We start from the raw sequence: 54570 nt of genomic DNA, 5'->3' as shown, positions 1-54570 counted from the left end.
GCCCATCCTGGCCGTGCCGGTGGCCGCGACCGTGTCGTCGAACACGATCCGCCCCGAGGCGTCCGTCACCGAATAGCGGACCCGGCTGGTCACGGACATGTCCAGACCGGCCATCGGCTGTTTCAGCTCCAGCATGGCTGCGGTCAGCGACAGCGGCGCATCGGCCGTGGCGCCCAGATAGCCCGCCGCCTTGAGCGACCCCTCCAGCGCCTGACGGAAGTCGCCGCTGGCGACCTCGGACCACAGCAGAGGATTGGTGGCCGTGCCGCCCGAGACGTTGACGATCTTGACCGCCTGGTAGCCGACGTCCCCCGCCTTGGCGGCGGTGACGGTCGAAGGCAGGACCATCATGGCCTCGGGACGAGCCGCCGAGGCGCAGGCGCCCAGCGACAACAGACCCAGGGAGACGGCGACGACGGCGGCGCGGCGGATCATGACGGCGCGGCTCACGGCTGGGCCTGCGGGGCGCCGGCGGCGCGGGCCCGCTCCGCCTCGGCCGCAGCCGTCGCGGCGGCCTCATGTCGGGCCGGCGCCAGCGTCACGATCAGCGGGTTCGGCGTCAGATCGTTCATGGCGCCGGAGGTGGCGTCAACCACGCCCCCGACCACGCCGCCGAAGACCAGGTTGCCGGCCAGACCCACGGTGCCGCCGCTCGAGACGCCGCTGGTGATCCGGTGCTCCTGGGTGACATAGCCCTCGCGCGAGATGGTCACGGTGAAGGCGTCCTTGCGCGGCATGCGGAAGGTGCAGGGCGTGGCGTCGCACTGGAAGCCGTTCGACGTCGCGGCGCGGGCGCCGGGCGGGCTGCTCTCGACGGTGAACTGCTGGGTGGTGCCGCGCGTGATGGTGGCGCAGGCCGGCAGGCTGACGCTCAATCCGGCGAGCGCCAGCGCTTGCACGGCGAAGCGTGCATGACGTTTGGAAATCATGGTGATCCCTAGACAAAGGACACGGTTCCGCCCCCCCGGCGGACCTGCCCTCACCTCGCATCACAACGTTCCCTCGTCAATCACGCAGGCATGACGTTAAGCACGTTGCCGGAAATCAGACCGGGACAGTGGCCTGGAAGCTGGGGCGCTGTTCCAGCGCGGCCTGGAGCGCCACAAGATTGGGACGCCCCGTCTTCCAGTCGTAGTCGGGGTGGCGGAAGCCGATCCAGCTGACGGCGACCCCGGCGGTCAGCACCCCCATGTCGAGTTGGCCGGCGTCGGGCGCGGCGGCTTCCAGGGCGTCCAGGGCGCGGCCCATGTTGAGGGTCCAGCGCGACATCCAGGTCGGCGACCGCTCCTGCTCGGGGCGGCGCTTCTCCAGCACCAGTTTGACGCCCATCTCCAGCGCCGCATTGCCCAGGGTCTCCAGGCGGCGCACCCGCAGCCGCTCGGCGCCGTCGGCCGGCAGCAGGCGCGGCCCCTCGCCCAGCGTGTCCAGGTATTCGCAGATGACCGGGCTGTCGTTGATCGGCAGGCCGTCCTCGGCCACCAGGGTCGGCACCTGCACCACCGGATTGGTGGCCAGCAGTTCCGGCGCATTGGCGTAGGGATCGACCGCGATCTCCTCGATCCGCTCGGACAGGCCCTTCTCGCGGGCGACGATGCGGACCTTGCGCGCGAAGGGCGACGGGGTGGTGATGTAGAGTTTCATGAATTCTGCTGCTCGGCACTCATCTGAACAAGAAACAACGCCAACGAACCTGCCATATTCACCGCCAGTTCCGCCTGTCGGGCATCGACGATTGGCCGATCCGGTCCAGTGCCGTGAGCGTCACTGTAACCGCCACGAACACGGCCCAATTTCTCAACAAGATCTCGAAGATTTTCAAGAAACTGCCGAAACCCATCGGTCCATTCTGGCGAATCCGTCACCTCAAGAACTCGATCAAATAAGGTCGGCATATTGTCGAATTTTTTGAAGGTCGCTCCTCGACGATCAAGCACATGCTTGAGAGCCGTATCGAGCGTCGTGGCTGCCATCGTGACGGCGCCCGGCCAATCGGCCTCAAGCCTTGCTCGGGACTTGCTCCAATCCTCGCGAACGAAAGCTGGTGTAAGATGATGCGCTAACAAATCTGGCGCTGCGCCCCCCGCCTTCACCTCTTCTAGAACAGCGAAAATCTGCTCATCCTCATTGTCCGCCGCGACCTCGCGCGCGACCTCAAGGAGCTTCGACATTTGAAGCTTTCCTAAGCGCCTGCTGACGTAATTCGCCTTTCCATCAAAGGCTTCACCCTGCTCACCATCGTCCAGCCCATATCGAAGACATACCTGTGGAAGAGTATGCGCCTTGGTGATGATGAGGCGTTCGATAACAAGCTGCTCCAGCTTAGCTCGCTTTGGAAATCGTTCAGGCCGCTGTTCGGTCATCAGTTTCGTTCCCCCGACGTGCCGCCTCAAGTTCGGCGGCCTTGGCCTCGACCAGTTCGACGATATGGTCGATCATGCCGTCATTGGCCTGTTTGCCGGCGATCTTGCCGTTCAAATAGACCATGCCCGCGCCCTTGCCGCCACCGGTGAAGCCGACGTCGGTGTAGAGGGCCTCGCCCGGGCCGTTGACGACGCAGCCGATGATCGACAGCGACATGGCCGTCGAGACATGGGCCAGCTTCTCTTCCAGGATGGCCACCGTCTCGATGACGTTGAAGCCCTGACGCGCGCAGGACGGACAGGCGATGATGTTCACCCCCCGGTGACGCAGTCCCAGCGACTTGAGGATGTCGAAGCCGACCTTGATCTCTTCCACGGGGTCGGCGGCCAGAGAGACGCGGATGGTGTCGCCGATGCCCGCCCACAGCATGTTCCCCATGCCGATGGCCGACTTGATGGTGCCTGTGCGAAGCGGCCCCGCCTCCGTCACGCCGAGGTGCAGCGGGCAGTCGATGGCGTCCGCCAATTGTTGGTAGGCGGCGACCGTCAGGAAGGGGTCGGAGGCCTTCACCGAGATCTTGAACTCGTGGAAGTCCAGGTCCTGCAGGATGCGCGCGTGGTTCAGCGCGCTTTCCACCATGGCATCGGGGCAGGGCTCGCCGTACTTCTCCAGAAGCTCCTTCTCCAGCGACCCGGCGTTGACGCCGATGCGCATGGAGCAGCCGTGGTCGCGGGCGGCCTGGACGACCTCCTTGACCCGCTCGATCGAGCCGATGTTGCCGGGGTTGATGCGCAGGCAGGCGGCGCCCGCCTGGGCCGCCTCGATGCCGCGCTTGTAGTGGAAGTGGATGTCGGCCACGAGCGGCACGCGGGCTTCGCGCGCGATGGTGCGGAAGGCCGCCGTCGACTCCTCGTCCGGGCAGGAGACGCGGACGATGTCGGCCCCGGCCTCTTCCAGCTGGCGGATCTGCTCCAGCGTCGCCGCCGCATCGGTCGTCGGCGTATTGGTCATCGACTGGACGCTGATCGGGGCGTCGCCGCCGACAGCGACCGAGCCGACCATGATCTGGCGGCTCTTGCGGCGCTCGATGTGGCGCCAGGGACGGATGTGGCCGAGTTCGGTGCTGTGGTCGCTCATGTCGCGCGGAACATAGGCGAGGAACGACGGCAAAACCACGACATCAGCCGCGGTCCGCGACGATTCACCCCGCCGGGGGAGCTACCGTTGCGGCGGGGGCGACGGCCGCGGGAGGCGGAGCGGCCGCCAGAGCGGCGGCGGCCTCGGCCGCGCGGGCGCGGGCCTGGGCTTCGGCGGCGGCGGCGGCGCGGGCCTCGGACTGGCGGGCGGCGGTCTGGGCGCGGGCGTTCAACTGCCCCAGAGGCGTCTGGGGCGCGGGCAGGACGCCGCCGTGCTCGCCGTTCAGATAGACATCAAAGGCGGTGGGATCGGGGGTGTCCACCGTGGCCGAGACGTTCGGCGGCGCGCGCCAGGCCTCGCCCGCCGCCAGCTGACGCGCGAACAGGACCCGGCCGTCGCCCTGACGGATCACCAGGATGGCGGGCTTCTTGGCCTGCAGGATGACCTGGGAGGCGATGGCCGAGGCGCCGTAAACCGCGCCGCGCGGGTTGAAGGCGGCCTGCACCGGCGGCGCCGGCGGCGGGACCGCATTCGGATCGTCAGGGTCGATGCCCGTCAGCTGGGCCTCAAGGCCGGGCGTGATGTAGAGGGCCGGGGTCGTCTGGTCCGGCGGCGCGGCGCGCGGCGCGCCCAGATACAGCGCCCGCTCGACCTCGGCGTCGGCTTCCTTGGCCCAGTCCTTGGGCACGGCGACCAGATCGGACGGATGCGGCGGCTCGATGCGGACAATGCGCTGGAAGACGTTCCAGCCGACTACGGCCAGGATCAACACGCCCAGGGCGGCCAGGATCTTGGGCGAGGCGCGCCGCACCTGCTGCTCCTGGACCTCGGTGCCGGTCGGCGCCTGAAGCGGTACGGCGGCTTCGGGGAACTCGCGCTTGAAGCGCTCGACCGCCGTCAGTTCGTCCAGGCCGAGAGCGCCAGCATAGGCCCGCACATAGCCCATGGAAAAGATGCGCGACGGCAGGACGGCGTATTCCCCCTGCTCCAGCGCCGTCAGATAGCGCGGATGCACCCGCGTCATGGTCGACAGCTGGGCCATGGAGCGGCCGGAGGCGAGACGGGCCGCGCGCAGGGCTTCGCCCAGCGTCTCGGCGTCCTCGAGGGACGGCGCGTCGTGCCGATCCTGATCCATGCAGCCGGGGTTCCGTTCGTGCGGACGCAGAGGCGTCCCGTCCTTGGCTTAGACGAGGCCTGCCTTGCGGGCAACGCGGGAAAGCGGCCCCGCTTCAGACAGTCCTCAGACGATGACGTTCAGCTTGCGCGCCAGGGACTCGATCTCCCCGCGCACCGAACCGGCCGAGGAGCCAAGCAGGACATTCATGCCGCGACGGGCGGCGGGCAGATCCGCCGACAGGATCATCCGCTTGACCGGCCCCACCCCGCCGGCCGGCGCCGACAGACGGGTGTAACCCAGGGTGATCAGGGCGAAGGCTTCCAGCGGACGACCGGCCAGTTCGCCGCACACCGAGACCGGCGTGGCGCTGTCGGCGCACTTCTGCTGGATCTCGGCCAGGGCGCGCAGGGCCGGCGGCGACAGGGGATCATAGCGGTCCGACACCAGCGGATTGGTCCGGTCGGCGGCGAACATGTACTGCAGCAGGTCGTTGGTGCCGATCGAGACGAAGTCGGTCAGAGGCAGAAGCGCGTCCAGGTGCCACAGCAGGCTGGGGCATTCGACCATGGCCCCGACACGCAGCAGGGACGGCAGGGGCCGCCCGCGACGCCGCGCCCAGTCGCATTCGACATCGACCAGTTCGCGCGCGGCGCGGAACTCGTCCACCGTGGCGATCATGGGGAACATGACGCGCAGCTCGCGCCCGGCGGCGGCGGCCAGCAGGGCCCGCACCTGCATCCGCAGCAGGGCCGGACGGTCGAGACCCAGACGAATGGCGCGACGGCCCAGAGCCGGGTTCTCTTCCCGCTCGTTGTCGAGATAGGGCAGGACCTTGTCGCCGCCGATATCCAGGGTGCGGAAGGTGACGGGGCGGCTCCCGGCTGCGTCCAGCACCAGCTTGTAAAGCGCGGTCTGCGCGTCCAGACGCGGCAGTTCGTCCGAGACCATGAACTGGAACTCGGTGCGGAACAGGCCGATGCCCTCGGCTCCCGTCGCGTCCAGATTCTCCAGATCCACGGCCAGACCGGCGTTGGTCAGGACGGTGATCCGCGTGCCGTCCTTGGTGACGGCGGGGATGTCGCGCAGCAGGTCGAACTCGGCCCGGCGCTGCTCGCGCACGGCCATCCGCGTCTGGACCGCCGCCAGCATGTCGGGACGTGGGCGCAGATAGGCCTCGCCCGTCTCGCCGTCGACGATGACTTGGTCGCCTTCCGACAGGCGGTCGCGCAGGCCTTGCAGACGGCCGACGCAGGGAATCTGCAGCGCCCGCGCCACGATGGCGGCGTGGCTGGCGGCCGAGCCTTCCTCCAGCAGCAGGCCGCGCAGCTTGTGACGCGGATACTCCAGCAGGTCGGCGGGGCCGAGGTTTCTGGCCACCAGGATGGCGTCGTCGGGCAGGTCGCGATGGCCGGGATTGTCGCCCGCCAGCACCCGCAGCAGACGGTTGGCCAGATCTTCGAAGTCGTGCAGCCGCTCGCGGATATAGGGGTCGCGGGCGTTGGCGAAGCGGGCGCGGTGTTCGTTGCGCACCCGATCGACGGCGGCCTCGGCGGTCAGGCCCGAGCGCACCGCCTCCTCCAGCGATCGGTTCCAGCCCCGGTCGTCGGCGAACATCCGATAGGTCTCGAGCACCTCGAACGAGGCGCCGCCCAGCTTGCCCTGACCGCCTTCCAGCATCAGATCAATGCCGGCCTTCAGCGCCGCCAGGGCTTCGGACAGACGCCTTTCCTCGGCGACCGGATCGTCGGACAGCAGTTGTTCGGGGGCCAGCGGGGCCTCGTGCTGGACGACGACGCCATAGGCCAGACCTTCGGCGAACTTCTGTCCCTTCAGCCGTTCGGGCCGGTGGGGCGCCACCTCGACGTCGCGCAGTTCGTCCTGGGCCAGAAGTTCGCCCGAGGCGACCGTCTCGGCCAGGACCATGGCAATGGTCTGGATGTCCTCGACCTCTTCCTCGTCATAGCGACGGGCGGCGCGGTTCTGGACGACCAGAACGCCGATGGCCCGGCCGCCGCGCAGCAGGGGCGCGCCGAGGAAGGCGTGGAAGGGGTCTTCGCCGGTTTCCGGGCGATAGGAGAAGCTGGGGTGGGTCGGGGCGTCCGACAGGCTGATCGGCTGGGCCAGCCGAGCCACCTCGCCGACCAGACCCTCGCCGGGACGTAAGCGCGTCTTGTGCACGGCCTCGGGGTTCAGGCCCTGGGTGGCGAACAGCTCCAGCTCGCCCGAGGCGCGGCGCAGATAGATGGAGCAGACCTCAGCGACCATGGACTGGGCGATGGTGCGCACCACCATGTCCAGCCGGTCCTGCGCCGGGCCGCCGCCGGCCATGGCTTCGCGGATCTGGCGCAGGAGGTTGCGAGGCCCCCTCGTCGTCAATCCGCCCTTCACCATGGTCGCTCCCGCCTTGCCGCCCGCCGATCGTCAGATAGGGCGGCCCTCGTGTTCATCCTATAGCGCGTCGAGCCCGTAGGCCGCATGCAGCGCCCGCACCGCCAGCTCGGAATAGGCGTCCTCGATCAGCACGCTGATCTTGATCTCCGAGGTGGAGATGGCCTGGAACTTGACGCCCTTGTCGGCCAGGGCCCGGAACATGGTCTGGGCCACGCCGGCATGGCTACGCATCCCCACCCCGATGACCGAGATCTTGGCCACGTCGGCGTCGATACGCAGCTCTTCAAAGCCGAGCTCAGCCTTGGCGGCGGTCATCATCTCGGCGGCGCGCTGGGCGTCGCGGCGTCCAGTTGTGAACGTGAGATTGACCGCGCCCTCGGTGCGGGCCTGGCTCTGCACGATCATGTCCACGTTGACGTTGGCCTCGGCCAGACGCGTGAAGACGTCGGCGGGCGCGTCGGTGCGGTCCGCCAGACCCAGCAGCGTGATCCGGGCTTCGTCCCGGCTCATGGTCACGCCGGAAACGATGCGCTTTTCCACGATCTCATCCTCGTCACAAATCAGGGTGCCGGCGTTTTCCGGCAGATTTCCATTTTCATCCGGCTCGATGAAGCTGGACAGGACCCGAACCGGGACCTGCTTGGCCATGGCCAGTTCGACCGAGCGCGTCTGCAGCACCTTGGCCCCGAGCGAGGCCATTTCCAGCATCTCCTCGTAGGAGACCTTTTCCAGGCGCCGCGCGCGGCTCTCGATACGGGGGTCGGTCGTGTAGACGCCGTCCACGTCGGTGTAGATGTCGCAAGGGGCGTTCAGCGCCGCCGCCACCGCCACCGCCGAGGTGTCGGAGCCGCCACGGCCCAGGGTCGTGATGCGGCCGTCGCGAGTCACGCCCTGGAAGCCGGGGACGACGGCGATCTGGCCGGCGTCGACGGCGGCGCCCAGGATGTCGCCGGGCACGTCCTCGATACGGGCGCGGCCGTGGGCGTCGTCGGTCAGGATCGGAATCTGCCAGCCCATCCAGCTGCGCGCGTTCAGACCCATGTTGCGTAGGGTCAGGGCCAGCAGGCCCGACGTCACCTGCTCGCCCGAGGCGACCACCACGTCGTATTCGTCGTCCGACAGGGGCAGGCCCGCGGCGGCGGGACCCGCGCCGTCGGTCCAGGCCACCAGCTCATTGGTCTTGCCGGCCATGGCGGACACCACCACGGCGATCTGTTTGCCCTTGGCGGCCTCGGCGGCGATAATTCGCGCCGCACGACGAATACGCTCGAGGTCCCCCATGGAGGTCCCCCCGAACTTCATCACCAGTCGTGTCGTTTCGGGCCGCGTCATCGTGGCGTTTCGTCCCCTGCTTGCATGGGCGGCCAAGGCGGTTCATGCCTGCGGCCATGTCCGCTTCTAACGACAGCCTTGAGCCGCGCAAACCCCAAAGCGAAGAGGGTTTTTCACCCTTTGCTGCCGATCGTGCCGAGGGGCCGAGCATCGATCCCGCCGATGTCGCCCGTTTCTCGGCCCAGGCGGCCGAGTGGTGGGACCCGAAAGGGCCGTTCGCCCCCCTGCACCGCTTCAATCCGGCGCGGCTGAAATTCGTCCGCGACCGCGCCGCCGCGCATTTCGGCCGCGACGTTCGGACGCGCGCGCCGTTTGAGGGCCTCAGCCTGATCGACATCGGCTGCGGCGGCGGCCTGATCGCCGAGCCGATGCGGCGCATGGGCTTTGAGGTCACGGCCCTGGACGCCTCGTCCGAGAATATCGGAACGGCCCGCGCCCATGCCGAACAGATGGGTCTCGACATCGCCTATCGCGCCGCCACCGTCGAACAGATGGTGGAAGCGGGCGCCGGGCCGTTCGATGTGGTCCTGACCATGGAGGTGATCGAGCACGTCGCCGATCCCGAAGCCTTCGTCCGCGCCTGCTCCAAGCTGATCAAGCCGGGCGGCCTGATGATCGTCGCCACCCTGAACCGCACGCTGAAGGGCCTGCTGCTGGGCAAGGTCGCGGCGGAGTACGTGCTGCGCTGGGTCCCCGCCGGCACCCACGACTGGCGCCAGTTCCTCAAGCCCGAGGAACTGCGCGCCATGCTGGACGGCGAGCCGCTGACCGTCACCGGCCCGTTCGGCCTGGCCTACGACCCGCTGAACGACCGCTGGAGCGAGGGCGACGACGTGGACATCAACTACATGATGATGGCGACGCGGGACGCCTGACCGCTCAGAGCGTCCGGATCATGTAGCGGGCGTCGGCGCCGTAGCTGGCCAGCTTCTCGGCCATGCCGGGCGGGTTCTGGACGACGAAGCCGTTGCGCTCCCAGAAGGCCGTCGCCTCGTTGACCGCCACCAGGGCGATTTCCTTCCAGCCCGCCGCCTTCGCCTGTTCCGCCAGACGCTCGACGATGAGGCGGGTATGGCCGCCGCCGCGCGCAGCGGGATGCAGGGCCAGGTCGTGCAGATAGACGACCTCGGCGTCGGCGGGGACGGCGCCGATCAGGCTGTCCAGCGGCGGCGCGGCGTTCCGCCGCCAGGGATAGGCCATCAGATAGCCCACGACGGTTCCAGCCGGATCGGACAGGACGAAGCAGCCCTCGGGCGCCAGGGCCTGCCGCTCGGCGAAGCACTCGCGCGCCTCGAAATGATCGGGAAAGGACAGGCGGGCGACCGCCACGACGCCGTCGACGTCGCCCGGCGTCATCGGCCGCCAGTCTAGCTGGGGCAGCGGGCGTTCAGTTCCGCCTTGTTGAAGATCCACTCCACACTCCGGGTTTCGTCGTCATTCGCCCCTTCGATGCGGGCGGTCAGCACATCCCCAGAGGCGCTGACGGTGCGCTGATAGAGGATGCGGTGCGGAAAGTCGTTGGCGGGGTTGGCGAAGACCACCCGCTGCGGCCCGCTTTCGATCAGACGAAAGGGGGTGGGCGCGGCCCCGCCCGGCTGGGCCACATAGGCCAGGACGCCATCCTGCAAGGGGGCGATGCGCGCGAACTCGAAGCCGCTGCGGCCATTGCGCACGGTCATGGTATGACCAACCTGAAGGCCCGCACGCGGGTCGCTCCAGGTCTCCGACGCCTCGCGCCCTCGCGAGCAGTCCAGCCAGTAGCCGGCCAGCCACGACAGGTCGGGCGCGGGCGGCGTCGCCTGCAGCAGAGCGGCGGCCGAAAGCGCGGTCAGCAAAGCCATCGAAGTCTCCCTCCTCGGTTCGAAAAGGAGCCTAGATCAATCCGGCCTGTCACGCTTGTAGGATTGCGACGCCAGCCGCCGCGCCAGCTCCATCTGATCGCGCGCCCATTCGGTCGCGGTGCAGCCGAGGAAGCGGCGGAAGTCGCGGGCCATCTGCGGCTGGTCGAAATAGCCGGCGGCCAGACCGGCCTCCAGCCAGGAGGCGGCGTCGGCGTCCGGGCCCGTCGCATGGTCGAAGACGCGGCGAAAGCGGAAGACGGAGCGCAGGGTGCGCGGCGCCACGCCGACGCGGTCGCGGAAACGGCGTTGCAGGGCGCGGCGTTCGGCCGGATTGAGCAACGGCCCCTCGTCCTCGCGCTCGACGGCGGCGACCTGGGCGCGGACGGCGGGGTCGATGCGCCAACCGCCCGCCTGGCGCTGGCCTTCCAGCCAGTCGGTCAGGGCCGCCGCCTGCCCGGCCGGATCGCCGGGCGGCGCCGTGAAGCCGCGCAGCCGCGCTGTGAGGTCCCGCCGCAGATCCGTCGCCTCGATCAACGGACGTCCGAGAAAGTCCCGCGCCCCGTCCGGCTCGAACTTGGCGGCGACGATCTCCACCGGGCCGACGGGGCGGATGGCCATGGGCCGGGTCATCTGACCGGCGAAGATGACCGGCGTCTGGGGCCGAAAGACGCCGTCCTCGCCTGCCTCCTCGTAGGGGGCGGCCAGGTCGATCACCAGTTCGGGACAGCCGTCAGGGGCGATGCGCTGCACCCCGCCGGTCGGATGCGGCGCCGCATAGGTCCACAGGACACGCACGAAGGGGCGCAGGGATTCAGGCGGCGCGAATTCCTCGTAGCGCTCCCCCTCCCCCATGCCGTGTCAGTTCGCTTTCTTGGGGTCGGGCGGAAGGCTGGGCAGGGGGGCGCAGGGCACGCCGTCGTCCTTCAGCTTCTTGATGTCGGCGGGCGTGGCCTCGCCGTAGATCTCGCGCTTCTCCGAGCGGCCCTCGTGGATGTCGCGGGCTTCGCGAGCGAAGGCGTCGCCGACGTAGTCGAAATTCTGTTCGACGTGCTCGCGGACCTCGCGCGCCGCCTGCATCATCATGCTCTGCATCTGCTTCATCGCGTCGGGCGAAGGCGCGGCCTTCTTCGTGCCCGAGACGGCCGGCGCCATCACCTGCTTGCGCACGTTGCTGGAGCCGCAGAAGGGGCATTCGACCAGGCCGCGCGCCGCCTGATCGTCATAGTCGGACGAGGAGGCGAACCAGGCCTCGAAGCCGTGATCGTGGTCGCAGGACAGGGCGTAGCGGATCATGACGGCCCGATCATTGCGGCCAGTCGAAATCGCGATCGTGCAGCAGGGAAGGCACCGCCTGCCGCGCGCGCTGGACCGCGCTCAAATCGAGCGTCGCAGGGACGACGCAGGGCGCGTCATGCTCGGCCCTGGCGATGACCTCGCCCCAGGGTCCGACGACCAGCGACCGGCCCCAGGTCTGGCGGCCGTCCTCGTGGGCGCCGCCCTGGGCCGGGGCCAGGACGAAGGCGCCGGTCTCGATGGCGCGGGCGCGCAACAGGGTCTCCCAGTGAGCCTCGCCGGTCGGGCGGGTGAAGGCGGCGGGCACGGCGATCATCGACGCCCCCGTCTTGGCCAGGGCGCGATAGAGGTGCGGAAAGCGCACGTCGTAGCAGATGCTGAGGCCCAGTCGGCCCCAGGGGGTCTCGGCCGCCGTCGCGCCGACGCCGGGCCGAACCGAGGCGCTCTCGCGATAGGTCTCACCGCCCGGCAGATCGACGTCGAAGACGTGCAGCTTGTCATAGCGGGCGACCACCGCCCCCGTCGGATCGACCAGCAGGGAGCGGTTGGCGGCGCGCTCGTCGCCGGGCGCGTCCGAGCGCACGATGGCCGAGCCGATCAGCAGCCAGACGCCCAGTTCGTCCGCCAAACGGCGCAGGCCGAGGACGGCGGCGTCGGCGTCCTCGCCCGACAGGGCGGCGTCGCGCAGACCGCGGCGCTGCTCGAGGAAGTTCGTGCCCTCGGGCGTCAGGATCAGCCTGGCCCCGCCCGCCGCCGCCTCGCGGATCAGCGGCTCGACATGGGCCAGCCCCGCGTCCGCCGTCGCCGGCGTCCGCGTCTGGATCAGCGCGATGTCGAGCCGTTCAGTCATCAGGCCGCCAGCAGGGGGTCCAGGCCGCCGCGACGGTCCAGGGCGTGAATGTCGTCCGAGCCGCCGACGTGCTGGCCGTTGATGAAGATCTGCGGGAAGGTGGCCTTGCCGCCCGAACGCTCGACCATCTCGGCCTTCTTTTCCGGGTCGTTGGAGGCGACGATCTCGGTGAATTCCACGCCCTTGCGCGTCAGCAGGCCCATGGCGGTGACGCAATAGGGGCAACCGGGCTTGGTGTAGATGACGACTTCAGCCAACTCAGAGTCTCCTTACTCAAATTCACCCCCTACTTAGGCGGTTCGCGCGCGGTTCGCACCCTCGCGATGACGGCCAGGTCCACGGCGCGGGCGCCCGCCTCGACCAGCACCCGCGCGCAGGCCTCGGCGGTGGCCCCCGTGGTCAGAACATCGTCGATCAGCAGGATGCGCCGGCCCTTGATGCGGCGACGCCCCGCCTCGGTCACGGTGAAGGCGGATCTGACGTTCATGCGCCGCCCGCGCGCCGACTTGCCGCCCTGGCTGGCGGTCGACGCGGCCCGGATCAGGGCGTCGGGCAGGTAGTCCAGCCCGGCGGTGCGGGCCAATGGTCGCGCGATCTCGGCGGCCTGATTGAAGCGCCGCGCCAGGAGGCGGCTGCGATGCAGGGGCACCGGGACCACGGCGTCGGCCTCGGCCACCACGTCCGCGCCCGACCGCGCGATCCAGCGGGCGAACAGGGGGGCGAACTGCTGCTGGTCGCCGTGCTTGAACTTGAGGATCAGGCCGCGCGAGGCCTCGTCATAGACGCAGGCCGCCCGGGCGCGGGCGAAGGCGTAGGGCTGGACCTGACAGGCCAGGCAGCGGTCGGAAGCGAAGTCGCCGCCGTCGTATTCGAACGCCGCGCCGCAGCCGTCGCAGACCGGCGCCTCCAGAAACACGACCCGGCTCCAGGCGTCGGGCGACAGGCCGGCCGAGGCCGTGGCCTCGCGGCTGTCGTGGGCCATCGGCGGCAGCAGCAGGTCCAGCAGACCGCGCGCCATGCCGCGACCGCCCAGCGATATACGCGACGTCGCGTCTTTCAATCCGGCCCGCCAGCCCCCATCCTGAACGGACATGAGCGCCCCCTCCTCCGGTCCCCCGATCATCTTCGACGCCGCCCGCCGCGCCGCGCGCCTGAGCCGCGCCGCCCGCCGCTTCCCCGACGCCGACTTCCTGCACCTGCGCGCCGCCGAGAATGCGGTGAACAGTCTGGAGGTGATCCTGCGCGAGTTTCACACGCCCGTCGACCTGTCGCCCCACCCCGGCGTCTTCGCCCGCGCCCTGGCCGACAGCCCGGCGCAGGAACGCGTGGCCGAGGTCCGCGCCGTCGGATCGACGACCGAGCGCGCCGCGCCGGGGGCCGGGCCTCTGGGGCTGGAGGACGGCTCGGCCGACCTGATCGTCAACCTGCTGGGCCTGCACTGGGCCAACGACCTGCCGGGGGCGTTGGCCCAGATCCGCCGTGCGCTGAAGCCGGACGGCCTGTTCGTCGCCAGCCTGTTCGGCGCCGCGACCCTGAAAGAGCTGCGCGGGGTGCTGACCGAGGCCGAGTTGGAGGTAAGCGGCGGGGCGCAGGCGCGAATTTCACCCTTCGCCGACGGTTTCGACGGCGCAGCCCTGCTGCAACGGGCCGGGTTCGCCCTGCCGGTGACGGACGTGGACCGGGTGACGGTGCGCTATGCTGACCCCTTCGCCCTGATGCGCGACCTGCGGGCCATGGGCGAGACCAATGTTCTGGCTGGGCCGATCCGGCCGTTGAGCCGCGCTGTTCTGGCCCGCGCGGCGCAGCTTTACGCTGAACGCTACGCCGAGGCGGACGGGCGCATTCCGGCGACCTTCGAGATGGTGCATCTGGCCGGATGGGCCCCGCACGACAGCCAGCAGAAGCCGGCCCGGCGCGGCTCGGCCAAGACACGGCTGGCCGATGCTCTGGGCGTCAGGGAACAGGGCCGCGACTAGGCGGCGAACGCGGCGGCCCTAGCTGATCGCGGTGCTGATGATGTTGCCGAACCACTCGAACATGCCCACCGCCTTCGAGGTGAAGGCGCCCACGGCGGCGACGATGGCCAGGAAGACCAGGCCGGCGATCAGGCCGTATTCAATGGCGGTGGCGCCGCTGTCGTCGCGATAGAAACGGCCGATGAAACGTCGCATCCCGGCCCCTCCCTCGGCGCCTGATCAGAGCAGGTCGCGCAACCAGGCGACCAGGGGTTCGTCGGCCGGCGGCATGGGATAGTCCGACAACTTGTTCGGCTTCACCCAGGCCAGACCCGCGTGTTCACGGGCCGTGACCACGCCGGACCAGCGCCGGCACAGATACAGTGGCATCAAGAGGTGAAAGGAATCGTAAGCGTGACTGGTAAACACGAAGGGGGCCAGGCAGGCCTCGTTCACGTCGATGTCCAGCTCTTCCTTCAGCTCGCGGATCAGGGCCGCTTCCGGCCGCTCGCCCGGCTCGACCTTGCCGCCGGGAAACTCCCACAGTCCGGCCAATTGCTTGCCCTCAGGCCGCTTGGCGATCAGGACGCGGCCGTCGGGATCGACCAGGGCGACGGCGACGACGAGGACGGTGGGGACGGTGGGGACAGCGGGCGCCTCGCTCACGAGCGATAGTCCCCGTTGATCTCGATGTAGCGTTTGGTCAGATCGCAGGTCCAGACCGTGGCTGAGGCCCGGCCCGAACCGACGTGGACGGTGATGTCGATCTCGGCGTTCTTCATATAGGCGCTCATCTTCGCCTCGTCGTAGGTCGGCGAAGGCGCCCCGTCGACGGCGGCGACGTGGGGACCAAAATTGATCGCCAGACGGTCGCGGTCGACCGCTTCCTCGGTCTTGCCCACGGCCATGACGATGCGGCCCCAGTTGGCGTCCTCGCCGGCGATGGCGGTCTTGACCAGGGGGCTGTCGGCGATCGACTTGGCCAGTTTGCGGGCCGAGGCGGGGCTGGCGGCGCCGTCCACGGTGACGCGCACGAACTTGGTCGCGCCCTCGCCGTCCTTGACCAGCTGGTGGGCCAGGTCGAGCATGACCCGGTCCAGAGCGGCGGAGAAGTCCTTCAGGCGGCGGTCGCCGACCCGACCGATGCGCGGCGCGCCCGAGGCGCCGGTAGCGAACAGCAGGGCCGTGTCATTGGTCGAGGTGTCGCCGTCCACGGTCACACTGTTGAAGGTGGTGCGGACGTGCAGGTTCAGCAGGGCCTTCAGCACCGGCGGGGCGATGTTCGCGTCGGTGACGATGAAGCCCAGCATGGTCGCCATGTCGGGCGCGATCATGCCCGAGCCCTTGGCGATGCCGGCGATCCTGACCTTGACGCCCTCGATCTCACATTCCGCGTAAGAGCCCTTGGGGAAGGTGTCCGTGGTCATGATGCCGAGGCCCGCCTGGGCCCAGGCGTCGGCCTTCAGTCCGGCTTCGATGTCGGGCAGGCGGGCGGTGATCTTCTTCTCGTCCAGCACCACGCCGATGACCCCGGTCGAGGCCAGCATGACGTCGCGCTGGCGGCAGTCGAAGCGCTTGGCGACCTCTGAGGCCGTGCGGCGGGCGGCGTCGGCCCCGGCCTTGCCGGTGAAGGCGTTGGCGCAGCCGGCGTTGACGACCAGGGCCTTGACCCCCTCGCCGCCCTTGTCGGCGTCCAGCTGACGCTTGCACCAGTCGACGGGGGCCGAGCCGACCTTGTGGCGGGTGAAGACGCCGGCGCAGGAGGCCCCCTCAGGGAAGTGGAAGACCACCAGATCGTCGCGCTCGTGCTTGTAGAAGCCGGCGCGGGCGGTGGCGATCTCGACCCCGCCGATGGGCGGAATGGTCGGGAAGGGCACGGCCAGGGGCGAGATCATCAGGCCCGGCTTGCCGGGCTTGGCGGCGGCCGGCTGGGTGGCGCGCTTCAGGGCCGAGGCCAGGGGGTCCAGCGCCTTTTCGATGGCGGATTCGATCATCTGGCCGGTCGAACCGGACTTGGACACGGGCGGACGGTTCATGAGGCGGCGGTTCCGGCGGGAGTGACGGGAGCGGCTGGCGCCGCTGCAACGGGAGGAGCCGGCCTGGCGGCCGGTTTGGCGGGATTGAGGAAGACCTCGACCGCGGCCTTGCCGCGAAGTTGCTCCAGCAGTTGGCGCACGCCCTCGTAGGTCAGGTAGCGGACAATAAGAGGGCGGGCCTGATCCAGGGTCGGCGGGGTCTCCAGCCGGCGATCCTCGACGCGCAGCACGGCCCAGCCGCCTTCGCCCTGAACCGGACCAACCACGGCACCCGGTGCCTGACCCCGCACGGCGGCGGCGTAGGCGTCGGGCAGGACGTCGAGCGTCGAATAGCCCAGGTCTCCGCCGGAATAGCGGGTGGCGTCGTCGACCGAGCGCTGGGCGGCCACGGCCTCGAAGGCGGCGCCCTGGCCCAGGACGCCGACCACGGCGTCGGCCTGTTCCTTGGTGTGCGACAGGATCAGGCGGACCCGGACCTCCTCGGTTGTCTGCGCCCGGCGCTGCTGCTCCTGATAGAGGCGTTCGACCGCCTGATCGGACACGGCGCCGCTGACCACGGATTCCACAAGCATGTCGCCGAGGATGCGTTCGTGCACCGCTTCCAGCCGGCGCTGGGCGGCGGGGTTCTTGTCCAGACCGCGACGGCGGGCCTCGGCGGCCAGCAGCTTCTGATCGACCACCTCGTCCAGGACGCGGCGGAACAGCTCGGACTTGACGTCCAGCGGGTCGCCCTCGCCGACCAGGCCTTGCGCCACCGCTTCACGACGCACGTCCGAGGCCCAGACCGAACGGTCCAGCACCCGCGCCACGATCAGATCGTCTTTTTCCGGCGGGGTCTCCGCGTCGCCGCGCCCGCAGGCGGCCGTCAGCGTCAGGGCCAGCAAGGCCGACGCCAGCACGGGCCGCAGGGTTCGAAAGGAGGGACGCGAAAGACGCATCAGGCGCTCCGGGCAGGGGCGAAAACAGGGTCCTGAGGGCCTGTCTCGGCAGGCCCGTGAAAACCCCTCGCGTTGACAGGGGTTAGGGCGGTGCTTAAGTCCCGGCTGCGCCCAAGTCGAGGGGTTTTCGATCGTCTGCGCGGCCCCTGCGCACGCCTCGTATTTCGGGGGTCGTTGGGACCGGCGTCGATCCGGGCCTTCTAGATCACGACGCTTCCTGTTTCAGAGCCTTCAGCCGCTCGACCGCCTTTACCGGATCGCCCATGCTCGGCTTCGCCAAGAAAATCCTCGGCTCCTCCAACGACCGCAAGGTCAAGGCCTTCCAGGCCCAGGCGCAAAAGATCAACGCCCTGGAATCCAAGTTCGAGGCCTTCTCGGACGACGAACTGCGCATGATGACGCAGACCTTCAAGGACCGCATCGAGGCCGGCGAGAGCCTGGACAAGCTGCAGAACGAAGCCTTCGCCGTGGTGCGCGAGGCCTCCAAGCGGGTCATGGGCCAGCGTCAGTACGACGTGCAACTGGCCGGCGGCATGATCCTGCATGAAGGCGGCATCGCCGAAATGCGGACCGGCGAAGGCAAGACCCTGGTGGCCGTGGCCCCGGTCTATCTGAACGCCCTGGCGGGCAAGGGCGTCCACGTCATCACCGTCAACGACTATCTGGCGCGCCGCGACGCCGAGACCATGGGCAAGATCTACCGCTTCCTGGGCCTGGAAGTCGGCGTCATCGTCAATGGTCTGTCGCAGGGTCAGCGTCAGGCGGCCTACAACGCCGACATCACCTACGGCACCAACAACGAATTCGGCTTCGACTATCTGCGCGACAATCTGGTCTATGACCGTCGCGAGATGGTGCAGCGCAGCCACCACTTCGCCATCGTCGATGAAGTCGACTCCATTCTGATCGACGAGGCGCGCACCCCCCTGATCATCTCGGGCCCGACCGAGGACCGTTCGGACCTCTACAAGATCGTCGACGCGATCGTGAAAGAGCTGATCCAGGACAAGGCCACCTTCGACCTGGACGAAAAGCAGCGCCAGGCCCTGCTGACCGAGTTGGGCTCGGAACGCATCGAGCAGATGCTGGAGGCCGGCGGCCACTTCGCCGAGGACACCAACGACCTCTATGACCCGGCCAACGTCAGCCTGGTCCACCACACCAATCAGGCCCTGCGCGCCAACACCCTGTACCAGCGCGACAAGGACTACATCATCAAGGGCGGCGAGATCGTCCTGATCGACGAATACACCGGCCGCATGATGACGGGCCGTCGCCTGTCCGAAGGTCTTCACCAGGCCATCGAGGCCAAGGAAGACGTCAAGATCATGCCCGAGAACCAGACCCTGGCCTCGGTGACCATCCAGAACTACTTCCGCCTCTACGAGAAGCTGTCCGGCATGACCGGCACGGCCGCGACCGAGGCCCAGGAATTCCTCGACATCTACAAGATGGACGTCCTGGAAGTGCCGACCAACCGTCCGGTCCTGCGCAAGGACTATGACGACGAGGTCTATCGCACCTTCAAGGAAAAGAACGCGGCCATCGCCGCCCAGATCGCCGACTGCCATGTGCGCGGCCAGCCGATCCTGGTCGGCACCGTCTCGATCGAGAAGTCCGAGGAACTGTCCGAGGTCCTCAACACCTATGACTACAAGGTCGAGACTGGCCGCACCCTCAAGGCCGAATACGCCGGCCGCGAGAAGGAGGCCCAGAAGGTCGGCGACGACGCCTATGACATCACCTACGTCACCGGCCGCGGCATCCCGCACAACGTCCTGAACGCGCGTCAGCACGAACAGGAAGCCTATATCGTCGCCGACGCCGGTCTGCCGGGCGCAGTGACCATCGCCACCAACATGGCCGGCCGCGGCACCGACATCCAGCTGGGCGGCAACCTGGAAATGCGCATCCAGCGCTGGACCCAGGACCAGCGCAACCTGGCCATTGAGGTCACGCCCGAGATGCTGGCCGTCGTGGAGGCCGAGTACAAGTCCGAGATCGCCGTCCACCGCGAAACGGCCCTGGCCGCCGGCGGCCTGTTCGTCCTCGGCACCGAGCGCCACGAAAGCCGCCGCATCGACAACCAGCTGCGCGGCCGCACCGGCCGTCAGGGCGACCCCGGCACCTCGAAATTCTACCTGTCGTGCGAAGACGACCTGCTGCGCATCTTCGCCGGCGACCGTCTGGACTCGATCATGCGCAGCTTCGGCGTGGCCGAAGGCGAGGCCATCAGCCACCCCTGGCTGAACCGCGCCGTCGAAACCGCCCAGAAGCGGGTCGAAGCGCGCAACTACGACATGCGCAAGAACGTGCTGAAGTACGACGACGTCGTGAACGACCAGCGCAAGGCCGTGTTCGAACAGCGCCAGGAGTTCATGGACTCCGAGGACCTGTCGGAACTGGTCACGGACTTCCGTCTGGACGTCGTCTCCGACCTGGTCGAGCGCTACATGCCGCCCAAGGCCTATGCCGAGCAGTGGGACATGGAAGGGCTGGACGAGAAGGTCCGCTCGACCCTGGGTCTGGAGCTGCCGCTCAAGGACTGGGCCGCCGAGGAAGGCGTCTCGAACGAAGAGATCGAGGAGCGCATCAACGCCGCCGCCGACGCCCGCGCCGCCGAACGTCTGGAGATGATCGGCGCCGACCAGACCCGCGGTCTGGAAAAGCAGTTCATGCTGCAGATGATCGACATGCAGTGGCGCGAGCACCTGGTCCATCTGGACCACCTGCGCGGCGTCATCGGCCTGCGCGGCTACGGCCAGCGCGATCCGCTGAACGAATACAAGACCGAAGCCTTCAACCTGTTCGAGACGCTGCTGCACGACCTGCGCCACAACGTCACCCGCTGGCTGATGACGGTCGAGTTCCGCTTCGAGGCGCCGCCGGCCATGGAGATGCCCGAGTTCCAGGAAATCCACCTGAACCCCGGCACCGGCGAGAACGAAATGACCAATCCGTCGGCCCAGAACCCGGAAGGCATGCTGACCGGCGACGACCGCTCGAAGCTGCCGGTCGAGGCCCTGCCCGTCGGCTGGGAACGCACCAGCCGCAACGCCGACTGCCCTTGCCATTCGGGCCGCAAGTTCAAGCACTGCCACGGCAGTTTGATCTAGGCGCGCTGCCGCGCGGCGCTACGCTCGCGACGCGGTCGCTCGCTGCTTGAGCGCCAAACACCTGGGTTGAGAGAGGCGGGCTCGCATGGCGGGTCCGCCTCTTTTCTGTTGGGTGGATGCACGATCCGAGTAAGGTCGAGACATGAGCTACAAGCCCCTCTTCTCGCGCGCCCTGGGTCTGGATCCCGAGCGGCTGCATTTCGCCGCCCACAGCCATCACCTGTGGCCCGACGCCAGCTTCGACGCCCAGGTCCAGGCCTGGGCCGAGGCCAACCGCTTCGCCGACCGCAAGTGGGACCTGGTATTCGGCGAGGTCATTCCCGAGGCGCAAGGTCATGTGGCGAAAGAGCTGAACCTGCCGTCGCCCGACAGCCTGATCTTCACCTCCAACACCCATGACCTGCTGATCCGCCTGGTCTCGGGCGTCGAGAAGAAGCCGGTGCGCATCCTGTCCACCGACGGCGAGTTCCATTCCTTCCGCCGCCAGTCCGAGCGCTGGGAGGAAGCCGGCGAGGCCGTGGTCACGCGCGTGCCCCTGCATCCCTTCGCCACCTTCGCCGAGCGTTTCGTCGCGGCGGCGCGGGCGGGCGGGCATGACCTGATCCTGGTCAGCCAGGTCTTCTTCCGCACCGGCCAGGTGTTCGACGCGGTCGCCGAACTGGCGGCCCTGGCCGACCCGGCGGGGCCGTGGGTGGTGGTCGACGGCTATCACGGCTTCATGGCGACGCCGACCGACCTGTCGGCGACAGCGGATAAGGTCTTCTATCTGGCCGGCGGCTACAAATACGCCATGGCGGGCGAAGGCGCCTGCTTCCTGCATTCCCCGCCCGGCTTCTGCCCGCGCCCGGTCATCACCGGCTGGTTCGCCGAGTTCGGCCATCTGGAAGGCCCGCCCGGCGGGGTCCAGTACCGCACCGACGGCGGCCGTTTCTGGGGCGCCACCTTCGACGTCAGCGCGCTTTACCGCTTCAACGCCGTGCGCCGGATGCTGGACGAGCAGGGCCTGACCACCGCCGACGTCGCCGCCCATGCGCGGGGCTTGCAGGCCCGGTTCCAGGCGGCGGTCCGGGGCGGCGAGGCCGGCGCCCTGTCGCAGGCCGAGATCCTCAACCCGGTCGAGGGCGAGGCGCCGCGCGCCCGCTTCCTGGCCCTGCGCTCGGACGAGGCGTCGCGCTGGAAGGCCGACCTGCAGCACATGAACGTGGTCACCGACGTGCGCGACGACGTGATCCGCTTCGGCTTCAGCCTCTATCAGTCCGACGAGGACGTGGAACGACTGATCCACGCCTGCGCCCGCCTGGACTAAAGCCTCAGAAGAACAGGCTGTCGTCCTGACGCTGCGCCTCGGGCGGGCGTCGGGGGGCGGACGGTCGCGGCGCGGGCCGCGAAGGCGATGCGGGAGGGGCGGCGCGCGGCGGCGCAGTGTCAGCCTCGGCGACGGCCGCGCCCTGACCGTCCCCGTCGTCGAAGATCGAGCGCCAGATCGAGGTCGCGGCCTTTGGCGGCGCCTCGACCGGGGCCTGGGCCGGAGGAGGTTCTCCCGGCCCCACCGCCGGATAGGACACGGGCGAAACCGCTTTTGCCTCAGACCGGGCTGTCGCTGCAGGCGCGGGCGGCGCCAGCGCGACGTCCGCCGCCGCCGTCGATCCCCCTGGAGCGGCCGCCTTCCATAGAATGACTAGGCCCAGCGCCAGCAGGATCAGGCCGATCACAGCGCCGATCAGCGACCCCAGAAGGATACGCGGCAGAGCGGACGGGGCGGCGGGCGACGACATCGCCCTCAGGCCTAGCACCGAACGGCCCGACGACAACCCCCAGGGCGCGCATCCTGAAGTCGGCGACGAAGACCCTAGACCGCGAGGTCGAGCAGGGCGTCGCGCGCCACATCGGCATGGGTCATGGGAAACAGGTGCCCGCCGCCCGCGACCGTTTCCACCTGCAGCGGTCCGGACGTGGACGCGGCGCACAGGCTGCCGATTTCGGCCTTCAGGATACGCACTGCGCCGGGGTAGCGCTTCAACGCGCGCCACGGATTGTGCGCCTGGGCGGCGTAGTTCGAGGCCTCCCAGGCCGGGGCGCAGGTCAGTTCGAAACCCTGATCCGTCTCGTGCAGCCCATCGACCAGATAGTCGGCCAGCATCATGTCGGGCCAGCCCTTGAACGCGCCCCGCCCGCGATAGCCGGCCAGTGCCTGCTCGCGGCTGTCGAACAGGGCGCGGCGTCTGCGCGTGCCGGCCACGATGGGATTACGCTCGGCCAGCCGCCCGACCAGGGGCAGGTTCATCGCCAGCACCATCTCGCGGCGCCAGATCACCGGGTCCAGCAACAACAGGCGCGACACCCGCTCGGGCCGTTCCGCCGCCGCCATCAGGCCGCTGGTCCCGCCGATGGAATGACCGGCCAGGGCCACCGGCGGGCCGTCGACGGCGTCCAGCAGCGCGATCAGGTCGTCGCGGTGATCCTTCCAGCTGCGCCGCCCCTCGGGCCGGGCGGGCAGACGGGTCCGGCCATGCCCGCGCAGGTCGGGCGCCCATATGCGCAGGGCTCCCGACAAGGGCTGCAGCAGGGCGCGATAGGTCCAGGCGTTGAAGCCGTTGGCGTGGGCGAAGACCAGGTCGACCGGACGCTCCGGATCGCCGAAGTCGAGAACGGCCATGTCGCCCCCGCCCCAGCGGTTGTCGATGGGAACCGTCAGACGACGCGGCGCCGACAGGGCCAGGGCGTCCATCGGCGTCAGGCCGCCACGCGGCAGGCCGGGCAGCGGCCGTGGCCCTCGATCGTGGTGCGCTCGATGGCGTAGCCGGCCGAGGCGGCCGCCTCGGCGAAGGCGTCGCCCCCGGCCACGGCGACCTCCTCGGTCGCGCCGCAGCAGTCACAGATCAGGAAGGCGGCGGCATGGGTCCGGCTGTCGTCCGCGTTGGCGGTGCAGGCGACATAGGCGCTGATCGAGGCGATGCGGTGGACCACCCCCCGACGCTCCAGAAACTCCAGGGCGCGATAGACGGTGGGCGGCTTGGCGGCCTGGCCGTCCACGCCGAAACGGGCGATCAGGTCATAGGCCTTGACCGGCTCGCCCGCCGCCAGCAGCAACTCCAGCACACGACGGCGCGGCGCGGTCATGCGCTCGCCCTCGACCGCGCACTGGGCCTCTACGGACGCCAGCGCCCGTTCAACCTCGGCGGGGCCGGGTCGGCTGTCGGCATGATCGTGATCGCAAGCGGCGCCCATGCCTCACAGCTAAGGGGTCCGAGGCCGCGCCGCAACCGGCGCCGACGCCGCGCGGCCCATCCGCGTCCGGCGTTCACCGAACCGTCGCGTTTGCCGCGCGCTCGACCATAGGCTAGAAGGCCCGACCTTTCTGTTCAGAGCCGATCCGTACCAACATGACCGACACCACGTCCCAAGCGTCCGGCGCCCTGTCCGGCAACGTCCTGTTCTACACGCAGCCGGAGCCGATTTCGCTCGAAGCCCACGGCAAGCTGGGCGTGACGCCGGCCGACAAGCCCTACGCCTTCGTCGCCCAGACCAACATCGTGCCGCTGACCGTGACCGAGTTCGCGCCCGCCGCCCTGTCCTATCCGATCGTCTTCGTCGGCGATCTGAAGCAGCCGGTCGTGGCCATGGGTCTGCGCCAGAACGACAACCTGTTCATCCAGGACGGCGACTTCCGTCCCGACGCCTACATCCCCGCCTATGTGCGCCGCTATCCGTTCGTCTTCGCCAACGACGAAGGGCAGAACCGCATGATTCTGTGCATCGACCGCGGCGCGGCCTTCGTCGGCGAGAACGGCGAGGTTCCGCTGTTCGAGAACGGCCAGCCCAGCGACTACGTCAACAACGCGATGGAGTTCTGCAACAACTTCGAGCAGGAGCGCCTGCGCACGGAGTCCTTCGTCAAGCTGCTGATCGACCTGGACCTGTTCGAAACCCGCGAAGCCTCCTTCACCCCGCGCAACCCGGACGGCTCGGCCGGTCAGGTTCAGAAGCTGGCCGAATACTTCGCCGTCTCGGAAGACAAGCTGAAGGCCCTGCCGGCCGACAAGCTGGTCGAGCTGCGCGACAACGGCGCCCTGGGCCAGATCTACGCCCACCTGGTGTCGCTGCTGGGCTGGGACCGCCTGATCGCCATGGCCTTCACGCGCGCCGCCGCCGAAACCCCGGCCGCCGCCAACGCATAATTCTCAGGGGCCTACCGCGCATTCGCGCTGCTTGAGGCCGCTTTGAATGCAATGAAAACGCCCCGTCAGGAAACTGGCGGGGCGTTTTTCTGTATTCAGCGCCGGGCGATCAGGCCGCGGGTCAGGCAGGAGAAGACCAGCCGCCCCGCCTCGTCCAGCAGGTCGTGCTGGGCGATGACGAGGCCCTTCTCGTCGCCTACCGGGTCCTTGCCCATCACCGTCAGCCGCCCGCGCAGCAGTTCGCCCGGCGGCGGATTGCGCAGGAAGCGCAGGCCGTCGACCGCCAGCATCTTGGCTCCGGCCCAGCCGCCCGCCTTCTCGACCGACAGCCGGCTCCACAGGGCGTAGACCAGGGCGTCCGGCGCGCCGTAGGCGACGTCCCACCCCGGCGCGAAGCGTTCGGCGAAGACGTCCAGGGCCTCGGCGTCCACAGCGCAAGCGCCCAGGGGGATGACCTGGCCGACCTCGAGATCCTCGAAATGGACGTGCAGAGGTTCGGTCATCCGGCGGGCTTCCTGTCCTGACGCCTGGCCTCAGGCGGCGGGTTCTTCCGACACCCGCACCAGCAGCTTGCCGTCATGGTCGCCGGTGAACAAGCGGTTCAACGACGTGACCGCCCCTTCCAGGCCGTCATCGACGTGGACCTTCCACTGGATCTTCCCGTCCGCCAGCCACGGCCCCATCTCCGCGACCATCTCGCGGGCCCGGTGGGCGTAGTCGAGCACCAGGAAGCCCTGGACGTTCAGGCGGTGGGTGATGATGCGGCTGAAGTTCGGCGAGGGCGGCATCCGCGTGGCGTTGTAGGACGAGATCAGGCCGCAGACGGCCATGCGGGCATGGACGTTCAGCCGGTTCCACACCGCGATCATGATGTCGCCGCCGACGTTCTCGAAATTGAGGTCGACGCCGTTGGGTGCCAGACGGTCCAGCGCCGCGCCGACGTCCTCGTTCTTGTAGTCGACGGCGGCGTCGAAGCCGAGCTCCTCGGTCAGCCAGCGGCACTTGTCCGGCCCGCCGGCGATGCCGATGACGCGGGCGCCGCGCTGCTTGGCCACCTGGCCGGCGATGGAGCCGACCGCCCCCGCCGCCGCCGAGATCACCAGGGTCTCGCCGGCCTTGGCCTTCAGCACGTCAGTGACGCCGAAATAGGCGGTCAGGCCGGTCATCCCCAGCACCGACAGATTGGCCGTCAGCGGCATTCCCGGCGCGCGGTGCACCGGACGCAGCCCCTGCTCATGCACCACCGCATAGTCGGCCCAGCCGCCCGACAGGGGCGTGACCACGTCCCCGTCCTTGAAGCGTTCGGACTTCGACTGCTCGACCACGCCCAGCGTCAGGCCGCGCATGACCTCGCCCAGGCCCACCGGCGGCAGATAGCCCTCGGAATCGTTCATCCAGGTGCGGTTGGTCGGATCCAGCGACAGATAGACGGTGCGAACCAGCACCTCGCCGTCCTTCAGATCCGGCACGGGCGACTCGATCAGTTCCAGATCGCCGTCCTGAATCAGCCCCTTGGGGCGTTGGCGAAGAACCCACTGACGATTGCGAAGGGCCATGGCGCGTCTCCGATGCGTTTTCTTTAAGAACTCTATAGTGCGGCATGCCGCGCCTCTGTCGAGGCCTCCCAAGAAAAAAGCGGACCGTTTCGGGTCCGCTTGAGGTGGCATCATCGAGAATGAGGCGCGGAGCCGGCAGACTGGCGAGCCAGTCATAAGTCGGGGGGCTTCGCCGTCTCCGCTCTGGCATAACGACGGCTGGCATCGCGGGTTCCCCCGCGACGCGGGAATAAATCGCCCGTCCCTCTCGACCGGAACGGCAGCGCCGCGGCCCGCGTTTCCTAGGCAGACTTCTGACTCGGAGAGCGCGATGACCCATCAGGATCCCCACTCCCACTCCGCCGACGCCGTCGAACACCACGCGCCGATCGAAGCCCAGTATGTCCGTCAGGGCCGGGGCGGCGTGCGCATCCTGTGGCTGCTGATCCTGTCGGGCGGGGCGACCGCCGTCCTGCTCCTGGGGATGTGGCTGCTCAGCAACGGCGGCTTCCAGACCGTCAATCCCGACGCTGACCGACGCCCCGCCGAGACGGCCGCCGTCGACGGAAATCCGCCGCCCACGCCGGCGACCTGAATTGAAAACGGCCCCGACGGCGAACCATCGGGGCCGGGTCGGCGCGCCTGAGCTCAGGCGGCCTGTTTCTGGCGCGAAGGATGGAAGAACAGCGCCTGGCTGATGGCCGCCTTCACCGTTTCCGGCTGGAAGGGCTTGGTGATCAGGAAGGTCGGCTCGGGCCGTTCGCCGGTCAGCAGCCGCTCGGGGAAGGCGGTGATGAAGATGACCGGCACGTCGAACCGCTTGAGGATGTCCTTGACCGCGTCGATGCCCGACGAACCGTCGGCCAGCTGGATGTCGGCCAGGACCAGGCCGGGGCGGTGGCGGGTCACGGCGTCCACCGCTTCGTCGTGGGTGGTGGCGGTGCCGGTGACGCGGTGGCCCAACTCCTTGACCAGGCTTTCGATGTCGGCCGAGATGATGGCCTCGTCCTCGATGATCAGGACGTCGGTGGCCAGTTCGGCGTCGATGTCGGACTGGGCCTCAGAGATCAGGCGCTCCACGGTGCGCGGATCAACGCTGAGAATCTGCGCGGCCTCGGACGGGGTGAACCCCTCCAGCGCGGTCAGCAGAAAGGCCTGGCGCGAACGCGGCGAAATCCGCATCAGACGGCGCGAGGCGTCGTCGCCGCCTTCCAGGCCGCTGCCGTCCTCAAGCTGGGCCCCCGTCGACGACCAGATGGCGTGGAAGACGTGATAGAGGGCCACGCGCGGCGTCATGTCGGTCGGCAGCTGACGCTCGCCCGCGGCCAGCGCCTCCAGAGCGACACGAACATAGTTGTCGCCCGTGCTCTGGTCCCCGGTCAGGGCGCGCGCGTAGCGGCGGACGTAGGGCAGATGCGGCGCAAGCCTAGCCAGAAGACTCATACAATTTCCCCGACGGTTAGGGCCCTCGACCCGAGGGCGCAGCGACTCCAATCAACGTATCAAATCCGCAACGGTTCCCGTCGCCGCTTCAAGCTTGAGCATAAAAATGCACAGGACTAGGAACCGTTCGACCGAGGCGGCGTTTTCCGCTTCGATGAACGATGCCTCAAGGCTTGGGCGGCGGCCGGAACTCCATGATTGATTCGAAAGACACCAGCCCGCGTCCCGACGCGCCCGCGTCGAAGGACCAGGGACTGGAAGAAGTGCGCCTGCGCCAGCAGGCTATCGGCGTGAAGCTGCGCCATATGTTCGACCAGGTGGTCAACGAGCCGGTCCCGGACGAATTCCTGGACATCCTGCGGCGGGCCGACGAGCGGTCGTCGACCAAGGGGGGCCAGTGAGCACCTCCAACGCGCCGCCCAAGCCGCCGTCGGCCGACGACGCGGCCTTCAAGAAGGAATTGGTGACGCTGATCCCGCATCTGCGGGCCTTCGCACGCACCCTGACCGGCGACCCCACCTCGGCGGACGACCTGGCCCAGGAAGCGATGATGAAGGCCTGGGACGCCCGGGCCAGCTATCAGATGGGCACGAACATGAAGGCCTGGACCTTCATGATCCTGCGCAACCAGTTTTATTCGGAAAAGCGCCGCTCGTGGCGTCAGACCCAGCTGGATCAGGAAGCCGCCGAGCGGACCCTGGTGGCGGTCGACGACCCCGAGGCCCCCGTCGCCCTGGACGAACTGCGTCAGGCCCTGAAGACCCTGCCCGAGGAACAACGCGAAGCCCTGATCCTCGTTGGGGCCGGGGGCTTCGCCTACGAGGAAGCGGCCGAGATCTGCCAATGCGCCGTCGGCACGGTCAAAAGCCGGGTGTCGCGCGCGCGCAAGGCGCTGCAAGCGACGCTGGAGCGGGGCGGTTACGGTCGCGACGGCAAGGCTGCCGGCGACGCCATGCGCTCGATCCTGGCGGACGCCGACAGGCTGAGCGGCGCCAGGCAGGACTGACGCATGGTGCGGTTCGGCCGCGCATTGGGACGCAAGCTGGGCCGCCCCAGCGTCCAGGGCATCCGCTTTCGCCTGGGCCTGGCCATGGCGGTGGCCCTGTTGCCGATCCTGCTGCTCAGCGCGATCCAGACCCAGGTCGAGTTTCGTCGCCAGGCAGAAGACAGCCGCATCGACCTGCAGCTGGCGGCCGAACGCAGCGCCGCGGACGCCAAGGCCCGGATCGACAGCACCGTGGTCCTGCTGCAAGCCCTGGCGCCCGAAGCGGTCGGCTTCTACTGCGAGCCGCGCCTGACGGCCCTGGTCGCCCGGCTGGACGCCATTTCCGCCCTGCGTCGCTACGGCGCGACCGGCGAGGAGGTGTGCGCGTCTCGCAGCGACGCAGCCCCCGACGCGCGCGCCGAGGTCCGCAGCCAGGCCTGGTATCAGCGCCTCCGGCGCGGCGAGGACGTGGTCATGGAGCGGGCCCCGAACGATCCGAACGCCCTCATCGTCGCCGTCCGCTCGGAGCGCCCCCTGGGCGCCTTCCAGGGCGTCATTGCGGCCGTGATCCCTCTGACGTCGCTGCAGCCCGATATTCATGATCCGGCCCTGCCGCCGGGCGCCCAGTCGGCCCTGACCGACGCCGCGGGCCATATCCTGGTCTCGACCGACCCCGCCGTCTTCAACCTGACCGGCCGGGGCGGCGGCGCCGTGGCCGACTGGGTCGCCGAGGCGCGACGGGGACGATCCTCGCTGTTCGAGAGCCGCGACGCCGAAGGCCGATCCCACGTCTACGCCGGCACCGCCCTGGCCGGGCGCGATCTGTTCGTGCTGCTGTCGGCCCCGGCGCCGGGCATCCTGTCGTGGGCGCGGTTGAATCCGATCGGCACCTTCCTCTTGCCTCTCGGGGCCTGGGCCCTGGCCTTCGCCGCCGTCATGCTGCTGTCCGAGCGGATCGTGATCCGCTGGCTCGGCTATCTGGAGCGCGTCGCCGCCATCTACGCCCGCGGCCGCTTCTCGGTCCGCCCCATCCAGGCCGAGCACGCTCCGGCCGAAATCCGCGTCCTGGCCCGCACCCTGGGGACGCTGGGCGACACCATCACCCGCCGCGACAAGGCCCTGCTCGACTCGCTGGACGAGAAGGACGCGCTGATGCGCGAGATCCACCACCGGGTGAAGAACAATCTGCAGATCATATCGTCCCTGCTGTCGATGCAGCAGAGGGCGGTCGCCGACCCGGCGGCGCGGGCCGCCCTGGGCGACACCCGCCAGCGGATCACGGCCCTGGCCCTGATCTACCGCACCCTCTACCAGAGCGAGGACATCCGCGAGGCGGACTCGCGCGCCTTCCTGACCGAGCTGGTCGGACAGCTGGTGGCCGGCGAGGCCATGCGCGGCCCGCTGGTGACGAGCTCGGTCGAGGCCGACGCCCTGGTGATCGACCCCGACAAGCTGGCGCCGGTGGCCCTGTGGCTGGTCGAGGCCGTCTCCAACGCCCAGAAGCACGCCTTCGCCGGGCGCGGCGGCGATCTGCAGGTGCGCTTCCACGTCCACGGCGACACCAGCGTGCTGGAGGTTCAGGACGACGGCCCCGGCATGGGCGAGGCGACCGCTGCGGCAGGGGTCGGCCGGACCCTGATGAGCGCCTTCGCCAAGCAGCTGCGCGGCCATGCGGAAATGGTCGAGGCGCCCGGCGGCGGCTCCATCGCCCGCCTCACCTTTGCGACCCCCGAGGCGGTGACGCCCGCCGACGCCGCCAGCTTGGCAAGAACCGCCCCGCGCCCGCCGCGTTGATTTGGGACGGGGATCGCCGCCTTCACCCGGGAGCCGCCTATGCGAAAGCTGTTCATTCTCGCCGCCGCCGCCGCCCTTCTGACCACCGCCGCCTGCAACACCGTCGCCGGCGTCGGAAAGGACACCCAGGCCGCCGGCCGGGCCGTCGAAGACGCCGCCAAGGAGGTCAAATATTAGGGTCGTGACCTCCGCCTAGGCCCAAACCAGTTCCCCGTGTCCGGCGCGGCCTTCATCAACAGATCGCGCCGGTTTGCGTCGGCGCATGACGGGCCGCGGCGCCCGCGCCGCCAGACGCCGCCGGAGCGGCAAAACCGCCGCCTCGACGCGGCGTTGCAAACGCGCCCGGATCAGCGGCAGCCGTGCATGAGCGGCGATCAGGCTGACGGCGGCGAGCACCTCCATATAGGCCAGAACGTCGCCGGCCATCAGCAAGGCCAGTTCGAACGGCAGCACCTGGATCATCAGGATCGCCCCGGCCAGCAGGACCAGGGTGCGGGCCGCGGGTCCGCTGAAGACCGCCAGGGCCTTGTCCATGACCAGGCGACGGCTGGGGCCGTGCAGGCAGCAGGTCAGACCGACCCCGGCCAGGAACAGCGGCAGCAGCGGAAACCCGCCCGCCGCCAGCCCCGGCGCCGCAACCAAGGTCGCCGTCAGCGCCAGACCAAACCAGACGGCCGTCTGGCCGTGATCGTCATTCATTCCTGTCCCCCCAAAGCGTCGCCGTACGAAGTGGGCGCCGCCTCGCCGCTGCGCAAGTTCGAATTTCGACGTTACGGCTAGCCGTTCCGCGACGTCAGGTTTAGCCTTCGCCTCGCCCCGCACAGAGGGCGACGAACTCAGGGACGAAACCCATGCGTGTCGGCGTGCCCCGCGAGATCAAGACCAATGAGCACCGGGTCGGGCTGACGCCCACGGCGGTGCGCGAATACGTCGCCCACGGCCATGAGGTGCGGATCGAGACCGGCGCAGGCCTGGGCGCGGGCTTCACCGATGGCGACTATCAAAAGGCGGGCGCCAGCATCGTCGCCGACGCTGAGACGGTTTTCGCCGACAGCGAGATGATCGTGAAGGTCAAGGAGCCGCAACCCGTCGAATGGGCGCGGCTGCGGCCCGACCACATCCTGTTCACCTATCTGCATCTGGCGCCCGATCCGGAGCAGACGAAGGGGCTGCTGGCCTCGAAATGCGCCGCCATCGCCTATGAGACGGTGACCGACAAGAACGGGGGCCTGCCGCTGCTGGCGCCCATGTCCGAGGTGGCGGGGCGGATCGCCGTCTTTTCCGCCGCCGAGACCCTGTTGAAGCACAACGGCGGCATGGGCCTGCTGTTCTGCGGCGTGCCGGGCGTGGCGCCCGCCCGCGTTCTGGTGCTGGGCGGCGGGGTCGTGGGGCTGAACGCCGCGCGCATGGCCATGGGGCTGGGGGCGGAGGTCGTGGTGCTGGAACGGTCGATCCCCCGGATGCGCGAGATCGACGAATTGACCGGCGGGCGGGTCATCACCCGCTATTCCTCCATCGGCGCCATCGAAGAGGAACTGGTCAAGGCCGACGTGGTCATCGGGGCCGTGCTGGTCCCCGGCGCCGAGGCCCCGACCCTCGTCCGTCGCGACCAACTTAAATCCATGAAACCCGGCAGCGTCCTGATCGACGTCGCCATCGACCAGGGCGGCTGTTTCGAGACCTCCAGGCCGACCACCCACCAGGACCCGACCTATGTGGTCGATGGCGTCGTCCACTACTGCGTCGCCAACATGCCGGGCGCCGCGCCCCGCACCAGCTCCGAAGCCCTGAACAACGCCACCCTGCCCTTCGGCCTGGCCCTGGCCGACAAGGGGCTGGAGGCCCTGCGCAAGGACCCGCATCTGGCGCGCGGCCTCAACGTGCTGAAGGGCGAGATCACCTATCCCGCCGTGGCCGAGGCCCTGGACCTGCCGTGGAGCGACCCGTTCGGCGTCTGGGCGCGAGGGTAGGCCGCGCCTAACTCTCCCTCCCCTTCATGGGAAGGGAGAATTCGGCCTGGCCTGTAAATCGCCGCTCTCTTGGGTCATAAGGCCGCGATGAAGTTCCTCGACCAGGCCAAGATCTACATTCGCTCGGGCGCGGGCGGCGCCGGCGCCGTCTCGTTCCGACGCGAGAAATTCATCCCCAACGGCGGACCCGACGGCGGCGACGGCGGCAAGGGCGGCGACGTCTGGATCGAGGCGGCGGACGGGCTGAACACCCTGATCGACTTCCGCTACCAGCAGCATTTCAAGGCCCAGACCGGCCACCATGGCCAGGGCCGCCAGATGCACGGCGGCAAGGGCGAGGACGTGGTCCTGCGCGTCCCCGTCGGCACCCAGGTGCTGGACGAGGACAAGGAAACCGTCCTGGTCGATCTGGACAAGGCGGGCCAACGCGTGAAGCTGCTTTCGGGCGGCAACGGCGGATGGGGCAACACCCGGTTCAAGGGTCCGACCAACCAGGCCCCGACCTTCGCCAACCCCGGTCAGGAGTTCCAGGAGCGCTGGATCTGGCTGCGGCTGAAGCTGATCGCCGACATCGGTCTGGCGGGCCTGCCCAACGCCGGCAAGTCGACCTTCCTGGCGGCGGTCTCGGCGGCGCGGCCCAAGGTGGCGGACTATCCCTTCACCACCCTGACGCCCAACCTCGGCATGGTGGACCTCAGCCCGTCCGAGCGCTTCGTCATCGCCGACATTCCCGGCCTGATCGAAGGCGCGCACGAGGGCGCGGGTCTGGGCACCCGCTTCCTGGGTCACGTCGAACGGTCGGCCAGCCTGATCCACCTGATCGACGGCACGCAGGAAGACGTGGCCGAGGCCTATCGCATCATCCGCGGCGAACTGGACGCCTATGGCGAAGGCCTGGCCGACAAGGTCGAACTGCTGGCGCTGAACAAGATCGACGCCCTGTCCCCGGAAGAGCGCGAGGAGAAGGTCGCGGAGTTGAAGGCCGCCTCCGGCAAGACCCCCTATCTGGTGTCCGGCGTTTCCGGCGAAGGCGTGACCGAACTGCTGCGCGCCGCCTGGGCCGAGGTCCGCAAGACCCGCGGCGAGATCACCGTCGAGGGCGCGGATACGATCCCCGAGACGCCGGGCGGCTGGGCGCCGTAGGCGACTTGATCCTCCCCCGTTCACGGGGGAGGGGGACCGCCGCAGGCGGTGGAGGGGGCGGCTCCAGCCGCCGACCTCCCGCCCGGCTTCCGCTCCCCGCAGCCTGAAAACCAATCTGCGTCGCCTGACCTCGCCCCCTCCACCATGCTGCGCATGGTCCCCCTCCCCCGCTTCGCAGGGGAGGATCGCTTAAGCCGATGACGGCGCCGTCGCCGCCCCCTATGTTCGCGTCATGACCGACGCGACCGCCGACACCACCGCCCGCCCCCTGACCCAGGACGGACCGCCGCCCCGGCTGTGGCTGATCGACGCCTCGGCCTATATCTTCCGCGCCTATCACGCCCTGCCGCCGTTGACGCGCAAGTCGGACGGCCTGCCTGTCGGCGCGGTGCAGGGTTACTGCAACATGTTGTGGAAGCTGATCCGCGACATGAAGGGCGAGGACGGCCCGACCCATCTGGTCGCCGTCTTCGACCACTCGGAAAAGACCTTCCGCAACACCCTCTACGATCAGTACAAGGCCCACCGCCCGCCGGCGCCTGAGGATCTGGTGCCGCAGTTCCCCCTGGTGCGGGAAGCGACCGCCGCCTTCGGCGTCCACGGGATCGAACTGCCCGGCTATGAGGCCGACGACCTGATCGCCACCTATGCCTGCAAGGTCCGCGATCTGGGCGGCGAGGCGGTGATCGTCTCGTCCGACAAGGACCTGATGCAGCTGATCGGCGACGGCGTCGTCATGTACGACCCGATGAAGGACCGGCGGCTGGACGAAGAGGCCGTGTTCGAGAAGTTCGGCGTCGCGCCGGACAAGGTGGTCGAGGTCCAGGCCCTGATCGGCGACAGCGTCGACAACGTCCCCGGCGCCCCCGGCATCGGGCCGAAGACGGCGGCCCAGCTGATCCACGAATACGGCGACCTCGACACGCTTCTGGCCCGCGCGGGCGAGATCAAGCAGCCCAAGCGGCGCGAGACCCTGATCGAGTACGCCGACCAGATCCGCCTGTCGCGCGAACTGGTCAAGCTGACCTGCGACGCCCCGGCGCCCGAGCCGGTCGAGGACTTCCTGATCCGCGATCCCGACCCGGCGGTGCTGTCCGAGTTCCTGGAGCGGATGGAGTTCCGCTCGCTGCTGCGCCGCGTCGGCGACGGCAAGGCCCCGGCCAAGGAAGGCTCGGCCTTCGCCCGCCAGCCCTCGGCCCCGGTCGCCAGCCCGCGCTACGCCCCGGCCGAGGTCGCGACGCCCGACGAGGTCCACGACTTCGACCGCGACAAGTACGAGTGCGTGCAGACGCTGGAGGATCTGGATCGCTGGATCGCTCGCGCCCGCGCCGTCGGGGTCATCGGCTTCGACACCGAGACGGACGCCCTGTCGGCCACCCACGCCGGTCTGTGCGGCGTCTCCCTCGCCGTCGGGCCGAACGAGGCCTGCTACGTCCCCCTGACCCACGACCACGAGCCGAGCGGCGACGCGTCTCTGAGCGGCGGGTTCGACTTCGGACTGGACCTGGCCGGCGGCGAGGTCCGCGAGCCGCTGACGCAGATCCACAAGCCCACCGCTCTGGAGCGGCTGAAGACCCTGCTGGAAGACCCCTCGGTGCTGAAGGTCGGCCAGAACATCAAATACGACCTCGCCGTCATGGCCCGGCGCGGCATCCGCGTGGCCCCGATCGAGGACACCATGCTGCTCAGCTACGTCTTGGAAGGCGGGCTGCACGGCCACGGCATGGACGAACTGGCGCGGCTGCATCTCGGCCACGAACCCATCCCCTTCAAGAGCGTGGCGGGCACGGGCAAGAGCCAGAAGAGCTTCATGCACGTCGAACTGCAGCCGGCGACCTGCTACGCCGCCGAGGACGCGGACGTGACGCTGCGCCTCTACAAGCTGCTGAAGCCGCGCCTGGCGAGCGAGCGCCTGACCACCGTCTATGAGACGCTGGAGCGGGGCATGCCCGCCGTCCTGGCCGACATGGAGCTGAACGGGGTGCGGGTCGATCCCGACCGTCTGCGCTCGCTGTCCTCGACCTTCGGCCAGCGCATGGCCGAGTTGGAGGAGCAGGCGCACAAGCTGGCGGGCCGCCCCTTCAACATCGGCAGCCCGCGCCAGATCGGCGAGATCCTGTTTGGCGAAATGAGCCTGCCGGGCGGCAAGAAGACCGCCAGCGGCCAGTGGGGCACCGAGGCCAGCGTGCTGGAAGACCTGGCCCTGACGCATGACCTGCCGCGCGTCATTCTGGACTGGCGCCAGCTGTCCAAGCTGAAGGGCACCTATACCGACGCCCTGGTGGCGGCGGCTGATCCGACAACCCACCGGGTGCACACCTCCTATCAACTGGCGGCGGCGACGACGGGCCGCCTGGCCTCCTCCGATCCCAACCTGCAGAACATCCCGATCCGCACCGAGACCGGCCGCCTGATCCGCCAGGCCTTCATCGCCTCGCCGGGCCATGTGCTGATCAGCGCCGACTACAGCCAGATCGAGCTGCGCCTGCTGGCCCATATCGGCGACATCCCCGAGCTGAAGCGCGCCTTCAAGGCGGGCCTCGACATTCACGCCGCCACGGCGTCCGAAATGTTCGGCGTCCCGGTCCAGGGCATGCCGTCCGAGACGCGCCGCCGGGCCAAGGCCATCAATTTCGGCATCGTCTACGGCATCTCGGCCTTCGGTCTGGCGGCCCAGCTGGGCATCGATCAGGGCGAGGCCGGGGCCTATATCAAGACCTATTTCGAGCGCTTCCCCGGCATCCGCGCCTACATGGACAAGACCAAGGCCCGGGTGAAGGAAGACGGCTTCGTCACCACCGTCTTCGGCCGCCGCATCCACATCCCGGCCATCCATTCCAAGTCGGGCGCCGAGCGTCAGTTCGGCGAGCGCGCCGCCATCAACGCCCCGATCCAGGGCGCTGCCGCCGACATCATCCGTCGCGCCATGATCCGTATGCCGCAGGCCCTGATCGAGGCGGGTCTCAAGACGCGGATGCTGCTACAGGTCCACGATGAACTGATCTTCGAAGCCCCCGAGGCCGAGGTCGAACGCGCCCTGGTCGTGGTCCGCAAGATCATGGAAGGCGCCGCCGATCCCGCCGTCGCCCTGAGCGTGCCCCTGGTGGTCGAGGCCAAGGCCGCCAGCAATTGGGACGAGGCCCACTGATCGGCCGTTGAGGTTTTCTCTCTGATCGCCGCGAACTTCTAAAAGGAACAAGCGGCGATCCCGCCTTTTCGAGGCATAAATTTCGCCTAAACCTTGACCGCTTGGAACTCTCCTCCAAGAACAAGGTTCAATTGTGAAAAAGAGTCTGCTGCGACTGTCGGTCGCCGCCATCGCCCTGACGGCGGCGGCGCCCGCCTTCGCCCAAACCGCCCCCGCTCCGGCCCAACCTGAGACGCCCGAACCCGAAGCCGCCGCGACGGTGGACGAGGTCGTCGTCACCGGCTCGCGCATCCGCCGCGTCGATCTGGAGGGCGTGGCCCCGGTCTCGGTCATCACCGGCGAGGCCATCGACACGCGCGCCTTCCGCAGCGTCTTCGACGCCCTGAGCCAGGCGACCCAGAACACCGGCTCGGTTCAGGGCGAGGACTTCGGCGCCACCTTCACCCCGGCGGCCAACGTCATCTCCCTGCGCGGCCTGGGGCCCAACCACACCCTGGTCCTGCTGAACGGGCGGCGGGTGGCGGAATATCCGTCGGCCTACAACGGCTCGGTCAATGCGGTGAACCTGGCCAACCTGCCCAACGCCGTGGTCGATCGGATCGAGGTCCTGACCGGCGGCGCCGGCGCCATCTACGGCTCGGACGCCATCGCCGGGGTGGTCAACATCAAGCTGAAGCAGAAGACCGACGGCTTCGACGCCTCGCTGCGCTACGGCGGCACGGAACAGGGCGGCGGCGACAACTGGCGCGCCCAGTTGTCCGGCGGCCGCAGCTGGGACCGTCTGGATGTGGTCGGCAGCCTGGAATACAGCCAGCGCGACGCCATCTTCTGGGGCGACCGCGAGATCAGCCAATCCTACACCCGCTACGCCGCGCCGGGCACGGTCCCGCCGGCCATGTTCTCGAACCGCAACCCGATCACCCGCGCCTATTATGATCCGCCCGCCGGCCTGTGCGAGGGCCTGGCCTCGCTGCAGGGCGGGACCATCGAGCGCGTCGTCGCGGCCAGCGGCGGCTCCTACTGCGGCAGCGACGCCTACTACAACACCCGCACGATCCAGACGCAGAAGGAGTCGGGCAACGCCTATCTGGGCCTGACCTATCACCTGAACGACGCTGCGGAGGTGTTCGGCGAGTTCCTCTACGGCAAGACCCAGGTCGACAACGTCGTGCGCTCGCTGAGCTGGAACAAGACCTTCTGGAACGAGACGGCCGGACGGCTGGAGACCTGGAACCGGGTGCTGACGCCCGAGGAGACGGGCGGCGCCTTCGGCGTCGGCAACCGCTACGACGAGGAGAACTGGAACGCGGTTCTGGGCGTACGCGGCCACGTGGGCGACTGGCGCTATGAGGCCGCCTTCAACCGTTCGGAATACGTCAGCGACCAGAGCCGGGTGCGACTGCTGACCGGGATCGACGGCTTCTTCCTGGGCGCTCGGCAGGGATCGCGCCAGGTCTCGGGCACGACCCAGCCCGTCTATGCCCCCGCCGCCAACCGCCTCTACACGCCGCTGACCCCGGCCGAGTTCGGTACGCTGGCCGGTCGCTTCACCGACCACAACACCTCGTGGCTGCAGGACTTCACCCTCTCGGTGGACGGCGACCTGTGGCAGCTGCCCGCCGGGGCTTTGCAGGCCGCCGCCGTGGTCGAGATCGGCGAGCAGGGCTACAAGAACCAGCCCGACGCGCGCCTGAACGCCGGCCTCGCCTGGAACACCAGCGGCTCGCAACCGTCAGGCGGCGAGCGCAAGCGGCAGGCGGCGGGTCTGGAGCTGCGCGTGCCCATCCTGGAGCAGCTGACCGCCACCGTGGCCGGCCGCTACGACCGCTACGAATACCGCGGCGAGTCGGTGGACAGCCCGACCTACAGCCTGGGCCTGCAGTACCGCCCGATCCCCAGCCTGCTGCTGCGCTCCAGCTATTCGACCAGCTTCCGCGCGCCGGACATGAACTACATCTTCGCCACCGAGACGCGCGGCTACTACCCCGGCGTGACGGACTATTATCAGTGCCGTCTGGAGGGGCAGGACTATTCCAGCTGCGACAACCAGTACAACATGGACTTCACGCGCGGCGGCAACGCCCAGCTGCAGCCGGAGAAGGGCAAGTCCTTCACCGCCGGCTTCGTCTGGACGCCCAGCAAGGCCTTCGACATCCAGTTCGACTATTATGATCTGGAGATCAGCCAGCAGGTGACGTCGCTGAGCGAGGACATCATCCTGCGCACCGAGGCCGACTGCCGCATCGGCCGCACGCCCAGCGGCGGCGCGGTCGATCCGACCTCGGCCCTGTGCCTCGACTATGTCGGGCGGGTGGCGCGCAATCCGGCCAATGCGGCGATCAACCCGAACCAGGTCACGCGCATCACCGTCAACCCGATCAACGCGGCCAGCGAGACCACGCGCGGTTTCGACGCCACCGTCAACGCGCGTCACGTCTTCGACCACTACGGCCTGCTGAGCGGCAGCCTGACCTACACCAGGGTTCTGGAGCACCAATATCAGCAGTTCGAGGGCGACCCGACCTTCGACTATCTGCGCGACCTATCGCGTCAGTCGGACTGGCGCGACCGGATGTCGGGCAGCGTCACCTGGGACGTCGGGCCGTGGACGACGACCCTCTACGGCGTGCGTTACGGGACCATCCCGACCAACGACTATGCCTCCGAGCGCGATCCCTACGCCGTGTTCAACGCCAGCGTCCGCTATCGCGTCAACGACAAGGCCTCGGTCTCGGTGATCATGAACAACATCGCCGACCGCTATCCCGAGGACCGCACCGGCGGATGGCCGAACTATTCCATCGGCTGGTACGACATCTACGGCCGTCAGACCTGGGTCCAGCTGGACTACAGCTTCTGACGCGACGGGAGGGGGCGGCCACGCCCCCTCCCCTTTCTCCGGCGACCGGGCTAGGCTCTCTTCACCATCGCAGGAGCCGACCATGAGCCTCGATCCCGAGATCCACGACAACGCCGAGGCCAGGCGCTACGAGCTGTCCGTGGACGGCCAGACCGCCGTGGTGCTCTACAACCTCGTCGCGGGCGGCCTGCTGATCACCGAAACCATCGTGCCGGTCCCGCTGGAGGGGCGCGGCATCGCCAGCCGGATGGCCCGGCACGTCCTGACCGACCTGAAGCAGCGCGGCCTGGTCATCCTGCCGACCTGCCCCTTCTTCGCCGGCTATCTGAAGAAGCATCCCGAGTACGCCGACGTGGTGCATCCCAGCTATCGCATCGCGCTGGGCTTGTAAGGTCGCCTCCGACGCCCGCGCCTGCTAGGGCGGGGCGATGAAGTCTTCAGATCTCGACGTCCTGATCGTCGGCGCCGGCGCGGCCGGCATGATGTGCGCCATCGAGGCGGGCAAGCGCGGCCGCCGTGTGCGCATCATCGACCACGCCCGCGCGCCGGGCGAGAAGATCCGCATCTCGGGCGGCGGCCGCTGTAACTTCACCAACCTGGGGACCAGCGGCGCCAATTTCCTCAGCGAGAATCCGCGCTTCGCCCTGTCGGCGCTGAAGCGGTTCACCCAGCACGACTTCATCAAGATGGTCGAGCGCCACGGCATCGCCTGGCACGAAAAGACTCTGGGCCAGCTGTTCTGCGACGACAGCGCCAAACAGATCATCCGCATGCTGACGGACGAGATGAAGGCGGCGGGCGTGACCCTGTCGCTGGGCCTCGGCGTCACCTCGATCAGCCGCAGCGGCGGCCGCTTCGAGGTCGCCCTGGACGACGGAACCCGCGTCTCGGCGGCGTCGCTGGTGGTGGCGACCGGCGGCAAGTCGATCCCCAAGATGGGGGCGACCGGCTGGGGCTATGAGGTGGCGCGCCAGTTCGATCTGCGCGTGACCGAGACGCGGCCCGCCCTGGTGCCGCTGACCTTCGAACCCGGGCTGCTGGAGCAGCTGACGCCGCTGGCGGGCGTGGCGGTCGACGCGATTGTCAAAGCGGCCCCAAGCAGCCCGAAGGGTGACAGGCCCAAGGAAACAAGCTTCCAAGAAGCCATGCTGTTCACGCACCGCGGTCTGTCCGGCCCGTCGATCCTGCAGATCAGTTCCTACTGGCGCGAAGGCGAGGCCATCACGGTCAACATGGCCCCCGGCGAGGACGTCGCCGCCCGGATGCTGGCGGCCAAGACCGAGAACGGCAAGCAGGCGGTGCATACGGCGCTGGGCCACATCATCCCCCGCCGTCTGGCCGAGGTCATCTGCGCCCGCGAGGGCCTGGCCGGCAAGCTGGCCGAGGTCGGGGACAAGAAGCTGCGGGCGCTGGCTGAAGCAGTCAACGCCTGGACCGTCAAGCCGGTCGGCTCGGAAGGCTATCGCACCGCCGAAGTGACCCTGGGCGGGGTCGACACCGCCGCCCTGGACCAACAGACGATGGAGGCCAGGACGGTCCCCGGTCTGTTCTTCATCGGTGAGATCGTGGACGTGACCGGCTGGCTGGGCGGCTATAATTTCCAGTGGGCCTGGTCGTCGGGCTGGGCGGCGGGGCAATCCTGCTAAGGCGGGCCCGCCGACGGGCTCGCCCTGCGGCGTCAGCGCAACTTGTGACCGCTCGTCGGGGCGCCTAGCTTCATTCTTTGCGGGACGGGCCCCTCTGGCGGCGCTTCGGCGACGTGATGTCGGACCGCATCATTCGAGGACGAGGACGCCATGCCCCTGTTGATGTGCCCCAACGACAACGCCGCCATGCAGACGCTGGACCGCAACGGCGTACAGTTCGACATGTGCCCGACCTGCCGCGGCGTCTGGCTGGATCGCGGCGAGCTGGAAAAGCTGATGGCCAGCGCGACCGAGGAAGGCCGCGCCGCCGCCCCGCAGGCCGCGCCCCAGCCGACCTATCAGCAGCCCCCGCAGCAACCGTGGGGCGGCCAGCCGCAGGCTTACCGCGAGCCCCCGCGTTACAAGGACGATCGTCACCGCGACGACGACTACGCCTACCGCAAGAAGAAGAAGCGGATGGACATCTTCGACATCTTCGACTGACGGACCGCGCGGTCTAGGCGGCCAGGCCGACCGCCTTCATCAGGGGGCGCAGCGTCTGCACCGCCTCGGGCGCCGCGCCCAGGGCCGTGCGCACCTCGGGCGCACGGAACAGCTTGATCGCTTCGGCCTTGGCGCGTTCGGCCACGGGGCCGGTCGGGCCGGTTTCGCCCGCCGCCAGCCTCAACAGGGCGGCCAGCTTCTGCGGCGCCGGCGCCGGCGCGCGGACGATCTGAGTCGTCAGCTTGGCGTCCGCCTCGACCGCGCCGCCGACCACGCCCAGGGCGGCCTCGACCGCATCGCGATCCCGCTCGGACAGGGCGGCGTTGCGCACCGCCCGCTGCAGCGTCGCCAGCGCCAGCAGCTTCTGCCCCGGGGTCTGACCCGAGGCGCGCATCTCGGTCTCGAAGCGCAGGGAGGTGACGCAAGCGTCCAGCCAACGCGCCGCCGAGCGCTTGTTGCCCCCGCCGGTGACGTTCTCACACAACCGCGTCAGCCGCTCGACCTCGCACAGGACGTTGGGACAGCCCTTGACGTAGGCGGCAACGAAGTCGGCCGTGACCAGGCTCTTGGACCGCTCGACGAAGGCGGTCTGCACCTCCTCCAACGTCAGCAGGCGCCCGGCGGTGGCCGTCAGGGTCATGGCCAGGGCGCGCAGGATGTCGATTTCGCCCTCGGGGTCGCCGGGCCGCAGACGACGCTGGCTCATCAGTTCGCGCACCACCATGCGCGCCAGCGAGGCCGCCAGCAGCGGGAATTCGCCCGCCGCCAGCCGCTCGCCCAGACGCGCCGGACCGCCCTCGACCGGCGGCACCAGGACCGCCAGCTTGGGATCATGGGCGATCAGGGCGCCGATCTCGCGCGGGGCGACCATGCGCACCACCGCCGCCAGGCTGGAGCCCTGATCCAGGGCCGGACCGAGAATCTGGGTCAGGCCGGCGCGCGATCCCAGCAACTCGCACAGCAGTTGCTCGACTGGCACCAGCACCAGGGCGCGCGGCGGGCCGTCCATCGGCGCCCGGTCGCACAGGTCCATCAGCCGATCCAGACGTGCGCGCGCGCCCTTGACGCCCTTCAGCGCCCCGGCGACCACTCCGCCCACGACGAAGGCGCGGTCGTTCGACCCGTTCAACCGATGCGCCACGTCGGCGATCGACCGCTCGGCCAGGCTGGGAAACTGATCGCGGCGTCCGGCCTGAAGCAGGCGCTCGATCGCTTGTTCGCTGAGGCGCTGATAATGGCGCACCAGATCGTGGACGGCCTGACCGCTGTTCTGGCTCTCGGGCACGGCGACCTTCTGGATCGCGTGCTGCAGTTCGACGCCCGAGGCCTCCAGCCGCTCGGCCAGATCGGGCCGGTGCAGCAGTTCGAAAGCCGTGACGCCCTGTCGGTTCAGCCAGTCCTCCAGCACCCGCCCGATCAACTCGCGGGCGTGGGGCGCATAGAGGTCCTGCACGCCGCGGCAGTTGGGACCGGCCTGGTCCTCGGCCACGACCCGCTTGCGCTTCACCTCGGGCGCGCCGCGGTTCAGGACCACCACGCTGGCGAATTCCATCGTATCGGGGTCCAGCGTCTCCTTGGTGACGCGCACGGCGCAGGCGCGGCCGTCCTTGAGCAGGTCCTCGGCCGTTTCGACCGCCTGCTTGCGGTCCTCGGTCGCCATCTCCAGCGCCCACGAGGACGGGGGCGTCTTGCGGATGTAGATCTCGTAGTGAACCGGACCGGCCATGGCGTCTTTCAGGCGTAATGCCCCGACACCCTGCGCCGCGAGGATTTAAGGCGAGGTTTCGCCCTTTCACGGCCAAGGTTGAAAGACAAGCTCTGGCGAACCATTTGCTGTGGCCGTAATGTCACCGCGATAGAATAGAACGGTTACGCTTGTCGCGCGTTTCGCCATCGACCCGCGACGACTGATCGCACGACCGCCGCCCGCACTAAGGAGAAGCCCTTGGCCAACATCACTCTGGTCGACGACGACGAGAACATTGTCGCCTCCGTGTCCCTGGCCCTGGAAAGCCACGGCCACAAGGTGACGGCCTATCACGACGGCGCCACGGGTCTGGAAGCCTTGGAGACCACGCCGCCGGATCTGGCGATCCTGGACGTGAAGATGCCGCGCATGGACGGCATGGAAGTGCTGCGCCGCCTGCGTCAGACCTCGCAGATTCCGGTCATCATGCTGACGTCCAAGGACGAGGAGATCGACGAGATCCTCGGCTTCAACCTCGGCGCCGACGACTACATCCACAAGCCCTTCAGCCAGCGACTGCTGATCGAACGGGTCAAGGCCCTGCTGCGCCGCACCGGCGCTGACGGCGGCGAGGTCGAGACCGCGGCGGAAGCCGCCGGCAAGGCGATCAAGCGCGGCAAGCTGTCGATGGACCCGGCCCGGCACGAGAGCACCTGGGAAGGGCGTCCGGTCAAGCTGACCGTCACCGAGTTCCTGCTGCTGCAGGCCCTGGCCCAGCGCCCCGGCTTCGTGAAGAGCCGCGACAGCCTGATGGACGCCGCCTACGACGATCAGGTCTATGTCGACGACCGCACCATCGACAGCCACGTCAAACGGATGCGAAAGAAGTTCCGGGTGGTCGATCCCGAGTTCGACGCGATCGAGACCCTGTATGGCGTCGGCTACCGTTACCGCGAGAGCTGAGATCGAGGACGCCCCGGCGCGGCGCCGTTTCCGCTTCGGCGGATCGCGCCTGGGCGGCTTCATTCTCGCGCTCAATCTTCTCAGCCTGCTGATCCTGTTCGGCGGCGCCCTGTTGCTGAACGAATGGCAGCGCGGCCTGATCGAAGCGCGCCAGGAATCCCTGTCGGCCCAGGCCGAGCTTCTGGCCAACGTCCTGGGCGAACTGGGCATCACGCGGGGCGAGCCCTATCCCGTCCTGAATGAGGGGGCGGCGGGTCTCTGGCTGCGCGACAACTTCATTCCGGCCGGGCAGCGCGCCCGTCTTTTCGACCTCGACGGCATCGAGGTGTCGGACAGCTACAAGGTCAGCGACGTCATTCCTGGCGAGCCCCTGCCGCCGGCCAACCCGGCCGGGACCGCGCTCGCCTCTTCCGACGCCACATTCTCTCGCATGGAGACCCGGAAACAGCGCGCCAACGCCGAGCTGTCGGCAGAGGTCGAGCGCGCCCTGCAAGGCGCGCCCCAGGCCGGCGTGCGCCGCAACGAGGACGGCGACCGCGTCGTCTCCGTCTCCCTGCCCGTTCGCCATGTGCAGCAGGTGCTTGGGGTGCTGACGCTGGAAGCCGGCGACGTGGACGAAACCCTGTCCGCCCAGCGTCGCGCCCTGACCCCCTTCGCCCTGGTGGCCCTGGCGGTGAACCTGCTGGCCTCGCTGGTGCTGCACCTGTTCGTGGCGCGGCCGGTGATGCGCCTGTCGGCGGCGGCGGACCAGGTGCGCCTGCAGCGCGCCCGCGCCATCTCCCTGCCCGACCTCGAAGACCGCAAGGACGAGATCGGCGACCTGGCCCGCGCCCTGGAATCCATGACCGACACCCTGTCAACCCGCATGGACGCCATCGAACGCTTCGCCGCCGACGTCAGCCACGAGATCAAGAACCCCCTGACCTCGATCCGCTCGGCACTGGAGACCCTGCCCCTGGTCAAGACTGACGAGCAGAGGGGGCGGCTGACCAATCTGCTGCAACAGGACGTGCGGCGCCTGGACCGGCTGATCACCGACATCTCCAACGCCTCGCGTCTGGATGCCGAACTGTCGCGCGACCGGCCGCGTCTGATCGACCTCAATGAACTGCTGGGCGACATCGTCGCCGTCTATGAGGGCGGCCAGAAGGCCGGCGAGGCGACCGTGCGCTTCGCCTCGACCGCCGAAGCGGCGCGTGTCCTGGGTCGCGACATTCCCCTGGGCCAGGTCTTCCGCAACCTGATCGACAACGCCCGCTCGTTCAGCCCGACCGACGGCGAGGTCCGCGTGCGCCTGGAACGCGACGACAGCCATGCCGACCTGCCGCTTCGCATCCGGGTCGAGGACGACGGCCCCGGCATCCCGCCCGAAAACCTCGAGACGGTGTTCGAGCGCTTCTACACCTCGCGGCCCAAGGGCACGGCCTTCGGCGCCAACTCTGGCCTGGGCCTGTCGATCGTGCGCCAGATCATCGACGCCCACGGCGGCCAGGTCCGCGCCGAAAACCGTCTCGATGAGGCCGGCGCCGTCGTCGGCGCCCGTTTCGAAGTGCTTCTGCCTCTGGCCGGACGTCGCCCATGACCGAACCGATGCAACCCCTTCACGCCACCGCCGTGGCCCGCCATACGCCCCAGGGCTGGCGCGGCGTCCTGATCCAGGGCCCCTCCGGCGTCGGCAAGAGCGATCTGGCCCTGCGCCTGATCGGCCAGGGCTGGCGGCTGGTGGCCGACGACTGGACGCATCTCTGGTCCAGCGAAGACGCCCTCTACGGCTCGGCGCCCGTCGCAATCGCCGGTCGGATTGAAGTGCGCGGCCTGGGCATCGTCGCCGCCCCCGTCCAGCCCCTCGCCCGCATCGTCATGGCCGTGGCCTGCACCCACGCCCCCATCGAGCGCCTGCCCGAGCCCGCCGTCTGGACCTGGCAGGGCGTGACGATTCCGCAACTGCAGCTCGATCCTCGGCCGGCGTCGGCGGGTCAGGTCGTCGCAACCGCGCTCGCCGCTCTTTGAACCGGCGCGCGATTGGCCTATGAAGGCCGGCTTGCAGATCAGTCGGGACGCCTCATGGACGTCCGCTGAGAGCAGAAGCGCGGGGCGGATTGTCTTGGTGAAGCCTTCATGATCGGGCTGGTGATCGTCACCCACGGGGGCCTGGCCTCTGAATTCCTGGCGGCGATGGAGCACGTGGTCGGCCCTCAAAGGGGCGTGGCCGCGATCTGCATCGGCCCCGAAGACGACATGGAGCGGCGCCGCCGCGACATCGTCGATGCGGCCGCCGCCGTGAACGACGGCGACGGCGTGATCCTGTTGACCGACATGTTCGGCGGCACGCCCTCCAACCTGGCCATTTCCGTGATGGAGCAGACCCACGCCGAGGTCATCGCCGGGCTGAACCTGCCCATGCTGATCAAGCTGGCCAGCGTGCGCGGACGCGAAACTCTGGAAACCTGCGTCGCCCATGCGCAGGACGCCGGGCGCAAATACATCTCGGTGGCGTCCTGGGTTCTGGCGGGCGAGAAATGAGCGACGCTCCCATTCAGATCACCGTCGGCATCTGCAACCAGCGCGGCCTGCACGCCCGCGCCTCGGCCAAGTTCGTCAAGCTGGCGTCCAGCTTCGAGTCCGAGATCCGCGTCACGCGCGACGGCGTCACCGTGGACGCCCGCTCGATCATGGGCCTGCTGATGCTGGGCGCCGGCATCGGCTGCGGCGTCGACATCGAGGCCGAGGGCGCCGATGCGGCCGAAGCCCTCGAGGCGCTCAGCGACCTGGTCGCCCGCAAGTTCGACGAGGACCAGTAAGGCCCTCGTCCTTGAGCCGCCCCAAGGCGTGCTTCAGGGCGTCTCGGTGATCAGCAGGGTGGCGTTGGCCGTGCCGCCGCCGAAGGTGCCGATCCACACGTCGTAGGTGCCGCTGCGCGGCTTGTCGAAGCGCACCTGGGCGTCGCCGTCGCCATAGCTGTCGTCGTCGCAGGACCACTCGCCGTCCGGGCCGTTGATGATCAGGGTCGTATCCACCGACGACAGGGTGCGGAACACCAGCGGCAGGCGGCCCGCCTCATAGGTCACTTCGAAATCCGGCGCATCGGCGACATTGCCGACACAGGCCGACGGCAGGGGCGTGTCGGCATAGGCGTCGATCGCGCCCCCGGCCGTCACCGAGACGCGATAGGGATCCGGGGTGAATCCGGCGCGCAGGACGATCTCGCCATAGGTGGCGGTCTTGCTGGAATCCTGGGCCAGAGCGACCGAAGAGGCCGACATCAGGGTCAGGGCGACCGCGCCCGCGAACAGCACGTTTCTCATGGCTTTCTCCCGCCTGGCCCCACAGCCAGGCTCCACATCGCCAGTGGTGCGCCGCCCCTCGTTAACCGTCAAGGCGCCGCAAGCGAGACACAAAAAAGTCACATTCTGGCCTGGATTGACGCCCGCCCCCGAGCGCCCGCCGTCAGACGTCGACGGCGGCGTCCAGGGCGTTGTCCTGGATGAACTCGCGGCGGGGTTCGACCACGTCGCCCATCAGCTTGGCGAACAGGTCGTCGGCGTCGTCGCCGTGCTCGACCTTGACCTGCAGCAGGGTGCGGGCGTTGACGTCCAGCGTCGTCTCCCACAACTGCTCGGGGTTCATCTCGCCCAGACCCTTGTAGCGCTGGATGGCCATGCCCTTCTTGCCGGCGTCCAGCACGGCGTTCAGCAGGTCCAGAGGCCCGCGGATCGTCGTGGTCTTGTCCTTGCGGCGATAGACGGCGGGCTTGTCGAACAGACCTTCGAAGGTCGCGGCGCGTTCGGCCAGACGCCGCGCGTCCAGCGAGCGGCCCAGTTGTTCGTCTAGGACGATGGTCTCGCTGACGGCGCGGCGGACGCGGCTGAACACCACTCCGCCCTGCTCGGCGCGCGCGCCCGACCAGGGGCCGTCGCCTTCTTCGGCATAGAGGTTCAAGCGCTCGGCGGCGCTTGCGGCGCGCGCCTCCAGCTCGCCGCTCTCGGTGAACAGGCCGGCCAGGGCGCCCTGCTCGATGGCGAAGGCGGGCGCCCGCGCCGACAGACGATCGACCAGGGCCTTGAAGGCCTTGGCCTCGCGCACCAGGGCCTGCAGGTCCAGACCCATGCGGCGCTCGCCGCCGGCCAGATCCAGCTCGGCGTCGGCGCAGCCTTCCTCGATCAGGTAGGAGTCCATCTCCGCCTGGTCCTTGACGTAGCGGTGCTGCTTGCCCTTCGAGACCTTATAGAGCGGCGGCTGGGCGATATAGACGTGGCCGCGCTCGATCAGCTCCGGCATCTGACGATAGAAGAAGGTCAGCAGCAGGGTGCGGATGTGGGCGCCGTCGACGTCGGCGTCGGCCATCAGGATGATCTTGTGATAGCGCAGCTTGTCGGCGTTGAAGTCATCGCGGCCGATGCCGGTGCCCAGAGCCAGGATCAGCGTGCCGATCAGCTCCGACGACAGCATCCGGTCAAAGCGCGCGCGCTCGACGTTCAGGATCTTGCCGCGCAGGGGCAGGACGGCCTGGTTCTCGCGGTTGCGCGCCTGCTTGGCCGAGCCGCCTGCGGAATCGCCCTCGACGATGAACAGTTCGGACTTGGCCGGATCGCGTTCCTGACAATCGGCCAGCTTGCCGGGCAGGCTCGAGATCTCCAGCGCCGACTTGCGCCGCGTCAGGTCGCGCGCCTTGCGGGCGGCTTCCCGCGCCGAGGCGGCTTCGATGATCTTGGACACGATCATCTTGGCTTCGACGGGGTGTTCCTCGAACCATTCGGCCAGGCCTTCCGAGCACAGGTTCTCGACCGCCGGGCGCACCTCGGAGGAGACCAGCTTGTCCTTGGTCTGCGAGCTGAACTTGGGGTCCGGCACCTTGACCGACAGGACGCAGGTCAAGCCTTCGCGGGCGTCCTCGCCGGTCGGCGCGACCTTCTCCTTCTTGGCCAGGCCCGAGCTTTCGATATAGGCGCCCATGACGCGGGTCAGGCTGGCGCGGAAGGCCGACAGGTGGGTGCCCCCATCCCGCTGCGGGATGTTGTTGGTGAAGCACAGCATGGTCTCGTGGTAGCTGTCGTTCCACCACAGGGCCAGGTCCAGCTCAATGCCGTCCTTCTGGCCGCGAATGACGATGACGTCCTTCAGGATCGGGGTCTTGGACTTGTCGAGGTGGCGCACGAAGGCTTCGACGCCGCCCTCATAGTGCAGCATGATCTCGACCGGCTCGGCGCCGCGATGGTCCGACAGCTTGATGACCACGCCCGAGTTGAGGAAGGCCAGCTCGCGCAGGCGGTGCTCCAGCGTCTTCAGGTCGAAGTCGATGTGGCTGAAGGTGGTGACGGAGGGGTAGAAGGTGACTTCGGTGCCGCTCAGCGGCTGCCCGGCCTTTTCGCCGTCGGTGCGGATCGGGGCGTCGCCGACGACCTCCAGCGACTTGACCGTGTCGCCGCGCTCGAAGCGCATGTGGTGCTTCTTGCCCTCGCGATAGATGACCAGTTCCAGATAGTCCGACAGGGCGTTGACCACGGACACGCCCACGCCGTGCAGGCCGCCGGATACCTTGTAGGAGTTCTGGTCAAACTTACCGCCGGCGTGCAGCTGGGTCATGATGACCTCGGCCGCCGAGACGCCTTCGCCCTCGTGGATGCCGGTCGGAATGCCGCGCCCGTTGTCGGTGACGGTGACGCTGCCGTCCTCGTTCAGGATGACCTGGACCAGGTCGGCGTGACCGGCCAGGGCCTCGTCGATGGCGTTGTCGACCACCTCGTAGACCATGTGGTGCAGGCCGGAGCCGTCGTCGGTGTCGCCGATATACATGCCGGGGCGCTTGCGCACCGCGTCCAGGCCTTTGAGAACCTTGATGGAATCAGCGCCGTATTCCGGCGAGGCGTCAGTCTGGTCGGTCATGAAAACGTCGGCTCAGGGTCCGCGGACGGACAGGGAAAAGACGGCGCTTCCGCCGCCCGCGTCAGGTCGCAATTCAACGCGCCCCGACGTCGATAACATATAGGAAATTCGGAGAGAAAAGCGAGCCTTTAGGGTCAGGTCGACAGGCCGCCGCCCTCGACCGAAACGAACTGCGCCCGCCCCTCCAGCGCGGCGAACAGGCTGCGTTCCGTGCCGGTCATGAAGGCCTGCAGACCCAGGGCCTCGATCTCGTCGAACAGGGCGGCGCGACGGACCTCGTCGAGGTGGGCCGGGGCCTCGTCCAGCAGCAGGACGGGCTGGGCCCTCTGCCCCGCCAGACGCCCGACCTGGGCCAGGATCAGGTTCAGCACCAGGGCCTTCTGCTCGCCGGACGACCCTTCGGCGGCGGGCCGGTTTTTCTCGCGATGAAGCGCCGTCAGGTCGGAACGGTGCGGCCCGAACAGGGAGCGTCCGGCGGCGGCGTCACGCGCCCGCGCCCGCACGAACCCCTCGCCCAGCATCCCCACGATGTCCGCCTCGTCCGCGCCCGCCGCCGCCATTTCTTCCGCCGCTCCGGTCAGGCCCAGGTCGGCCTGGGGGAAGGGCCGGTCGTTGCGCGCGTCGATGCCCGCCTGCAGCGCGCTCAGCGCCCGCGTTCGCGCCGTCGCCGCCCGCGCCCCGGCCTCGGACAGCCGCGCTTCCAGGGCATCGAGCCACAGGGGATCGGCGGGCTTGCCTTCGGCCCCGTCGGTCAGCAGCTTCAGCCGCTCGCGCAGGGCTTTTTCATAGGTCGAGACCGTCGCCGCATGGTCAGGATCAGCGGCGAAGACCAGCCGGTCGAAGAAGCGTAAGCGCGCCGCCCGCGCGTCGGAAAACAGCCGGTCCTGCTCGGGCGTGGCCCAGACCGGACGCAGATGGTCCAGCAACCGCCCAGGCGGCGCCGTCTCGCCGTCGATCCGGACGATGCGCCGCGCGGCGCCCGGCGTCTGCACGCCCGTCCCTAGGCGGACTTCCTCACCCGCCTCGTCCAGGGTAACCATGACGGCCCAGGCCCGGCCTGTGGCCTCGCCCGGCTCGCGCCGCCCCATCTCCTGCGCCGTCGCCCCGCGCAGCCCCTTGCCGGGGGTCAAGAGGCTGATGGCCTCCAGCAGATTGGTCTTGCCCGCCCCGTTCGGCCCATGCAGCACCACGGCCCCGCCGGACACCGCCAGGCTGGCGCTCGCATAGGAACGGAAGTCGGTAAGGGCGAGGGAGCGGATCATGCGTCGATCAGCAGATACACCGATTTGGCGAGCAGAGGCCGAAGAAGAAACCGCTCACCCCGGCGGACGCCGGGGTCCAGTGAGAGCCCAAGCGCTCAATGCTTGAAGCCAAGGAACTGGATCCCGGCGTCCGCCGGGATGAACGGAGGGTAGGTTCAGCCCGCTTCATCAAAGCAATGTCGGAAGCAGATCATCCCAACCCGGGTTCATCCGTTCGATCAGGTCGAGCTTCCATTCGCGCCGCCATTCCTTGATCTGGCGCTCACGGCGAAAAGCCTCGTCGCGCGTTCCGTGGTGCTCATACCAGACCAGGCGGGAAACCCCGATGCTCGACGACCCGCTTCAACAGGTCGTCGGTCGAGCCGGTGTAGAGGACGCCGTTGCGGCGACCGGCCAGGATGTAGGTGTAGAAATACATCCAACCTCCCGGCGCGGCTCTCACTGGACCCCGGCGTCCGCCGGGGTGAGCGGTTCTTTCTGGCCCTACACCCGCAGCGGCATCAGCACGTACTGCACGCCCACGTCGGCCGGGTCGAGGACCAGGGTCGGGCTGGCCGGGTCGGCGAATTTGAAGTGGGCGGTCTCGCCGGTGATCTGGCCGGCGACGTCCAGCAGGTAGCGGGCGTTGAAGCCGATTTCGAAGGGTTCTTCGGAATAGCCGATCTCGACCTCTTCCTCGGCCTGGCCGGCTTCCATGTTGCGGACGGTCAGCTTCACCCGGTCGTTGTCGAAGGCCAGCTTCACCGAGCGGCTCTTTTCGGCCGAGATGGTGGCCACGCGGTCGACGGCCTTGGCGAACAGGGCGTTGTCGATGTCGGCCTGCTTGTCGTTGCCCTTGGGTATGACGCGAAGATAGTCGGGGAAGGCGCCGTCGATGACCTTGGAGGTCAGGCTGGCCTGGCCGAACTCGAAGCGGATCTTCTGGGCCGAGACCTGGACCTCGACCGGACCATTGCCGTCGTCCAGCAGGCGGCGGACCTGATCCACCGTCTTGCGCGGCACGATGACGCCGGGACCGCCGGCCGCGCCTTCCGGCGCCGGGGTCTCGGCCAGGGCCAGACGGTGGCCGTCGGTGGCCACGGCGCGCAGCAGCGGAATCCCACCGTCGGCCACGGTGTGCAGATAGAGGCCGTTCAGATAATAGCGCGTCTCTTCGGTCGAGACGGCGAAGCGGGTCTTGTCGATCAGCCGGGCCAGATCTTCCTTGGGCAGGCTGTAGCGCGCGCCCGTGGATTCCGTCGACATGACCGGGAAGTCGCCGGCCGGCAGGACCGGCAGGTTGAACTTGGACCGCCCCGCCGAGACCACCAGGCGCGGATCGTCGCCCGAATAGGTCAGCGAGACCTCGGCGCCGTCCGGCAGCTTCTTGACGATTTCATACAGGGTGTGGGCCGGGGCCGTGATCTGGCCCTCGACATTCACCTGGGCCTCGGCTTCGTCCACCATCTCCATGTCGAGATCGGTGGCGGCGAAGGACAGGCGGTCGCGCCCGGCGCTCAGCAGCACGTTCGACAGGATCGGAATGGTGTTGCGGCGCTCGACCACGCTCTGAACGTGCCCGAGGGCCTTCAGGAGCGCGGAACGTTCGATGGTCAGCTGCATGTGGTCTCGCCCGGGCCGCGACGCCTTTATCAGCGTCGCCGTAAGGATGGGCTGGAACACTAGCGCATTGAGCGGCGGGGGCAACGGGGGGCCGACATCCTGCGACGTCTGCCCCCGCTATCCACAGGCGCTCCGTGGATGAACCTTAGCCGCGCAGCTTGCGCGTCAGGGCCTCGACGTCGCGCGCGATCTGCTCTTCCTTCGGCATCAGCTCCTCGATCTTGCGCACGCCGTGCAGGACGGTCGTGTGATCGCGTCCGCCGAAGCGACGGCCGATGTCGGGATAGGAGCGGGTCGTGTGCTGCTTGCACAGGTACATGGCGATCTGGCGCGGGCGGGCGATGGCGCGGGTGCGACGCTCGCTCAGCAGATCAGCCTGCTTCAGGCTGAAGTGGTCGGCGACCGTCTTCTGGATCTCGTCCACCGTGATGCGGCGCTCGGGCCCGCCGCGCAGGGCGACGCCTAGCAGGCTCTGGGCCTCGTCCACGCTCAGGGCCGACAGGCGGGCGCCGGCGACGGCGGCCAGGGTGTTCACGGCGCCTTCCAGCTCCCGCATCGAGCCGGGAGTGCGGTCGACCAGATGCTCCAGCACGTCCGCACGGGCCTCGCCCGAGACGACGCCCAGCTTGGCCAGGGCGTTCAGACGCGACTGGGCCACGGCGATCTTCAGCGTGCGGTCGGCGGCTTCGACCGGGCAGGTCAGGCCGGCGGCCAGGTGGCTGCGCAGACGCGGCTCCACGTCGGTCAAGGCGGTCGGGGCGCGGTCGGCCGACAGAACGATGCGTTTGCCGTCCTCGATCAGCGAGGTCAGGGTGTTGAGCAGCTCTTCCTGGGTCGAGGTCTTGCCGCCGACGAACTGGACGTCGTCCAGCAGCAGCATATCGGCCGAGCGCAGGCTTTCCTTGAAGGCCGCGGTCGAGCGGTCCTGCATGGCGCGCACGAAGGTCGAGAGGAAGCGCTCGGCGGTCAGATAGACCACCTTGGCGTCGGGGCGCAGGCGCTGCGCCTCCCAGGCGATGGCGTTCAGCAGGTGGGTCTTGCCGTAGCCGTAGGGGCCGCAGAAGAAGACCGGGTTGAAATGGCCGTCGGCCCAGCTGGCCACCTGCTTGGCGATGGCGAGGGCGAAGGCGTTGCCCTGGCCTTCGACGAAGCTGTCGAAGGTCAGGCGTTCCTGCAGGCCGGCGGCGCGGACGGCGCGGGCGCCGTCGGTCGAGGGGGCGAAGGTCGAGGCGGCCATGGCCGAGGCCGGAGCCATAGCCGAAGAGGGGGCGACCACGCCGCCCACCGAGGCCAGGCGCGGGGCCTCGCCGGCGGGGAAGGCGGTGGCCGGGGCGGGCGAGCCCACCTCGGCGCGGCAACGCACGTCCAGGCGGCGCGACAGGCCGTCCAGGCCCAGCCACAGCTCGTTCATGCGACGCAGGGCGTTCTTGCGCACCCAGTCGCGGGCATAGGCGGTCGGCGTCACCAGGATCAGGTTGCCGTTCGCATCCAGACGCACGGCCGAGGGCGCGATATAGCTGCTGAAGGGCCCGTCGCCGATCTCGGTCTTCAGGCGGCCAGCCGCCTCGGTCCAGATACGGTCAGGATCCGTCATGCCCGTCATTAGTGCGCCCCCGATCAT

The 54570-nt window shown here is 68.8% G+C and carries 56 protein-coding genes (1 of these 56 only partly in view); 23 read left to right on the top strand and 33 right to left on the bottom strand.

Going from position 1 to position 54570, the window contains the following annotated elements; all coding sequences use genetic code 11:
• The 8 genes from AC3IS2_RS00280 to AC3IS2_RS00245 form a co-directional block, all read right to left on the bottom strand.
• Positions 1 to 450, bottom strand: partial view of a hypothetical protein gene (locus tag AC3IS2_RS00280; RefSeq protein ID WP_489198676.1) — the 5' portion only. 105 nt of this gene lie to the left of the window's left edge; 450 of the gene's 555 nt are visible here — the first part of the coding sequence; the start codon lies at positions 448 to 450; its stop codon lies off the left edge, out of view.
• Positions 447 to 929 (bottom strand): PEGA domain-containing protein, encoded by a 483-nt coding sequence (locus AC3IS2_RS00275; RefSeq protein WP_489198675.1) that lies wholly within the window; start codon positions 927 to 929, stop codon positions 447 to 449. The genes AC3IS2_RS00280 and AC3IS2_RS00275 overlap by 4 nt, the downstream gene beginning before the upstream one ends.
• 115 nt (positions 930 to 1044) lie before the next feature.
• Positions 1045 to 1641 (bottom strand): glutathione S-transferase N-terminal domain-containing protein, encoded by a 597-nt coding sequence (locus AC3IS2_RS00270; protein WP_489198674.1) that lies wholly within the window; start codon positions 1639 to 1641, stop codon positions 1045 to 1047.
• Positions 1638 to 2360 carry an abortive infection family protein gene (locus AC3IS2_RS00265; RefSeq protein WP_489198673.1) on the bottom strand — a complete coding sequence of 241 codons (723 nt, stop codon included), beginning with the start codon at positions 2358 to 2360 and terminating at the stop codon, positions 1638 to 1640. The genes AC3IS2_RS00270 and AC3IS2_RS00265 overlap by 4 nt, the downstream gene beginning before the upstream one ends.
• Positions 2341 to 3498: a flavodoxin-dependent (E)-4-hydroxy-3-methylbut-2-enyl-diphosphate synthase gene (ispG, locus tag AC3IS2_RS00260; protein ID WP_489198672.1), complete on the bottom strand. Its 1158-nt coding sequence runs from the start codon at positions 3496 to 3498 to the stop codon at positions 2341 to 2343. The genes AC3IS2_RS00265 and ispG overlap by 20 nt, the downstream gene beginning before the upstream one ends.
• Positions 3499 to 3562: 64 nt before the next feature.
• Positions 3563 to 4633 (bottom strand): helix-turn-helix domain-containing protein, encoded by a 1071-nt coding sequence (locus tag AC3IS2_RS00255; protein ID WP_489198671.1) that lies wholly within the window; start codon positions 4631 to 4633, stop codon positions 3563 to 3565.
• Between the two features lie 105 nt (positions 4634 to 4738).
• Positions 4739 to 6943, bottom strand: a complete 2205-nt coding sequence (gene ptsP / locus AC3IS2_RS00250) for a phosphoenolpyruvate--protein phosphotransferase (protein WP_489200167.1) — start codon at positions 6941 to 6943, stop codon at positions 4739 to 4741.
• 120 nt (positions 6944 to 7063) lie between these two features.
• The gene (locus AC3IS2_RS00245; protein WP_489198670.1) at positions 7064 to 8338 is read right to left on the bottom strand and encodes an aspartate kinase; all 1275 of its coding nucleotides are present in this window, start codon (positions 8336 to 8338) and stop codon (positions 7064 to 7066) included.
• On the opposite strand from AC3IS2_RS00245, the gene AC3IS2_RS00240 reads away from it, so the two are divergent.
• The gene (locus AC3IS2_RS00240; RefSeq protein ID WP_255413100.1) at positions 8286 to 8408 is read left to right on the top strand and encodes a hypothetical protein; all 123 of its coding nucleotides are present in this window, start codon (positions 8286 to 8288) and stop codon (positions 8406 to 8408) included. The two genes, AC3IS2_RS00245 and AC3IS2_RS00240, sit on opposite strands and share 53 nt — an antisense overlap.
• Positions 8395 to 9213: a bifunctional 2-polyprenyl-6-hydroxyphenol methylase/3-demethylubiquinol 3-O-methyltransferase UbiG gene (gene ubiG / locus AC3IS2_RS00235; protein ID WP_489198669.1), complete on the top strand. Its 819-nt coding sequence runs from the start codon at positions 8395 to 8397 to the stop codon at positions 9211 to 9213. The genes AC3IS2_RS00240 and ubiG overlap by 14 nt, the downstream gene beginning before the upstream one ends.
• Positions 9214 to 9217: 4 nt before the next feature.
• Here the strand turns inward: ubiG and AC3IS2_RS00230 are convergent, their stop codons facing one another.
• Genes AC3IS2_RS00230 through AC3IS2_RS00200 form a run of 7 tightly spaced genes read right to left on the bottom strand, consistent with a single transcriptional unit; the run spans position 9218 to position 13415 of the window.
• The gene (locus AC3IS2_RS00230) at positions 9218 to 9751 is read right to left on the bottom strand and encodes a GNAT family N-acetyltransferase (RefSeq protein ID WP_489198668.1); all 534 of its coding nucleotides are present in this window, start codon (positions 9749 to 9751) and stop codon (positions 9218 to 9220) included.
• Positions 9706 to 10179 carry a DUF6265 family protein gene (locus tag AC3IS2_RS00225; RefSeq protein ID WP_489198667.1) on the bottom strand — a complete coding sequence of 158 codons (474 nt, stop codon included), beginning with the start codon at positions 10177 to 10179 and terminating at the stop codon, positions 9706 to 9708. The genes AC3IS2_RS00230 and AC3IS2_RS00225 overlap by 46 nt, the downstream gene beginning before the upstream one ends.
• A gap of 36 nt (positions 10180 to 10215) precedes the next feature.
• On the bottom strand, positions 10216 to 11031 hold the full coding sequence (locus AC3IS2_RS00220; RefSeq protein WP_489198666.1) for an AraC family transcriptional regulator: 816 nt from the start codon (positions 11029 to 11031) through the stop codon (positions 10216 to 10218).
• Positions 11032 to 11037: 6 nt separating this feature from the next.
• Complete coding sequence (locus AC3IS2_RS00215; protein WP_489198665.1) at positions 11038 to 11472, bottom strand: DUF1178 family protein; 435 nt, start codon at positions 11470 to 11472, stop codon at positions 11038 to 11040.
• Between the two features lie 10 nt (positions 11473 to 11482).
• Positions 11483 to 12322 (bottom strand): carbon-nitrogen hydrolase family protein, encoded by an 840-nt coding sequence (locus AC3IS2_RS00210; protein ID WP_489198664.1) that lies wholly within the window; start codon positions 12320 to 12322, stop codon positions 11483 to 11485.
• Entirely contained in the window at positions 12322 to 12579 is a 258-nt protein-coding gene (gene grxC / locus AC3IS2_RS00205; protein WP_489198663.1) for a glutaredoxin 3, read from the bottom strand. The genes AC3IS2_RS00210 and grxC overlap by 1 nt, the downstream gene beginning before the upstream one ends.
• A 29-nt stretch (positions 12580 to 12608) precedes the next feature.
• Positions 12609 to 13415, bottom strand: coding sequence for a ComFC family protein (locus AC3IS2_RS00200; protein ID WP_489198662.1), 807 nt, complete (start codon positions 13413 to 13415; stop codon positions 12609 to 12611).
• Here AC3IS2_RS00200 and AC3IS2_RS00195 point away from each other — a divergent pair.
• Positions 13414 to 14298 carry a methyltransferase domain-containing protein gene (locus AC3IS2_RS00195; protein WP_489198661.1) on the top strand — a complete coding sequence of 295 codons (885 nt, stop codon included), beginning with the start codon at positions 13414 to 13416 and terminating at the stop codon, positions 14296 to 14298. The two genes, AC3IS2_RS00200 and AC3IS2_RS00195, sit on opposite strands and share 2 nt — an antisense overlap.
• Positions 14299 to 14316: 18 nt before the next feature.
• Here the strand turns inward: AC3IS2_RS00195 and AC3IS2_RS00190 are convergent, their stop codons facing one another.
• Genes AC3IS2_RS00190 through AC3IS2_RS00175 form a run of 4 tightly spaced genes read right to left on the bottom strand, consistent with a single transcriptional unit; the run spans position 14317 to position 17251 of the window.
• Entirely contained in the window at positions 14317 to 14493 is a 177-nt protein-coding gene (locus tag AC3IS2_RS00190) for a Flp family type IVb pilin (RefSeq protein ID WP_489198660.1), read from the bottom strand.
• 24 nt (positions 14494 to 14517) lie between these two features.
• The gene (locus AC3IS2_RS00185; protein WP_489198659.1) at positions 14518 to 14943 is read right to left on the bottom strand and encodes a (deoxy)nucleoside triphosphate pyrophosphohydrolase; all 426 of its coding nucleotides are present in this window, start codon (positions 14941 to 14943) and stop codon (positions 14518 to 14520) included.
• On the bottom strand, positions 14940 to 16313 hold the full coding sequence (argJ, locus tag AC3IS2_RS00180) for a bifunctional glutamate N-acetyltransferase/amino-acid acetyltransferase ArgJ (protein WP_489198658.1): 1374 nt from the start codon (positions 16311 to 16313) through the stop codon (positions 14940 to 14942). Before argJ ends, AC3IS2_RS00185 begins: the two co-directional genes overlap by 4 nt.
• Complete coding sequence (locus tag AC3IS2_RS00175; protein ID WP_489198657.1) at positions 16310 to 17251, bottom strand: peptidylprolyl isomerase; 942 nt, start codon at positions 17249 to 17251, stop codon at positions 16310 to 16312. Before AC3IS2_RS00175 ends, argJ begins: the two co-directional genes overlap by 4 nt.
• A gap of 263 nt (positions 17252 to 17514) precedes the next feature.
• Between AC3IS2_RS00175 and secA the strand changes: the two genes are divergently transcribed.
• Both secA and AC3IS2_RS00165 read left to right on the top strand, forming a co-directional pair.
• Complete coding sequence (gene secA / locus AC3IS2_RS00170; RefSeq protein ID WP_489198656.1) at positions 17515 to 20367, top strand: preprotein translocase subunit SecA; 2853 nt, start codon at positions 17515 to 17517, stop codon at positions 20365 to 20367.
• Between the two features lie 142 nt (positions 20368 to 20509).
• Positions 20510 to 21673, top strand: a complete 1164-nt coding sequence (locus tag AC3IS2_RS00165; RefSeq protein ID WP_489198655.1) for an aminotransferase class V-fold PLP-dependent enzyme — start codon at positions 20510 to 20512, stop codon at positions 21671 to 21673.
• 4 nt (positions 21674 to 21677) lie between these two features.
• Here the strand turns inward: AC3IS2_RS00165 and AC3IS2_RS00160 are convergent, their stop codons facing one another.
• From AC3IS2_RS00160 to AC3IS2_RS00150, 3 genes are all read right to left on the bottom strand, one after another.
• Positions 21678 to 22142, bottom strand: coding sequence for a hypothetical protein (locus AC3IS2_RS00160; protein ID WP_489198654.1), 465 nt, complete (start codon positions 22140 to 22142; stop codon positions 21678 to 21680).
• 74 nt (positions 22143 to 22216) lie between these two features.
• Positions 22217 to 23095, bottom strand: a complete 879-nt coding sequence (locus tag AC3IS2_RS00155; protein ID WP_489198653.1) for an alpha/beta fold hydrolase — start codon at positions 23093 to 23095, stop codon at positions 22217 to 22219.
• Positions 23096 to 23100: 5 nt separating this feature from the next.
• Positions 23101 to 23595 carry a Fur family transcriptional regulator gene (locus AC3IS2_RS00150; RefSeq protein ID WP_489198652.1) on the bottom strand — a complete coding sequence of 165 codons (495 nt, stop codon included), beginning with the start codon at positions 23593 to 23595 and terminating at the stop codon, positions 23101 to 23103.
• 155 nt (positions 23596 to 23750) lie between these two features.
• Here AC3IS2_RS00150 and AC3IS2_RS00145 point away from each other — a divergent pair, with 155 nt between their 5' ends.
• The gene (locus AC3IS2_RS00145) at positions 23751 to 24545 is read left to right on the top strand and encodes a SapC family protein (protein ID WP_489198651.1); all 795 of its coding nucleotides are present in this window, start codon (positions 23751 to 23753) and stop codon (positions 24543 to 24545) included.
• A 95-nt stretch (positions 24546 to 24640) separates the two neighbouring features.
• Here AC3IS2_RS00145 and AC3IS2_RS00140 read toward each other — a convergent pair whose 3' ends face one another.
• Together AC3IS2_RS00140 and AC3IS2_RS00135 are read right to left on the bottom strand one after the other, a co-directional pair.
• On the bottom strand, positions 24641 to 25048 hold the full coding sequence (locus AC3IS2_RS00140; protein ID WP_489198650.1) for a MaoC family dehydratase: 408 nt from the start codon (positions 25046 to 25048) through the stop codon (positions 24641 to 24643).
• Positions 25049 to 25078: 30 nt separating this feature from the next.
• Positions 25079 to 26101 carry an NADP-dependent oxidoreductase gene (locus AC3IS2_RS00135; protein ID WP_489198649.1) on the bottom strand — a complete coding sequence of 341 codons (1023 nt, stop codon included), beginning with the start codon at positions 26099 to 26101 and terminating at the stop codon, positions 25079 to 25081.
• 310 nt (positions 26102 to 26411) lie between these two features.
• Here AC3IS2_RS00135 and AC3IS2_RS00130 point away from each other — a divergent pair, with 310 nt between their 5' ends.
• Complete coding sequence (locus AC3IS2_RS00130; RefSeq protein ID WP_489198648.1) at positions 26412 to 26675, top strand: hypothetical protein; 264 nt, start codon at positions 26412 to 26414, stop codon at positions 26673 to 26675.
• Positions 26676 to 26728: 53 nt separating this feature from the next.
• Here the strand turns inward: AC3IS2_RS00130 and phyR are convergent, their stop codons facing one another.
• Entirely contained in the window at positions 26729 to 27523 is a 795-nt protein-coding gene (phyR, locus tag AC3IS2_RS00125; RefSeq protein WP_489198647.1) for an anti-anti sigma factor/receiver protein PhyR, read from the bottom strand.
• A gap of 194 nt (positions 27524 to 27717) precedes the next feature.
• On the opposite strand from phyR, the gene nepR reads away from it, so the two are divergent.
• From nepR to AC3IS2_RS00105, 4 genes are read left to right on the top strand one after another with little or no spacing between them, the layout of a single operon-like run.
• Entirely contained in the window at positions 27718 to 27924 is a 207-nt protein-coding gene (gene nepR / locus AC3IS2_RS00120) for an anti-sigma T factor NepR (protein WP_489198646.1), read from the top strand.
• Complete coding sequence (locus tag AC3IS2_RS00115; protein WP_489198644.1) at positions 27921 to 28529, top strand: sigma-70 family RNA polymerase sigma factor; 609 nt, start codon at positions 27921 to 27923, stop codon at positions 28527 to 28529. Before nepR ends, AC3IS2_RS00115 begins: the two co-directional genes overlap by 4 nt.
• Positions 28530 to 28532: 3 nt before the next feature.
• On the top strand, positions 28533 to 30302 hold the full coding sequence (phyK, locus tag AC3IS2_RS00110; RefSeq protein ID WP_489198643.1) for a sensor histidine kinase PhyK: 1770 nt from the start codon (positions 28533 to 28535) through the stop codon (positions 30300 to 30302).
• 39 nt (positions 30303 to 30341) lie between these two features.
• On the top strand, positions 30342 to 30479 hold the full coding sequence (locus AC3IS2_RS00105; RefSeq protein ID WP_489198642.1) for an entericidin A/B family lipoprotein: 138 nt from the start codon (positions 30342 to 30344) through the stop codon (positions 30477 to 30479).
• Between the two features lie 15 nt (positions 30480 to 30494).
• Here the strand turns inward: AC3IS2_RS00105 and AC3IS2_RS00100 are convergent, their stop codons facing one another.
• A complete protein-coding gene (locus AC3IS2_RS00100; protein WP_489198641.1) occupies positions 30495 to 31001 on the bottom strand; it encodes a hypothetical protein in 507 nt (168 codons plus the stop codon).
• Positions 31002 to 31153: 152 nt separating this feature from the next.
• Here AC3IS2_RS00100 and ald point away from each other — a divergent pair, with 152 nt between their 5' ends.
• The 7 genes from ald (at position 31154) to AC3IS2_RS00065 (ending at position 41552) form a co-directional block, all read left to right on the top strand.
• A complete protein-coding gene (gene ald / locus AC3IS2_RS00095) occupies positions 31154 to 32272 on the top strand; it encodes an alanine dehydrogenase (protein ID WP_489198640.1) in 1119 nt (372 codons plus the stop codon).
• 87 nt (positions 32273 to 32359) lie between these two features.
• On the top strand, positions 32360 to 33415 hold the full coding sequence (gene obgE / locus AC3IS2_RS00090) for a GTPase ObgE (protein ID WP_489198639.1): 1056 nt from the start codon (positions 32360 to 32362) through the stop codon (positions 33413 to 33415).
• Positions 33416 to 33647: 232 nt separating this feature from the next.
• Positions 33648 to 36563, top strand: a complete 2916-nt coding sequence (polA, locus tag AC3IS2_RS00085) for a DNA polymerase I (RefSeq protein ID WP_489198638.1) — start codon at positions 33648 to 33650, stop codon at positions 36561 to 36563.
• 133 nt (positions 36564 to 36696) lie between these two features.
• On the top strand, positions 36697 to 39423 hold the full coding sequence (locus AC3IS2_RS00080; protein WP_489198637.1) for a TonB-dependent receptor plug domain-containing protein: 2727 nt from the start codon (positions 36697 to 36699) through the stop codon (positions 39421 to 39423).
• Between the two features lie 82 nt (positions 39424 to 39505).
• Positions 39506 to 39814, top strand: coding sequence for a GNAT family N-acetyltransferase (locus AC3IS2_RS00075; RefSeq protein ID WP_489198636.1), 309 nt, complete (start codon positions 39506 to 39508; stop codon positions 39812 to 39814).
• 37 nt (positions 39815 to 39851) lie between these two features.
• Positions 39852 to 41069, top strand: a complete 1218-nt coding sequence (locus AC3IS2_RS00070; protein WP_489198635.1) for a BaiN/RdsA family NAD(P)/FAD-dependent oxidoreductase — start codon at positions 39852 to 39854, stop codon at positions 41067 to 41069.
• Positions 41070 to 41219: 150 nt separating this feature from the next.
• On the top strand, positions 41220 to 41552 hold the full coding sequence (locus AC3IS2_RS00065; protein ID WP_489198634.1) for a TFIIB-type zinc ribbon-containing protein: 333 nt from the start codon (positions 41220 to 41222) through the stop codon (positions 41550 to 41552).
• A gap of 13 nt (positions 41553 to 41565) precedes the next feature.
• Here the strand turns inward: AC3IS2_RS00065 and AC3IS2_RS00060 are convergent, their stop codons facing one another.
• Positions 41566 to 43278: a hypothetical protein gene (locus AC3IS2_RS00060; protein ID WP_489198633.1), complete on the bottom strand. Its 1713-nt coding sequence runs from the start codon at positions 43276 to 43278 to the stop codon at positions 41566 to 41568.
• A gap of 219 nt (positions 43279 to 43497) precedes the next feature.
• On the opposite strand from AC3IS2_RS00060, the gene chvI reads away from it, so the two are divergent.
• The 5 genes from chvI (at position 43498) to AC3IS2_RS00035 (ending at position 47003) form a co-directional block, all read left to right on the top strand.
• Entirely contained in the window at positions 43498 to 44202 is a 705-nt protein-coding gene (gene chvI / locus AC3IS2_RS00055; RefSeq protein ID WP_489198632.1) for a two-component response regulator ChvI, read from the top strand.
• A complete protein-coding gene (chvG, locus tag AC3IS2_RS00050) occupies positions 44171 to 45784 on the top strand; it encodes a two-component sensor histidine kinase ChvG (protein WP_489198631.1) in 1614 nt (537 codons plus the stop codon). Before chvI ends, chvG begins: the two co-directional genes overlap by 32 nt.
• Positions 45781 to 46212: an HPr kinase/phosphorylase gene (locus tag AC3IS2_RS00045; RefSeq protein ID WP_489198630.1), complete on the top strand. Its 432-nt coding sequence runs from the start codon at positions 45781 to 45783 to the stop codon at positions 46210 to 46212. Before chvG ends, AC3IS2_RS00045 begins: the two co-directional genes overlap by 4 nt.
• A gap of 108 nt (positions 46213 to 46320) precedes the next feature.
• Positions 46321 to 46725 carry a PTS sugar transporter subunit IIA gene (locus AC3IS2_RS00040; RefSeq protein WP_184266786.1) on the top strand — a complete coding sequence of 135 codons (405 nt, stop codon included), beginning with the start codon at positions 46321 to 46323 and terminating at the stop codon, positions 46723 to 46725.
• A complete protein-coding gene (locus AC3IS2_RS00035) occupies positions 46722 to 47003 on the top strand; it encodes an HPr family phosphocarrier protein (RefSeq protein WP_489198629.1) in 282 nt (93 codons plus the stop codon). Before AC3IS2_RS00040 ends, AC3IS2_RS00035 begins: the two co-directional genes overlap by 4 nt.
• Before the next feature lie 33 nt (positions 47004 to 47036).
• Here AC3IS2_RS00035 and AC3IS2_RS00030 read toward each other — a convergent pair whose 3' ends face one another.
• The 6 genes from AC3IS2_RS00030 to dnaA all read right to left on the bottom strand — a co-directional run bounded on the left by AC3IS2_RS00030 (position 47037) and on the right by dnaA (position 54543).
• Positions 47037 to 47507, bottom strand: coding sequence for a 5-oxoprolinase subunit C family protein (locus AC3IS2_RS00030; RefSeq protein WP_489198628.1), 471 nt, complete (start codon positions 47505 to 47507; stop codon positions 47037 to 47039).
• Between the two features lie 142 nt (positions 47508 to 47649).
• The gene (gyrB, locus tag AC3IS2_RS00025; protein WP_489198627.1) at positions 47650 to 50085 is read right to left on the bottom strand and encodes a DNA topoisomerase (ATP-hydrolyzing) subunit B; all 2436 of its coding nucleotides are present in this window, start codon (positions 50083 to 50085) and stop codon (positions 47650 to 47652) included.
• Between the two features lie 134 nt (positions 50086 to 50219).
• Positions 50220 to 51347: a DNA replication/repair protein RecF gene (gene recF / locus AC3IS2_RS00020; RefSeq protein WP_489198626.1), complete on the bottom strand. Its 1128-nt coding sequence runs from the start codon at positions 51345 to 51347 to the stop codon at positions 50220 to 50222.
• A 298-nt stretch (positions 51348 to 51645) separates the two neighbouring features.
• Complete coding sequence (locus tag AC3IS2_RS00015) at positions 51646 to 51765, bottom strand: GIY-YIG nuclease family protein (RefSeq protein ID WP_489198625.1); 120 nt, start codon at positions 51763 to 51765, stop codon at positions 51646 to 51648.
• A gap of 65 nt (positions 51766 to 51830) precedes the next feature.
• A complete protein-coding gene (gene dnaN, locus AC3IS2_RS00010; RefSeq protein WP_489198624.1) occupies positions 51831 to 52949 on the bottom strand; it encodes a DNA polymerase III subunit beta in 1119 nt (372 codons plus the stop codon).
• Between the two features lie 145 nt (positions 52950 to 53094).
• On the bottom strand, positions 53095 to 54543 hold the full coding sequence (gene dnaA, locus AC3IS2_RS00005; protein ID WP_489198623.1) for a chromosomal replication initiator protein DnaA: 1449 nt from the start codon (positions 54541 to 54543) through the stop codon (positions 53095 to 53097).
• Positions 54544 to 54570: the final 27 nt, after the last annotated feature.

This window comes from Brevundimonas sp. KH_025 (assembly GCF_057839885.1).
This window is presented reverse-complemented; position numbering and strand designations above follow the sequence as displayed.

Excerpts from the sequence above, each read along its gene's own strand:
- AC3IS2_RS00275 (WP_489198675.1), bottom strand. The coding sequence starts at position 929 with ATGATTTCCAAACGTCATGCACGCTTCGCCGTGCAAGCGCTGGCGCTC.
- AC3IS2_RS00270 (WP_489198674.1), bottom strand. The coding sequence starts at position 1,641 with ATGAAACTCTACATCACCACCCCGTCGCCCTTCGCGCGCAAGGTCCGC.
- AC3IS2_RS00265 (WP_489198673.1), bottom strand. The coding sequence starts at position 2,360 with ATGACCGAACAGCGGCCTGAACGATTTCCAAAGCGAGCTAAGCTGGAG.
- ispG (WP_489198672.1), bottom strand. The coding sequence starts at position 3,498 with ATGAGCGACCACAGCACCGAACTCGGCCACATCCGTCCCTGGCGCCAC.
- AC3IS2_RS00255 (WP_489198671.1), bottom strand. The coding sequence starts at position 4,633 with ATGGATCAGGATCGGCACGACGCGCCGTCCCTCGAGGACGCCGAGACG.
- ptsP (WP_489200167.1), bottom strand. The coding sequence starts at position 6,943 with ATGGCCGGCGGCGGCCCGGCGCAGGACCGGCTGGACATGGTGGTGCGC.
- AC3IS2_RS00240 (WP_255413100.1), top strand. The coding sequence starts at position 8,286 with ATGGAGGTCCCCCCGAACTTCATCACCAGTCGTGTCGTTTCGGGCCGC.
- AC3IS2_RS00245 (WP_489198670.1), bottom strand. The coding sequence starts at position 8,338 with ATGACGCGGCCCGAAACGACACGACTGGTGATGAAGTTCGGGGGGACC.
- ubiG (WP_489198669.1), top strand. The coding sequence starts at position 8,395 with ATGTCCGCTTCTAACGACAGCCTTGAGCCGCGCAAACCCCAAAGCGAA.
- AC3IS2_RS00225 (WP_489198667.1), bottom strand. The coding sequence starts at position 10,179 with ATGGCTTTGCTGACCGCGCTTTCGGCCGCCGCTCTGCTGCAGGCGACG.
- AC3IS2_RS00220 (WP_489198666.1), bottom strand. The coding sequence starts at position 11,031 with ATGGGGGAGGGGGAGCGCTACGAGGAATTCGCGCCGCCTGAATCCCTG.
- AC3IS2_RS00215 (WP_489198665.1), bottom strand. The coding sequence starts at position 11,472 with ATGATCCGCTACGCCCTGTCCTGCGACCACGATCACGGCTTCGAGGCC.
- AC3IS2_RS00210 (WP_489198664.1), bottom strand. The coding sequence starts at position 12,322 with ATGACTGAACGGCTCGACATCGCGCTGATCCAGACGCGGACGCCGGCG.
- AC3IS2_RS00195 (WP_489198661.1), top strand. The coding sequence starts at position 13,414 with ATGAGCGCCCCCTCCTCCGGTCCCCCGATCATCTTCGACGCCGCCCGC.
- AC3IS2_RS00200 (WP_489198662.1), bottom strand. The coding sequence starts at position 13,415 with ATGTCCGTTCAGGATGGGGGCTGGCGGGCCGGATTGAAAGACGCGACG.
- AC3IS2_RS00190 (WP_489198660.1), bottom strand. The coding sequence starts at position 14,493 with ATGCGACGTTTCATCGGCCGTTTCTATCGCGACGACAGCGGCGCCACC.
- argJ (WP_489198658.1), bottom strand. The coding sequence starts at position 16,313 with ATGAACCGTCCGCCCGTGTCCAAGTCCGGTTCGACCGGCCAGATGATC.
- AC3IS2_RS00175 (WP_489198657.1), bottom strand. The coding sequence starts at position 17,251 with ATGCGTCTTTCGCGTCCCTCCTTTCGAACCCTGCGGCCCGTGCTGGCG.
- secA (WP_489198656.1), top strand. The coding sequence starts at position 17,515 with ATGCTCGGCTTCGCCAAGAAAATCCTCGGCTCCTCCAACGACCGCAAG.
- AC3IS2_RS00165 (WP_489198655.1), top strand. The coding sequence starts at position 20,510 with ATGAGCTACAAGCCCCTCTTCTCGCGCGCCCTGGGTCTGGATCCCGAG.
- AC3IS2_RS00160 (WP_489198654.1), bottom strand. The coding sequence starts at position 22,142 with ATGTCGTCGCCCGCCGCCCCGTCCGCTCTGCCGCGTATCCTTCTGGGG.
- AC3IS2_RS00155 (WP_489198653.1), bottom strand. The coding sequence starts at position 23,095 with ATGGACGCCCTGGCCCTGTCGGCGCCGCGTCGTCTGACGGTTCCCATC.
- AC3IS2_RS00150 (WP_489198652.1), bottom strand. The coding sequence starts at position 23,595 with ATGGGCGCCGCTTGCGATCACGATCATGCCGACAGCCGACCCGGCCCC.
- AC3IS2_RS00145 (WP_489198651.1), top strand. The coding sequence starts at position 23,751 with ATGACCGACACCACGTCCCAAGCGTCCGGCGCCCTGTCCGGCAACGTC.
- AC3IS2_RS00140 (WP_489198650.1), bottom strand. The coding sequence starts at position 25,048 with ATGACCGAACCTCTGCACGTCCATTTCGAGGATCTCGAGGTCGGCCAG.
- AC3IS2_RS00135 (WP_489198649.1), bottom strand. The coding sequence starts at position 26,101 with ATGGCCCTTCGCAATCGTCAGTGGGTTCTTCGCCAACGCCCCAAGGGG.
- AC3IS2_RS00130 (WP_489198648.1), top strand. The coding sequence starts at position 26,412 with ATGACCCATCAGGATCCCCACTCCCACTCCGCCGACGCCGTCGAACAC.
- phyR (WP_489198647.1), bottom strand. The coding sequence starts at position 27,523 with ATGAGTCTTCTGGCTAGGCTTGCGCCGCATCTGCCCTACGTCCGCCGC.
- nepR (WP_489198646.1), top strand. The coding sequence starts at position 27,718 with ATGATTGATTCGAAAGACACCAGCCCGCGTCCCGACGCGCCCGCGTCG.
- phyK (WP_489198643.1), top strand. The coding sequence starts at position 28,533 with ATGGTGCGGTTCGGCCGCGCATTGGGACGCAAGCTGGGCCGCCCCAGC.
- AC3IS2_RS00105 (WP_489198642.1), top strand. The coding sequence starts at position 30,342 with ATGCGAAAGCTGTTCATTCTCGCCGCCGCCGCCGCCCTTCTGACCACC.
- AC3IS2_RS00100 (WP_489198641.1), bottom strand. The coding sequence starts at position 31,001 with ATGAATGACGATCACGGCCAGACGGCCGTCTGGTTTGGTCTGGCGCTG.
- ald (WP_489198640.1), top strand. The coding sequence starts at position 31,154 with ATGCGTGTCGGCGTGCCCCGCGAGATCAAGACCAATGAGCACCGGGTC.
- obgE (WP_489198639.1), top strand. The coding sequence starts at position 32,360 with ATGAAGTTCCTCGACCAGGCCAAGATCTACATTCGCTCGGGCGCGGGC.
- polA (WP_489198638.1), top strand. The coding sequence starts at position 33,648 with ATGACCGACGCGACCGCCGACACCACCGCCCGCCCCCTGACCCAGGAC.
- AC3IS2_RS00075 (WP_489198636.1), top strand. The coding sequence starts at position 39,506 with ATGAGCCTCGATCCCGAGATCCACGACAACGCCGAGGCCAGGCGCTAC.
- AC3IS2_RS00070 (WP_489198635.1), top strand. The coding sequence starts at position 39,852 with ATGAAGTCTTCAGATCTCGACGTCCTGATCGTCGGCGCCGGCGCGGCC.
- AC3IS2_RS00065 (WP_489198634.1), top strand. The coding sequence starts at position 41,220 with ATGCCCCTGTTGATGTGCCCCAACGACAACGCCGCCATGCAGACGCTG.
- AC3IS2_RS00060 (WP_489198633.1), bottom strand. The coding sequence starts at position 43,278 with ATGGCCGGTCCGGTTCACTACGAGATCTACATCCGCAAGACGCCCCCG.
- chvG (WP_489198631.1), top strand. The coding sequence starts at position 44,171 with ATGGCGTCGGCTACCGTTACCGCGAGAGCTGAGATCGAGGACGCCCCG.
- AC3IS2_RS00045 (WP_489198630.1), top strand. The coding sequence starts at position 45,781 with ATGACCGAACCGATGCAACCCCTTCACGCCACCGCCGTGGCCCGCCAT.
- AC3IS2_RS00040 (WP_184266786.1), top strand. The coding sequence starts at position 46,321 with ATGATCGGGCTGGTGATCGTCACCCACGGGGGCCTGGCCTCTGAATTC.
- AC3IS2_RS00035 (WP_489198629.1), top strand. The coding sequence starts at position 46,722 with ATGAGCGACGCTCCCATTCAGATCACCGTCGGCATCTGCAACCAGCGC.
- AC3IS2_RS00030 (WP_489198628.1), bottom strand. The coding sequence starts at position 47,507 with ATGAGAAACGTGCTGTTCGCGGGCGCGGTCGCCCTGACCCTGATGTCG.
- gyrB (WP_489198627.1), bottom strand. The coding sequence starts at position 50,085 with ATGACCGACCAGACTGACGCCTCGCCGGAATACGGCGCTGATTCCATC.
- recF (WP_489198626.1), bottom strand. The coding sequence starts at position 51,347 with ATGATCCGCTCCCTCGCCCTTACCGACTTCCGTTCCTATGCGAGCGCC.
- AC3IS2_RS00015 (WP_489198625.1), bottom strand. The coding sequence starts at position 51,765 with ATGTATTTCTACACCTACATCCTGGCCGGTCGCCGCAACGGCGTCCTC.
- dnaN (WP_489198624.1), bottom strand. The coding sequence starts at position 52,949 with ATGCAGCTGACCATCGAACGTTCCGCGCTCCTGAAGGCCCTCGGGCAC.
- dnaA (WP_489198623.1), bottom strand. The coding sequence starts at position 54,543 with ATGACGGATCCTGACCGTATCTGGACCGAGGCGGCTGGCCGCCTGAAG.